This window comes from Kitasatospora misakiensis (assembly GCF_042656005.1).
Taxonomy (GTDB): domain Bacteria; phylum Actinomycetota; class Actinomycetes; order Streptomycetales; family Streptomycetaceae; genus Kitasatospora; species Kitasatospora misakiensis.
Map to the genome: position 1 here is coordinate 225,548 of NZ_JBHSOF010000001.1, position 55,004 is coordinate 280,551.

At 74.0% G+C, this 55,004-nt stretch carries 51 protein-coding genes and 1 pseudogene (2 of these 52 running past the window's edge); 28 read left to right on the forward strand and 24 right to left on the reverse strand.

Features of this window, described 5'->3' with window-relative positions; genetic code table 11:
- On the forward strand, nucleotides 1-2,033 hold the 3' portion of the coding sequence (locus ACFP3U_RS00885; protein WP_380223089.1) for a caspase family protein. The gene continues 2,446 nt to the left of window position 1, outside the view; only the last 2,033 of its 4,479 coding nucleotides appear in the window; its start codon lies off the left edge, out of view; the stop codon is at nucleotides 2,031-2,033.
- A gap of 15 nt (nucleotides 2,034-2,048) precedes the next feature.
- Here the strand turns inward: ACFP3U_RS00885 and ACFP3U_RS00890 are convergent, their stop codons facing one another.
- The gene (locus ACFP3U_RS00890) at nucleotides 2,049-2,258 is read right to left on the reverse strand and encodes a hypothetical protein (RefSeq protein ID WP_380223090.1); all 210 of its coding nucleotides are present in this window, start codon (nucleotides 2,256-2,258) and stop codon (nucleotides 2,049-2,051) included.
- Nucleotides 2,255-2,677 carry a hypothetical protein gene (locus tag ACFP3U_RS00895; RefSeq protein WP_380223091.1) on the reverse strand — a complete coding sequence of 141 codons (423 nt, stop codon included), beginning with the start codon at nucleotides 2,675-2,677 and terminating at the stop codon, nucleotides 2,255-2,257. Before ACFP3U_RS00895 ends, ACFP3U_RS00890 begins: the two co-directional genes overlap by 4 nt.
- A 191-nt stretch (nucleotides 2,678-2,868) precedes the next feature.
- Here ACFP3U_RS00895 and ACFP3U_RS00900 point away from each other — a divergent pair, with 191 nt between their 5' ends.
- Nucleotides 2,869-3,618: a class I SAM-dependent methyltransferase gene (locus tag ACFP3U_RS00900; protein ID WP_380223092.1), complete on the forward strand. Its 750-nt coding sequence runs from the start codon at nucleotides 2,869-2,871 to the stop codon at nucleotides 3,616-3,618.
- Nucleotides 3,619-3,672: 54 nt separating this feature from the next.
- On the opposite strand, the gene ACFP3U_RS00905 is transcribed toward ACFP3U_RS00900, so the two are convergent.
- Nucleotides 3,673-5,169 (reverse strand): sensor histidine kinase, encoded by a 1,497-nt coding sequence (locus tag ACFP3U_RS00905; RefSeq protein ID WP_380223093.1) that lies wholly within the window; start codon nucleotides 5,167-5,169, stop codon nucleotides 3,673-3,675.
- Nucleotides 5,166-5,885, reverse strand: a complete 720-nt coding sequence (locus ACFP3U_RS00910; protein ID WP_380223094.1) for a response regulator transcription factor — start codon at nucleotides 5,883-5,885, stop codon at nucleotides 5,166-5,168. Before ACFP3U_RS00910 ends, ACFP3U_RS00905 begins: the two co-directional genes overlap by 4 nt.
- Before the next feature lie 196 nt (nucleotides 5,886-6,081).
- On the opposite strand from ACFP3U_RS00910, the gene ACFP3U_RS00915 reads away from it, so the two are divergent.
- A complete protein-coding gene (locus ACFP3U_RS00915; RefSeq protein ID WP_380223095.1) occupies nucleotides 6,082-6,984 on the forward strand; it encodes a UTP--glucose-1-phosphate uridylyltransferase in 903 nt (300 codons plus the stop codon).
- Between the two features lie 40 nt (nucleotides 6,985-7,024).
- Here ACFP3U_RS00915 and ACFP3U_RS00920 read toward each other — a convergent pair whose 3' ends face one another.
- Nucleotides 7,025-7,648, reverse strand: a complete 624-nt coding sequence (locus ACFP3U_RS00920; RefSeq protein ID WP_380223096.1) for a dihydrofolate reductase family protein — start codon at nucleotides 7,646-7,648, stop codon at nucleotides 7,025-7,027.
- 242 nt (nucleotides 7,649-7,890) lie between these two features.
- Nucleotides 7,891-9,483 (reverse strand): M4 family metallopeptidase, encoded by a 1,593-nt coding sequence (locus tag ACFP3U_RS00925; RefSeq protein ID WP_380223097.1) that lies wholly within the window; start codon nucleotides 9,481-9,483, stop codon nucleotides 7,891-7,893.
- Between the two features lie 164 nt (nucleotides 9,484-9,647).
- On the opposite strand from ACFP3U_RS00925, the gene ACFP3U_RS00930 reads away from it, so the two are divergent.
- Both ACFP3U_RS00930 and ACFP3U_RS00935 read left to right on the forward strand, forming a co-directional pair.
- A complete protein-coding gene (locus ACFP3U_RS00930; RefSeq protein ID WP_380223098.1) occupies nucleotides 9,648-10,097 on the forward strand; it encodes a GNAT family N-acetyltransferase in 450 nt (149 codons plus the stop codon).
- A 76-nt stretch (nucleotides 10,098-10,173) separates the two neighbouring features.
- Entirely contained in the window at nucleotides 10,174-11,571 is a 1,398-nt protein-coding gene (locus ACFP3U_RS00935; protein ID WP_380223099.1) for an ATP-grasp domain-containing protein, read from the forward strand.
- 45 nt (nucleotides 11,572-11,616) lie between these two features.
- Here the strand turns inward: ACFP3U_RS00935 and ACFP3U_RS00940 are convergent, their stop codons facing one another.
- Entirely contained in the window at nucleotides 11,617-13,776 is a 2,160-nt protein-coding gene (locus ACFP3U_RS00940; RefSeq protein ID WP_380223100.1) for an AMP-binding protein, read from the reverse strand.
- 371 nt (nucleotides 13,777-14,147) lie between these two features.
- Between ACFP3U_RS00940 and ACFP3U_RS00945 the strand changes: the two genes are divergently transcribed.
- The 6 genes from ACFP3U_RS00945 to ACFP3U_RS00970 all read left to right on the forward strand — a co-directional run bounded on the left by ACFP3U_RS00945 (nucleotide 14,148) and on the right by ACFP3U_RS00970 (nucleotide 20,281).
- Entirely contained in the window at nucleotides 14,148-15,011 is an 864-nt protein-coding gene (locus ACFP3U_RS00945) for an ABC transporter ATP-binding protein (RefSeq protein WP_380223101.1), read from the forward strand.
- Nucleotides 15,012-15,351: 340 nt separating this feature from the next.
- Nucleotides 15,352-16,494: an iron uptake system protein EfeO gene (efeO, locus tag ACFP3U_RS00950; RefSeq protein ID WP_380223102.1), complete on the forward strand. Its 1,143-nt coding sequence runs from the start codon at nucleotides 15,352-15,354 to the stop codon at nucleotides 16,492-16,494.
- Between the two features lie 133 nt (nucleotides 16,495-16,627).
- Nucleotides 16,628-17,965, forward strand: coding sequence for an iron uptake transporter deferrochelatase/peroxidase subunit (gene efeB, locus ACFP3U_RS00955; RefSeq protein ID WP_380223103.1), 1,338 nt, complete (start codon nucleotides 16,628-16,630; stop codon nucleotides 17,963-17,965).
- A 52-nt stretch (nucleotides 17,966-18,017) separates the two neighbouring features.
- On the forward strand, nucleotides 18,018-18,872 hold the full coding sequence (gene efeU / locus ACFP3U_RS00960) for an iron uptake transporter permease EfeU (RefSeq protein WP_380223104.1): 855 nt from the start codon (nucleotides 18,018-18,020) through the stop codon (nucleotides 18,870-18,872).
- Between the two features lie 284 nt (nucleotides 18,873-19,156).
- Nucleotides 19,157-19,453 carry a DUF1330 domain-containing protein gene (locus tag ACFP3U_RS00965; RefSeq protein ID WP_380223301.1) on the forward strand — a complete coding sequence of 99 codons (297 nt, stop codon included), beginning with the start codon at nucleotides 19,157-19,159 and terminating at the stop codon, nucleotides 19,451-19,453.
- A 180-nt stretch (nucleotides 19,454-19,633) separates the two neighbouring features.
- On the forward strand, nucleotides 19,634-20,281 hold the full coding sequence (locus ACFP3U_RS00970; protein ID WP_380223302.1) for an HNH endonuclease family protein: 648 nt from the start codon (nucleotides 19,634-19,636) through the stop codon (nucleotides 20,279-20,281).
- 84 nt (nucleotides 20,282-20,365) lie between these two features.
- Here ACFP3U_RS00970 and ACFP3U_RS00975 read toward each other — a convergent pair whose 3' ends face one another.
- Both ACFP3U_RS00975 and ACFP3U_RS00980 read right to left on the reverse strand, forming a co-directional pair.
- A complete protein-coding gene (locus ACFP3U_RS00975; protein ID WP_380223105.1) occupies nucleotides 20,366-22,504 on the reverse strand; it encodes a restriction endonuclease in 2,139 nt (712 codons plus the stop codon).
- Between the two features lie 144 nt (nucleotides 22,505-22,648).
- Nucleotides 22,649-23,380, reverse strand: coding sequence for a hypothetical protein (locus ACFP3U_RS00980; RefSeq protein WP_380223107.1), 732 nt, complete (start codon nucleotides 23,378-23,380; stop codon nucleotides 22,649-22,651).
- A gap of 128 nt (nucleotides 23,381-23,508) precedes the next feature.
- Between ACFP3U_RS00980 and ACFP3U_RS00985 the strand changes: the two genes are divergently transcribed.
- The gene (locus ACFP3U_RS00985; protein ID WP_380223108.1) at nucleotides 23,509-24,402 is read left to right on the forward strand and encodes a DUF2797 domain-containing protein; all 894 of its coding nucleotides are present in this window, start codon (nucleotides 23,509-23,511) and stop codon (nucleotides 24,400-24,402) included.
- Between the two features lie 45 nt (nucleotides 24,403-24,447).
- Here the strand turns inward: ACFP3U_RS00985 and ACFP3U_RS00990 are convergent, their stop codons facing one another.
- The 4 genes from ACFP3U_RS00990 to ACFP3U_RS01005 all read right to left on the reverse strand — a co-directional run bounded on the left by ACFP3U_RS00990 (nucleotide 24,448) and on the right by ACFP3U_RS01005 (nucleotide 28,508).
- Nucleotides 24,448-24,765: a hypothetical protein gene (locus tag ACFP3U_RS00990; protein ID WP_380223109.1), complete on the reverse strand. Its 318-nt coding sequence runs from the start codon at nucleotides 24,763-24,765 to the stop codon at nucleotides 24,448-24,450.
- A gap of 352 nt (nucleotides 24,766-25,117) precedes the next feature.
- A complete protein-coding gene (locus ACFP3U_RS00995; RefSeq protein ID WP_380223110.1) occupies nucleotides 25,118-25,864 on the reverse strand; it encodes a succinate dehydrogenase/fumarate reductase iron-sulfur subunit in 747 nt (248 codons plus the stop codon).
- The gene (locus ACFP3U_RS01000; RefSeq protein ID WP_380223111.1) at nucleotides 25,861-27,807 is read right to left on the reverse strand and encodes a fumarate reductase/succinate dehydrogenase flavoprotein subunit; all 1,947 of its coding nucleotides are present in this window, start codon (nucleotides 27,805-27,807) and stop codon (nucleotides 25,861-25,863) included. The genes ACFP3U_RS00995 and ACFP3U_RS01000 overlap by 4 nt, the downstream gene beginning before the upstream one ends.
- The gene (locus tag ACFP3U_RS01005; RefSeq protein ID WP_380223112.1) at nucleotides 27,804-28,508 is read right to left on the reverse strand and encodes a succinate dehydrogenase cytochrome b subunit; all 705 of its coding nucleotides are present in this window, start codon (nucleotides 28,506-28,508) and stop codon (nucleotides 27,804-27,806) included. Before ACFP3U_RS01005 ends, ACFP3U_RS01000 begins: the two co-directional genes overlap by 4 nt.
- Before the next feature lie 97 nt (nucleotides 28,509-28,605).
- On the opposite strand from ACFP3U_RS01005, the gene ACFP3U_RS01010 reads away from it, so the two are divergent.
- Nucleotides 28,606-29,532, forward strand: a complete 927-nt coding sequence (locus ACFP3U_RS01010) for a LysR family transcriptional regulator (protein WP_380223113.1) — start codon at nucleotides 28,606-28,608, stop codon at nucleotides 29,530-29,532.
- Between the two features lie 112 nt (nucleotides 29,533-29,644).
- Here the strand turns inward: ACFP3U_RS01010 and ACFP3U_RS01015 are convergent, their stop codons facing one another.
- Nucleotides 29,645-30,133, reverse strand: a complete 489-nt coding sequence (locus ACFP3U_RS01015; protein WP_380223114.1) for a glutathione peroxidase — start codon at nucleotides 30,131-30,133, stop codon at nucleotides 29,645-29,647.
- A gap of 227 nt (nucleotides 30,134-30,360) precedes the next feature.
- Between ACFP3U_RS01015 and ACFP3U_RS01020 the strand changes: the two genes are divergently transcribed.
- Nucleotides 30,361-31,041 carry a hypothetical protein gene (locus tag ACFP3U_RS01020; RefSeq protein WP_380223115.1) on the forward strand — a complete coding sequence of 227 codons (681 nt, stop codon included), beginning with the start codon at nucleotides 30,361-30,363 and terminating at the stop codon, nucleotides 31,039-31,041.
- On the opposite strand, the gene ACFP3U_RS01025 is transcribed toward ACFP3U_RS01020, so the two are convergent.
- Together ACFP3U_RS01025 and gcl are read right to left on the reverse strand one after the other, a co-directional pair.
- Complete coding sequence (locus ACFP3U_RS01025; RefSeq protein WP_380223116.1) at nucleotides 31,004-31,531, reverse strand: pyridoxamine 5'-phosphate oxidase family protein; 528 nt, start codon at nucleotides 31,529-31,531, stop codon at nucleotides 31,004-31,006. The two genes, ACFP3U_RS01020 and ACFP3U_RS01025, sit on opposite strands and share 38 nt — an antisense overlap.
- A gap of 119 nt (nucleotides 31,532-31,650) precedes the next feature.
- Nucleotides 31,651-33,432: a glyoxylate carboligase gene (gcl, locus tag ACFP3U_RS01030; protein ID WP_380223117.1), complete on the reverse strand. Its 1,782-nt coding sequence runs from the start codon at nucleotides 33,430-33,432 to the stop codon at nucleotides 31,651-31,653.
- 661 nt (nucleotides 33,433-34,093) lie between these two features.
- On the opposite strand from gcl, the gene ACFP3U_RS01035 reads away from it, so the two are divergent.
- From ACFP3U_RS01035 to ACFP3U_RS01050, 4 genes are all read left to right on the forward strand, one after another.
- Complete coding sequence (locus ACFP3U_RS01035) at nucleotides 34,094-35,704, forward strand: SulP family inorganic anion transporter (RefSeq protein ID WP_380223118.1); 1,611 nt, start codon at nucleotides 34,094-34,096, stop codon at nucleotides 35,702-35,704.
- Between the two features lie 99 nt (nucleotides 35,705-35,803).
- Nucleotides 35,804-36,100, forward strand: coding sequence for an MTH1187 family thiamine-binding protein (locus tag ACFP3U_RS01040; RefSeq protein ID WP_380223120.1), 297 nt, complete (start codon nucleotides 35,804-35,806; stop codon nucleotides 36,098-36,100).
- A 90-nt stretch (nucleotides 36,101-36,190) separates the two neighbouring features.
- On the forward strand, nucleotides 36,191-36,808 hold the full coding sequence (locus ACFP3U_RS01045) for a TetR/AcrR family transcriptional regulator (protein WP_380223121.1): 618 nt from the start codon (nucleotides 36,191-36,193) through the stop codon (nucleotides 36,806-36,808).
- 110 nt (nucleotides 36,809-36,918) lie between these two features.
- Nucleotides 36,919-37,692 carry an SDR family NAD(P)-dependent oxidoreductase gene (locus ACFP3U_RS01050; RefSeq protein WP_380223122.1) on the forward strand — a complete coding sequence of 258 codons (774 nt, stop codon included), beginning with the start codon at nucleotides 36,919-36,921 and terminating at the stop codon, nucleotides 37,690-37,692.
- A gap of 73 nt (nucleotides 37,693-37,765) precedes the next feature.
- On the opposite strand, the gene ACFP3U_RS01055 is transcribed toward ACFP3U_RS01050, so the two are convergent.
- Entirely contained in the window at nucleotides 37,766-38,047 is a 282-nt protein-coding gene (locus ACFP3U_RS01055; RefSeq protein ID WP_380223124.1) for a helix-turn-helix domain-containing protein, read from the reverse strand.
- A 129-nt stretch (nucleotides 38,048-38,176) separates the two neighbouring features.
- Here ACFP3U_RS01055 and map point away from each other — a divergent pair, with 129 nt between their 5' ends.
- Nucleotides 38,177-38,944 carry a type I methionyl aminopeptidase gene (gene map, locus ACFP3U_RS01060; RefSeq protein WP_380223125.1) on the forward strand — a complete coding sequence of 256 codons (768 nt, stop codon included), beginning with the start codon at nucleotides 38,177-38,179 and terminating at the stop codon, nucleotides 38,942-38,944.
- Between the two features lie 20 nt (nucleotides 38,945-38,964).
- Here map and ACFP3U_RS01065 read toward each other — a convergent pair whose 3' ends face one another.
- The gene (locus ACFP3U_RS01065; protein WP_380223126.1) at nucleotides 38,965-40,515 is read right to left on the reverse strand and encodes a ricin-type beta-trefoil lectin domain protein; all 1,551 of its coding nucleotides are present in this window, start codon (nucleotides 40,513-40,515) and stop codon (nucleotides 38,965-38,967) included.
- 309 nt (nucleotides 40,516-40,824) lie between these two features.
- Between ACFP3U_RS01065 and ACFP3U_RS01070 the strand changes: the two genes are divergently transcribed.
- Both ACFP3U_RS01070 and ACFP3U_RS01075 read left to right on the forward strand, forming a co-directional pair.
- Complete coding sequence (locus ACFP3U_RS01070) at nucleotides 40,825-41,733, forward strand: universal stress protein (RefSeq protein WP_380223303.1); 909 nt, start codon at nucleotides 40,825-40,827, stop codon at nucleotides 41,731-41,733.
- Nucleotides 41,726-41,974 (forward strand): annotated as a pseudogene (locus tag ACFP3U_RS01075) (universal stress protein); the annotation flags it as partial. The gene ACFP3U_RS01070 and the pseudogene ACFP3U_RS01075, both read left to right, overlap by 8 nt.
- Nucleotides 41,975-41,999: 25 nt before the next feature.
- On the opposite strand, the gene ACFP3U_RS01080 reads toward ACFP3U_RS01075, so the two are convergent.
- Together ACFP3U_RS01080 and ACFP3U_RS01085 are read right to left on the reverse strand one after the other, a co-directional pair.
- Nucleotides 42,000-42,917, reverse strand: a complete 918-nt coding sequence (locus tag ACFP3U_RS01080; protein WP_380223127.1) for a hypothetical protein — start codon at nucleotides 42,915-42,917, stop codon at nucleotides 42,000-42,002.
- Nucleotides 42,914-43,963: an SPFH domain-containing protein gene (locus ACFP3U_RS01085; protein ID WP_380223128.1), complete on the reverse strand. Its 1,050-nt coding sequence runs from the start codon at nucleotides 43,961-43,963 to the stop codon at nucleotides 42,914-42,916. The genes ACFP3U_RS01080 and ACFP3U_RS01085 overlap by 4 nt, the downstream gene beginning before the upstream one ends.
- Nucleotides 43,964-44,100: 137 nt before the next feature.
- Between ACFP3U_RS01085 and ACFP3U_RS01090 the strand changes: the two genes are divergently transcribed.
- Nucleotides 44,101-45,183 carry a hypothetical protein gene (locus ACFP3U_RS01090; protein ID WP_380223304.1) on the forward strand — a complete coding sequence of 361 codons (1,083 nt, stop codon included), beginning with the start codon at nucleotides 44,101-44,103 and terminating at the stop codon, nucleotides 45,181-45,183.
- 246 nt (nucleotides 45,184-45,429) lie between these two features.
- The gene (locus tag ACFP3U_RS01095; protein ID WP_380223129.1) at nucleotides 45,430-47,823 is read left to right on the forward strand and encodes a transglycosylase domain-containing protein; all 2,394 of its coding nucleotides are present in this window, start codon (nucleotides 45,430-45,432) and stop codon (nucleotides 47,821-47,823) included.
- Nucleotides 47,824-47,906: 83 nt separating this feature from the next.
- Here the strand turns inward: ACFP3U_RS01095 and ACFP3U_RS01100 are convergent, their stop codons facing one another.
- From ACFP3U_RS01100 to ACFP3U_RS01110, 3 genes are all read right to left on the reverse strand, one after another.
- Complete coding sequence (locus ACFP3U_RS01100; protein WP_380223130.1) at nucleotides 47,907-49,202, reverse strand: glycerophosphodiester phosphodiesterase; 1,296 nt, start codon at nucleotides 49,200-49,202, stop codon at nucleotides 47,907-47,909.
- A 247-nt stretch (nucleotides 49,203-49,449) separates the two neighbouring features.
- On the reverse strand, nucleotides 49,450-49,662 hold the full coding sequence (locus ACFP3U_RS01105) for a hypothetical protein (RefSeq protein ID WP_380223131.1): 213 nt from the start codon (nucleotides 49,660-49,662) through the stop codon (nucleotides 49,450-49,452).
- 121 nt (nucleotides 49,663-49,783) lie between these two features.
- Nucleotides 49,784-50,332, reverse strand: a complete 549-nt coding sequence (locus ACFP3U_RS01110; RefSeq protein ID WP_380223132.1) for an RBBP9/YdeN family alpha/beta hydrolase — start codon at nucleotides 50,330-50,332, stop codon at nucleotides 49,784-49,786.
- Between the two features lie 246 nt (nucleotides 50,333-50,578).
- On the opposite strand from ACFP3U_RS01110, the gene ACFP3U_RS01115 reads away from it, so the two are divergent.
- Entirely contained in the window at nucleotides 50,579-51,145 is a 567-nt protein-coding gene (locus tag ACFP3U_RS01115) for a DJ-1/PfpI family protein (protein ID WP_380223133.1), read from the forward strand.
- A gap of 283 nt (nucleotides 51,146-51,428) precedes the next feature.
- Entirely contained in the window at nucleotides 51,429-52,721 is a 1,293-nt protein-coding gene (locus tag ACFP3U_RS01120) for a serine hydrolase domain-containing protein (protein WP_380223134.1), read from the forward strand.
- A gap of 22 nt (nucleotides 52,722-52,743) precedes the next feature.
- On the opposite strand, the gene ACFP3U_RS01125 is transcribed toward ACFP3U_RS01120, so the two are convergent.
- Entirely contained in the window at nucleotides 52,744-54,018 is a 1,275-nt protein-coding gene (locus tag ACFP3U_RS01125; RefSeq protein ID WP_380223135.1) for an MFS transporter, read from the reverse strand.
- A gap of 145 nt (nucleotides 54,019-54,163) precedes the next feature.
- Here ACFP3U_RS01125 and ACFP3U_RS01130 point away from each other — a divergent pair, with 145 nt between their 5' ends.
- From ACFP3U_RS01130 to ACFP3U_RS01140, 3 genes are all read left to right on the forward strand, one after another.
- Nucleotides 54,164-54,400, forward strand: coding sequence for a DUF2277 domain-containing protein (locus ACFP3U_RS01130; protein WP_380223136.1), 237 nt, complete (start codon nucleotides 54,164-54,166; stop codon nucleotides 54,398-54,400).
- Between the two features lie 115 nt (nucleotides 54,401-54,515).
- Nucleotides 54,516-54,752: a DUF6296 family protein gene (locus ACFP3U_RS01135; RefSeq protein ID WP_380223137.1), complete on the forward strand. Its 237-nt coding sequence runs from the start codon at nucleotides 54,516-54,518 to the stop codon at nucleotides 54,750-54,752.
- 109 nt (nucleotides 54,753-54,861) lie between these two features.
- Nucleotides 54,862-55,004, forward strand: partial view of a DUF427 domain-containing protein gene (locus ACFP3U_RS01140; protein ID WP_380223138.1) — the 5' portion only. It continues 142 nt past the right edge of the window; the window shows 143 of its 285 coding nt (coding positions 1-143); the start codon lies at nucleotides 54,862-54,864; its stop codon lies off the right edge, out of view.

Sequence of the window (55,004 nt, forward strand, 5' to 3'; positions counted from 1 at the left end):
CGGAACTCCTGGACGCCGTCGAGGCACTGCTCCACGGCGGCGACCGGACAGGCCCGTCCTCGGCCGACGAGGCGGCCGGCATCCTCCTGCGGGCGGCCGGGCGCCGCACGCCCGGCGAGGTGGCTGAGCTGGTCCTCGCCCTCGACACCCGGTGGCAGGCCGAGGCGCCGGTCGACGTCACCGGGCTGCTCACCGCGTTCCTCGACGCCCGATCGCCGGCGGAGGCCGGAGCGCTGGTCGAGGCGCTGCGCGCGCGGCACCCCGAGGACGGACCCGGCGTGCGGCTCACCGAGGCCCTCCGGGCGCACGCCGCCGTGCTGTTCGAGGCGGCCCGGGCGAGCGGTTCCGAGCCGGGCACGCAGTACCTGCTGAGCGCCTTCGAGAGGGACCTGCCCCTCCCGGCGGCGGAGTTCCGCGCACTGTTCGACGAGCTGCGCCGGACCGGCGGCGGGCGGGAGGCCGGTCTCGTCCTCGACCGGCTGGGGCGCCGCCAGCCGCCCTGGGTGGTGACCGCTCTGCTGGAGGAACTCCGTGACGACGAGGCGTTCGAGGCGCTCTGCCGGGCGGCGGCGGAGCGGCCCGTGACGGAGATCGCCGCCGTCCTGCGGCACTTCCCGCTGGTGCGGCGGCGACCCGGGCTGCCGGTGGTCCACCGGCTCGTGGAGTACGTGGCGCGGACGGCCGCCCCGGACCGCTGTCGGGACCTCGTGGTCGAACTGCTCGCCGGGCGGCAGGACGCGCTGGCCGGCGCCGTGCTGCGGGCCGCCCCCTGGACCGGGTCCGCCGAGGAACTCGGCCGGCTCTTCATCGCCCTGGACGAGCGGGGCGACGAGGCGCACCGCCTGGCGATGGACGCGCTGGCCCCGGAGTTGCCCGCAGCGCTGGCCCTGGGCGTCCTGGACCACCTGCACCGGCACGGGGTCGAGCAGTTCGGGCTCCCCGTGCTCCGGGCGCATGCCCGCAGGGCGGCGGACGTCCCGGCCCTCTGGGCCGACCTGAACGAGCGCGGCTGGTTCCGGTACGCGGCCGTGCTGGTCGACGACGCTCTGCCGGACACGCCGATCGCGGACTGGTTCCGGCAGCTGCCAGGGGCGGGCGCCGGGGTGGACCGGGCGGCCCTGCTGCGGGCGACGCAGGCGGACGGCCCGGCGGCCGAACTCGCCGCGGCCGGTTCGGCCCGGGCGGCGCTGGCGGCGGCGGCCATGTACCGGCGGCCGCAGGACGTCGCCGACCTGCTCGCCGCCCTGGCCGAGCGACCGCCCCCGCTGCCGTCCCCGTTCCCGCCGTCGTCGCGGCTCTCCGTCTCTCAGGAGGACCCGATCGCCCCGCCCCGGGCGACGGCGCAGCAGGCCGAGCTGTGGCGGATCCTCGCCGCCGCCCGACCGGCCCCGGAACTCGACCTGGTCCTCGCGGCCCTGGAGGACAACGGCCGTCAGGAGGACGCCGAGCGGATCGTCGAACACCTCCTCGCCGAGGAGCCTGTCGGCCGGATCGCCGACCTGCTGGAGGCCGCACCGGGGGGCGGCGCCTCGGGGGACGGTGCCTCCCGCGCGGCCAGGCTGCTCGCCCGGCAGGTGCTGGCGAACGGTGCGGTGGCCAAGGTGATCGGCCGGCTGGTGCAGAACGGCCGGCCGCGGAGCGTCGAGCTGCTGACCGGGGCCCTCACGGCCCTGGACGGCGGCGGCGCGGCGATGGCCCACGCCGTGGCGAGCCTGGCCGCGGCGGGCGTGGCGCCCGAGGCCGTCCACCGCCTGACGGTGGACCACTGCGGGCACCGACAGCCGGAGGACGTCGCGGACTTCCTCCACCACCTCGGCCGCGCGGGCCACGAAACGGTGCTCCGGCAGGCGCTCGCCACGGTCACCGCACGCCGGCAGGACGATCTCGCCGCGATCAGGTGGTGCCTGGAGCAGTTGGGCGACCGGGAGCTGGCGGCGCGGCTGGCCGGCCCGGCCGCGCCGGTGGGAGATCCGCCCGGCCCGGCCGACCGGCCGGGCCGGCGACTCTGGTGGAAGGACATCAGGCGGCCCTGAGACCACCACCTCGGCTCAGCCGTCGTCGGCCGCCGTGTCGCTGTCGGCCTCGGCGGCGGCGCTCTCGGCGGCGTCCAGCTTCTGCTGGAGGTCCCCGACCTGCGCGCTGTCGGACGCGCCGGGTGCGGCGCGCCCGTGGTCGGCACCGGGGCCGCACGCGGTGAGCAGGGCCGCACCGGCGAGGAGGACGGCCGCGAGCGCCGCCGCGCCCGGTCGGCGGGTCACTTGCCGGACCCCTGGCCGTTGGCGGCGCACCAGGTCGCCACGGACTTCAGATCGTTCTGCCGCGACCGCAACGTGCCGACCAGCGCCTTGCGGGCGGTCAGCTTGCCGTTGAGGTACGTCTCGACCTCGCCGCGCCCGGCGGCCTTGGCATGCGCGACCCGCTGCTCCAGCCGCGCGACGGAGCCGGCCACACCGGCATTGCCGTTGAGCCGGTTCAGCGCCTTGCTGAGGTGCTCCTCGGTCTTGGGCAGCCGCTTGCAGATGCCCTTGGCCCCGTCCCCCTTCGGCGTCGCCGCCGCACTCGGCGAGACCGGAGCGGCCTGCGCGGCAGGCGCGCCGGCAAGCAGCGACCCGGCCAGCGCAAGGGCCCCGAGCACGGCGCCCCGGCGACCGGAGGGAAGGCGGTTGGCTGCGGACATGGAAACATCCTCTCTCCGACCCGGGCCCGAACGGCCCGGGATGGTGGTCGCCCGGCACGGTAGGCCACCTTCTTGTGGAAACCCTGTGGAACACCCGCCACCCCGCTCCATCGAGCCCCGCCAGGTCCTGGTTCTGCAACAGAGCAGCGGCCGGGCCACTTTACCGACCGGGCACGACCTAACTTGCGACCATGGAACACGTCACCGACGCACCCGAAGCCCCCGCCCGGCCCGCCGGTCCGGCCGCGGTGAACGAGTACGACGCGTTCGCCGCGGGGTACGCGGCGGACACCGAGCGGAACCTCCTGAACGCGTACCTCGCCCGGCCCGCGATCACGGCCCTCGCCGGCGATGTGGCCGGGCGCCGGATCCTGGACGCCGGTTGCGGCTCCGGCCCGCTGTCCGCCGCGCTGCGCGACGCCGGGGCCGCCGTCGTCGGCATCGACGCCAGCGCCGCGATGCTGGCGCTGGCCCGGCAACGCCTCGGCGACGACGTGCCGTTGTCCGTGGCCGACCTGAACGACCCCCTGCCGTTCGAGGACGGCGCGTTCGACGACGTGGTCGCGTCGCTGGTGCTGCACTACCTGGAGGACTGGGGGCCGGCGCTGGCCGAGATCCGACGGGTCCTCAGGCCGGGCGGCCGACTGATCGCGTCGGTGAACCACCCGTTCGTGGACTACGCGATCCAGGACCCCAGGCCCGACTACTTCGCGACCACCAGCTACGACGCCACCTGGACGTTCGACGGGACGCCCTACCCGCTGCGCTTCTGGCGCAGGCCGCTGCAGGCGATGACGGCGGCCTTCACCGCCGCCGGCCTCCGGCTCTCCGTCATCAGCGAGCCGCAGCCGGACCCCGCCGCCCGTGAGCTGTTCCCCGAGGACTTCGCCGTCCTGTCGAAGAAGATCAGCTTCCTGTGCTTCGTCGGCGAGGTCCCGTAGGCGGTGGTCCCGGCGGCCGGGTCGTGACCGGTCGGGTCAGCGGGTGTGGGTGGCTCAGTGGGTGTGGGTGGTGAGCCAGTCGCGGGGGGCCGGCAGTTCGATGGTCGGGGTGTCCGGGCGGGGGAGGGGGAGGGTTACTTCGGCGCGGCAGCCGGTGGGGGTGGGGGGTGTGGTGAGGGTGACGGTGCCTCGGTGGAGGGCGGCCTGTTGGGCGACCAGGGTGAGTCCGAGGCCCGAGCCGGGGCTGTTTCGGCGGCGGTGGAAGCGTTGGAAGACGGCCGACCGGTCCTCCGGGGGGACGCCGGGGCCGGTGTCGTCCACGGTGAGCCGGGCCGACGGGCCGTCGGCGGTGAGGCGGACCGTGACGCGGGCCGGGGCGCCGTCGGTGCGGCCGTGCACGGCGGCGTTGCCGAGGAGGTTGGCCATCATGATCCGCAGGCCGGACTCCCAGCCGAACACCCGTAGTTCCGCCGGGGCGTGCACGGTGAACGCGGTGTCGGGGTGGCGGCGCCGGGCCTCCTCGGCCGTCGCGTCGACGAGTTCGGCGAGGTCCACCGGCTGGAACGCGTCCAACTGGACGAGGTCGCCCCGGGCCAGGGTGCTGAGCGCGGTGAGCAGATCGAGCAGGCGCGCGTGGTCCTGCCGCAGCTCGGCGACGATCTCGGCCCGGTCGGCGGCGGGCAGGTCGGGGTGGGCGGCGAGGACGTCGACATTGGTGCGCAGGCTCATCAGCGGTGTGCGCAGCTCGTGCGAGGCGTCGGCGGAGAACGCGCGGGCGGTGTCCAGCGCGTGGGCGGTCCGCCGGGCCTGCTCGTCGTAGCGGGTGAGGAGCAGGGCGAGGGCGGCGGAGAGCTCGTCGACCTCGGTGGTGCCGGTCCGCTCGGGCACGAACCCGTAGCCGTCCGGACCGGCAGGCCCACCCGGCCCGGCGGGTGCCGCCGCCGGGTCCAGAACGGCGGCGCGGCGGCTGAGGCGGCGCAGCGGGGCGGTGGCCCGCTCGGCGAGCGCGAAGCCGATGAGCGCGGACACCGGCGCCGAGAACAGGGCGACCAGCAGCACCCGCCGCCGCACCGCGGCCGCCTGGCGGTCCGCCGGTCCGGTGGGGGCGATCACCTGGAGCCGGCCGCCGTGGCCGCCACCGCCACCGCCGCCGCCGACGGCCACGGTGAGGACCCGCCAGGCGGTGCCGTGCTCCCGCACCGTGACCGGTCCGCCGCCGGGCTCGGTCGGAAGGAGACCTGGTCCCTCGGGCTGCGGACCCACGAACAGCAGGACGCCGCCGTCCGTGCCGGTCACCCGCACCCCCAGGTCGAGCGCGGCGTCGACCACCTTGCGCTGCTGGTTCTGCTCCACCTTGGGACGGCCCCGGCTGTCGGCCGTCACCAGCGCCCGGACGCCGGGCAGCAGGGCGGCCGCGCGGTCGTTGAGCCGGGCGTCCTGCTGGTGCCGCAGGTCCCGGCCGACCAGCGGCAGGAGCAGCAGCCCCGCGAGCAGCACCAGCAGCGGCACCACGGCGGCGGCCCAGAGCGCGATCCGGGTGGAGAGCCTCACCGCGGGGATCCGTCGGGCAGCCGCAGCACGAAGCCGACGCCCCGCACGGTGTGGATCAGCCGGGGCCGCCCGCCGGCCTCGGTCTTGCGCCGCAGATAGCTGATGAAGGTGTCGACGGCGTCGCTGCGCACCTCGGCGTCGTAGCCCCAGACGCGTTCCAGCAGCAGCTCGCGGGAGAGCACCAGGCCGGTGTTCCGGGCGAGGTGCGTGAGCAGTTCGAACTCCCGCCGGGTGAGGGTGAGTTCCTCGCCGTCCAGGTGGGCCCGGCGGGTCCCCGGGTCGAGGCTGAGGGGCCCGGCGAGCACCCGGTCGTCCGGCTGCGGCGGGCGGCGGCGCAGCAGGGCCCGCAGCCGCAGGGCGAGTTCCTCCAGGGCGAACGGCTTGACCAGGTAGTCGTCGGCGCCCGCCTGGAGCCCGGCGACCCGGTCGGCGGGCTCGTCGAGGGCCGAGAGCATCAGCACCGGGAGGTCGTCGCCGCGGGCGCGCAGTCGGCGGCAGACCTCGACGCCGTCGAGGCCGGGCATCGACACGTCGAGCACCAGGACGTCCGGCGGCTCGGCGGCCATCCGGGCGAGCGCCGCCCCGCCGTCCTCGGCGAGGGCCACCGAGAAGCCGCTCAGCCGGAGGCCGCGTTCCAGGCCCCGCCGGATCGCCGCGTCGTCGTCCACGACCAGCACCCGTCCACCGGGACCCGCCTCGCCCCCGGACCCACTCACCCGCATCGGCACCTCCTCCGTCCGGCCGCCGACCCTCTCACACCGCCGCGCCGGCCCGGCCCCGGGGGGTGTCCGCACCCGGTCACGTCGAAGAGGGCGGGCCCGGACACCGTAAGTGATCACGTCGTGATCGTTGGTAGCGTCGGCCGCCCGCCGCGCCACCCCGGCGCGGCACCGAGAGATGAGAGAGGGTCACATGGCCCCCAAGACGATCCGCCGAGCCGTCATCCCCGCCGCCGGCCTCGGCTCCCGCCTCCTGCCCCTGACCAAGGCCACGCCGAAGGAGATGCTGCCGGTCGGCGACAAGCCGGTGATCGAGCACACCGTCCGCGAGCTGGTCGACAGCGGCATCACCGACATCACCATCGTCGTCAACGGCGACAAGGGCCTGATCCAGGAGCACTTCCGCCCCAACTCCGTCCTCGTCGAGCAGCTGCGCCGCGACGGCAAGGCCGCCTTCGCGGACGCGGTCGAGGAGGTCGGGGAGCTCTCCCGCAAGGGCCACATCAGCTTCCTGTACCAGCACGGCCCCTACGGCAACGGCACCCCGGTCCTCAACGCCGCCCGCCACTTCGGCGACGAGCCCTGCCTGGTGCTGTGGCCCGACGACGTCTTCGTCGCCGACGTCCCCCGCGCGCAGCAGCTCATCCAGGCGTACGAGCAGACCAACGCGCCGGTTCTCGCGCTCATGCCGATGGCCCCCGAGGACTCCTACCGCTACGGCGTCCCGGTCGTGAAGGAGGACCTCGGCGTCGGCTCCCTGCGGATCACCGGCCTGGTCGAGAAGCCGAAGCCGGCCGACGCCCCGTCCTCCTACGCGGCCATCGGCGGCTACGTCATCACCCCCGGCATCGTCGACGAGATCCGCGAACTCACCCGCCGCTGGCACGAGAAGCCCGAGGACGAGGTCTACCTGACCGACGCCATCAACGCGTACGCGGCCCGGCGTGCCGTCTACGGCCAGGTCATCGACGGGACCTGGTACGACACCGGCAACCCCGCCGCCTACCTGCGCGCCCAGTTCGCCGCCGCCCTGGCCAACCCCGAGTACGGACCGGACCTGCGCAGGCTCGCGGTCGAACTCGCCCCCGCCGAATAGGTCACTACCAGCTGCCCGGCCCGGCCCGGGCCGGGCAGCTCTAGAAGGTGCCGTAGGTGGCCGGGCCGGTGGGGTGGTAGGTGCTGGCGATGATGCCGGAGGGGGTGGTGCGGGTGTTGACGAGGCGGAAGGCGGTGGCCGGGCCCGCTGCAGGGAAGAGGCGTTGGCCGGTGCCGAGGCGGACGGGGGCGGTGACCAGGTGGTACTCGTCGATGACGCCGTGCGGCATGAGGGCGCGGGCGAGGGCGCCGCTGCCGTGGATCTGCAGTTCGGCGTCCCCGAGCCGGTCCTTGAGCGCGGCCACCTCGCCGGCCAGGCCGCCGGGGCCGGCGCCGGTGAGGACGGTGGTGTCGTGCCAGGACGGGTCCCGCAGGGTGGTGGAGCCGACGTACTTGGGGAGGGCGTTGAGCCGGGCGGCGATCCGGTTCTCGGGGTCGGTCTGGTTCGGCCAGTAGCTCGCGAAGATGTCGTACGTCCGCCGGCCGAGCAGGAAGGCGTCCGCCCGTTCGATGAGCCCGGTCATGAGCTCGCCGAACTCCTCCTCGGCGAACGGGAACAGCCAGCCGCCGTGGGCGAAGCCGTCGGCGGGGTCCTCCTCCGGTCCGCCGGGGGCCTGCATCACGCCGTCGAGGGTCAGGAAGGTGGTGAGCAAGAGCTTGGCCATGGCGGTCTCCCCGGTCGGATTCGCGACTCACGATGGCAGACGACGGTCCGTGTCCGACCGAGCCACGCCGAGGGAAGGGGGCGGGAGGCGGCGGGAGCATCCGGCCTCGGTGGAGGACATCGCGGCGTACCTGGCCGGGGCCCCGGTCCGGGTGCTGGGCGACTGAGCCGCGGGCGGCCGGCAGGCCGGCGGCCCGCCACCCGGGAGGGGGTGACGGGCCGCGGCGCGCAGGTGGTGAGGGGTCAGGCGACCGAGACGGCGCTCCAGGCGGCGGCGACCGCCTTGTACTCGGTGCTGTTGAGGCCGTAGAGGTCCTTGGCGGCGTTCAGGGACGCGACGCGCGCGCCCTTGTAGTCCGTGGTGGACGTCATGTAGACGGTCAGCGCGCGGTACCAGATGTTGGCGACCTTCTGGTTGCCGATGCCGGTGACCGTCGAGCTGTTGCAGGTCGGGCTGTTGTAGCTGACGCCGTTGATGGTCTTGGCGCCGCTGCCCTCGCTCGCCAGGTAGAACCAGTGGTTGCCGACGCCCGAGGAGTTGTGCACGTCGAGCTGGCCGACCTTGCGGCTCCAGCAGTCGGCGGACTTGCCGTCCAGCGAGGGCTTGTCGAAGCGGCGCAGCCACGGCGGGGTGGACTGGTCGCTGAACAGGTAGTCGCCCTTGTCCACGGCGTTGTTGGCGTAGAACTCGACCATGGTGCCGAAGATGTCCGAGGTGGCCTCGTTGAGGCCGCCGGACTCGCCGCTGTAGCGGAGGTTGGCGGTGGCGCTGGTGACGCCGTGGGTCATCTCGTGGCCCATGGTGTCGAGGTCGACCTGCTCGGGGTCGGTGACGCCGTCGCCGTCGCCGGTCATCATGCAGAAGCAGCTGTCGGACCACTGGGCGTTGTCCCACTTGGTGCCGACGTGGACGAAGACGGTGGCACCCTTGCCGTCGTTCTTGATGCCGCTGCGGTTGAAGGTGTTCTTGTAGTAGTCGTACGTCCAGGAGGTGTTGGCGTGGGCGTCGACGGCCGCGGTGGAGCGGTCGGTGGAGAACTTCCTGCCGTCGCCCCAGACGTTGTCGGTGTCGGTGAAGAGGGTGCCGGAGTTCGCGTTGAGCGAGCTGGCGGAGACGTTGTTCGCGTCCTTGGTGATGTGGCCGCGCACCGGGTCCTTCAGCGCGAACCCGCCGGTCTGGGTGGTGGTGTCGATGGTGATGTCGCCGGTGTACTCGGAGTGGCCGGTGCCGCTGGCCTGGTGCTCGGAGTCGTACGCCTCGATCTGCTCACCGGTGTTGGCGTCGGAGACGACGACGCGGCCGGCCGGCTGGCCGTGGTCGCCGGTGCCCGCGACGGTGGTGCGCCAGGCCAGCCGCGGGGTGCCGTCGGCGGCCCAGACCACGAGCTCGGGGCTGCTGGTGGCGTTGCCGACGCCGGGGGCGGCCTCCAGCGCGCGGCCGGCGGTGTGCTGGGCGGAGACCTTGGGGACGATCGTGCGCACGGCGGCGTCGTGGGCGGCAGCGCGGGTGGAGTCCTTGAGCCGGCCGCGGGCGTCCTGGTGGACCACCAGGTCGCCGCCGACCACGGGCAGGCCGAGGTAGGTGCGGTCGAAGCGCACGTGCTGGGTGCCGTCGGCGTCCAGGACGACGTCCTTGACGAGGAGGTCCTGGCCGTCGGCGAAGCCGAAGACCGCCGCGTTGCGGGCGACGTTGGCCCGGGCCTGGGCGATCGCCGCGTCCCGGCCGGTGGGGGCGGCCGAGGCGGTGCCGGTGGTGACGGTCGCGGCGACGAGCGCGGCGGTGGCCGCTATGGCTCCGGCCGCGAGGTAGCGGCGAGAAGAGGAGGTGGGGCTCACTCTGACTCCAGTCGGGGGTTGCTGCGCGGTGCAGGGATGACAGCTGCGATGAGATTGACGGTGCGCAGTCAGTCACGGCTAGAGCGGACGTCAGAACTTTGCCAATTCGTGTCCTGTACTAATCAAATGTGATTGCTTTTGAGTTATTTGTTTACGCTCGTGCCATGACGACCTCGCAGCCGCCGGCCCTCCTCCTTCACTGGCGGGGGGAGTTCGGCGACCGTGAACTCGACGCCCTGCACACCGCCGCCTTCGGGGGCGGGGATGGAGGCGGGGGTGGAGATGAGGTCGACCGCGACCCCGCGCCTTGGCGCGCCAGGCTGGAGCGCCACAGCCTCGGCTGGGTCTGCGCCCGTTCCGCGCCCGACGGCTCGCTGCTCGGCTTCGTCAACCTCGCCTGGGACGGCGGCGCGCACGCCTTCCTGCTCGACACCGCCGTCCACCCCGACGCGCAGCGGCGCGGCCTCGGCACCCGGCTGGTCGCCGCGGCCGCCGACGGGGCCCGCGCGGCCGGCTGCGACTGGCTGCACGTCGACTACGAGCCCCATCTGCGCGGCTACTACCAGGACGCCTGCGGCTTCCGCCCCACCGACGCCGGGCTGCTCGCCCTCTGACGGCCCGCCCGGCCGGGTGTCCGGTCTCGCCGCGATCTCGCCCCGGAGTGTCGGTGCGGTGTCGTACGCTCGCGGGATGGACGGTTGGGTGGGGGCCTGGACCGGCGGACGGCGCGCCGTGCACGTCGGGAACGTCGCCGACTTCAACGAGCAGTTCCTCGGCGGGCGGTCCACCGGCGGGCGGCCCCCCGGCAGGTGGTTCCCGGGCGAACGGTCCGCCGGTGCCCGCCGCGAGGAGGCCGAGCGGCGCGCCCACCGCCTCCGTCAGGCGCACCACTACGCCGGCCTGGCCGTCGGCTACGGCCCCGACCCGGCCGCCCTGGTCCTGCCCGCCGAGGTCGACCGGGCCTGGATCGACTGGCTCGCCCACGAACTGGAGTGGGGCCCGGTCGAGTTGTACAGCGGAATCGCCCCCGGCGAGACGGTCGCCCGGGCCCTCGCCGCCCGCCCCGCGCTGGCCGAACGGCTCGCCACCGGCCCCGACCCCGTCCTGTTCTGGGGCCGCACCGCCGACTGCGGCGAGGGTCCGGAGCTGGCGGCCGTCCGCCGGTACGAGGCCAAGGACGCGGCGCACGCCCTGTTCGCCGAGCTCGCCCCGGACCACCCCGGTGTGCGGGTGCCCCACCAGGAGCCCGTCGACGGCCCCCGCCGGGCCGCCCGCCGGCTGGCCGCCCGCGCCGCCCGGGGCCGCGCCACCGTGCTCAAGTCCCCGTACGGGGTGGGCGGTTACGGCACCGCCGTGGTCACCCCGCAGGAGGTCCTGGCGGCCGGCGGTGCGCGGGCGCTGCTGCGCCGCCTGGTCCGCGAGGACGTCCTGCCGCCCGGCGGTACCCTGCTGCTGGAGGAGTACGTGGACGCCGGCCCGGCCGGTGCCGGCCGGTTGCGCGACCTCACCTTCGACGCGGTGATCGGCGCCGACGGCCTGGTCCACCCGGTCGGCGTCGGCGAGATGGCGGTGGAAGGGACCCGCTACCAGGGGGTGACGGTCGGCCCCGGTGCGGTGCCGCCCGGCGCCGCGGCGACCGCCGAGCGGTTCGGGCTCGCGGTGGGCGAGCGGCTCGCGGCGGCCGGCCACCGCGGCTGGTACGACGTGGACTTCGTCACCGACCACGAGCGACGGCTCGCCCCGACCGAGACCAATCTGCGGCTCACCGGCCCGGCGATCGCCTTCGTCCTGCGCCACCGCCTGGACGAGGTGCGCGGCCCCGGCCACCTGGTCCGCACCCTGGACGCCATGCCGCTCGGCGCCCGCCTCCCGCAGGAGGCGCTGCACGGGCACCTGGATCGGCTGCGCCCGGCGTGCGCGCGGCTCGGCGCGACCGTCCTGCCGCTGATCGTGACGGCCGGTCACGAGCCGGAGCCGACCGTCGGCCTGGCGCTCGCCGCCCGGAGCGCCGAGGCGCTGGACGCGGCGGAGGCCCTGCTCGCGGCGGCCCACCACGGGCTCGGCCGGATGTTCGAGGCCCTGCGCTGAGTCTCCGGTGAGTGCGCGCCCGGGCACAGGTCCCGGGCGCGGCCCTCAGCCCCGGCGCGACGGCGACGGGTCCTGCGCCGCCTTCGGCCGCCAGGCCAGGAAGCGGACCACCACCGCCGCCGCGACCATCAGCGCGATGTTGAACACGTAGACCAGCCACACCTCGGTGGACCACTCCGTCCGGCGCGCCGTCCGGTACAGGTTGTCCTGCGGCCACCAGGAGGCCAGCAGCCAGAACACCGCGAGCAGCGCCGCGGCCGACAGCCCGGCCGGCCGCCGCAGCGGCGCGAGCACCCGCGCCCCGACGAACAGCCACGCCACGCCCAGGCCGAACGACGCCCACTCGGCGAGGTACAGGCCGCGGAAGAAGTGGTCGTACGGGTGGGGGACCCGGGAGACGTCCGTCGAACCCGGCCAGAGCTCCCCGGTGAGCAGCCAGGCGGCCAGCGCCGCCGGAAGCCCCATCACGAGGACGGCGCAGCCGAGCACGGGGGCGGTGTCGCCGGCCTTCCCGGCGCCCCCGCCGCCCTTGCCGCGGTACCCCTTCCCGCCGCCGGCCCGGCGCGGCGCCGCGTGGTCGGGCGGCGCGGGCAGCGGCAGGGCGTCCCGGTCGAGCTTGCCCGCCCGGGTGCGCGGCAGGTCGGGCACCGGTACCACGGCGGCCGGCGACTCGCCGTTCGGCAGCCGGGCGGCGAGGTGCCCGGAGAGCGACCAGCCGTCCGTCTCCGGCGCGCCGGGCACGGTCACCGCGTACCCGACCGGCTCCCGCCGACCGGGCGTCACCTCCACCTCGGCGACGGCCGCCTCGCGGACCCCGGGGTGCGCGCGCAGCGCCGCCTCGGCGCGGGCCGCGACGGCCACCCGGTGGGCCAGCGCCGCGACCGGACCGTCGGTCGGCCCGACCACGCCCGCCGCCCGGCCGACGAAGTGCAGGGTGCCGTCCTCGGCGAGGCGGCCGAGGTCGCCGGTGAGCAGGACCCGCCCGTCCGGGTCGAAGTCGGCCCGGACGAACCGCCGCGCCGTCTCCTCGGGCCGGCCGAGGTAGCCCCGGCCGAGGCCAGGGCCGGCGAGCGCGATCTCACCGACCGCCCCGCCAGCCGCCGGGCGGCCGTCCGGGCCCAGCACGTGCACCCGGGCCCCGGGGAACGGCACGCCCACCACCGACAGCGAACCGCTGCCCGGCACCTCGTCGGCGGCCCGGACCTCGAAGTACGTGCTGTCCACGGCGGCCTCGGCCAGGCCGTAGACGTTCACCACCCGGGTGCGGCCGCCGAGCAGGCGCCGCATGGCCGACTGCTCGTCCAGCCACCACTTCTCGGCGCCGACGGTGAGCAGCCGCAGCCCGGACAGCCCTCCGGCAGTGCCGTCCGCCGGGCCCGCCGCCGCGAGGTGCGCGGCGAGGCGGCGGGCGGTGCGCACGTTCAGTTCGAGCAGCGTGATCCGCTCGTCGGCGACCAGCGCGGGCAGGTCGGCGATGTCGGCGCCGCGGTCCAGCGTGAGGTTGCGCGGGGCGACCACCAGCGTGGCGCCCGAGCAGAGCGCGCGCACCCAGTCCGCGGTGAACACGTCGAACTCCAGGCTCGCCGTGCTGAGGATCCGGTCGGCGGGCGCGATGCCGTAGACCGTGCGCCAGCCGTGGTGGGCGGCGAGCAGGTTGCGGTGCGAGAGCTCCGCGCAGCGCGGTGCGCCGGTGGTGCCGGAGGTGGTGAGGACGACCGCGGCACCCGCCGGGTCGAGGGCGACCGGCGGCGGCCCGGCCGGCAGCGCGGCCAGCACGGCCGCGGCCGAGTCCAGGCAGACCAGCTCCCGGGCGCCGGCGTCGGTCAGCCGGATCCGGTGGGCCTCCTCGGTGACCACCAGGGCCGGTCCGGCCTCGGCGAGGAGGTGCCGCATCAGCGGGTCGGGCGCGCCGGGCTCCAGCGGCAGGTACGCGGCACCGGCCTTCAGCACGGCGAGCAGGGCGACGTACACCTCGACGCCCCGGCCGAGCGCCACCGCGGCCCGGTCGCCGGGCCGGAGCCCCCGGTCGACCAGGTGCCGGGCCAACCGGTCGGCCCTGGCGTCGAGTTCGCCGTAGTCGAGCTCCTCCCCGGCCCACCGGACGGCGACCGCCCCGGGGGCGGTGCGCGCGTGCTCCTCGAACCGCCCGGGGAGCGTCCCCGCGCGCCCCGTCCCGACCTCCACCGGCTCGTACGTCCCTGCCATGACCAGCCCCCTCCACCGTGCACAGCACTCCGGCCGGCGGCGTGCGGGTGCCCCGCACTCCGTCCTGCGCGCATTCCTCCGCGAGGTCCTTCGCGAGCGGTCTCCCGCATCGCTTCCACGATCCGCCGGCCCGATCCGGTTCCACCACCGGTGCCCCTGATCCTCGCGCCAACTGCCCTCCGGCAAAAGGGGCGTGCTGCAAGAGTGTCGCCGCGGGACGGTTGTCCACCGCTCGGACGCCCGTGCCGTCGCCCGGGGTGACGGTTGTACTCTGCACGCGGACGGTCGGCGCCGACCCGTCCGGTGCGGCGCCCCGTCCGCGTCCCCGCTTGTGACCCCGCCCCGCACAGGAGCCCAGGAGGCCCTCCCGTATGAGCACGCCCGACCCGCACCCGTCCTCGTCCGGCCCGCGCCCGCCCGCCGGGCAGGCCGGCGCCGAGCCGCTGCTGCGCACCCGGGGCGTCGACGTCGTCCGGGACGGGCGCCACCTGCTGCGCGGGATCGACCTCGCCATCCACCCGGGCGAGCACTGGGCGCTGCTCGGCCCCAACGGCGCAGGCAAGTCCACCCTGCTCGCCCTGCTCGGCGCGGTCTCCCACCCCACCCGCGGCGAGGTGGACGTGCTCGGCCGCCGGCTCGGCCGGGTCGACGTCCGCGAGCTGCGCGCCCACCTCGGCCACGTCAACCCGCGCCACCCGCTGCACTCGCCGCTGACCGTGCGCGAGGTCGTCCTCACCGGCGCGACCAGCACCATCGAGCCGGACCTGTACCGCAAGCCCTCCCCGGAGGAGGCGGAGCGGGCCGAGCGGCTGATCGACACCCTCGGCATCACGGCGGCGGCGGAGTCCCGGTGGACCACGCTCTCCCAGGGGGAGCGGGGCCGGACGCTGATCGCCCGCGCGCTGATGCCCAGCCCCCGGCTGCTGCTGCTCGACGAGCCCGCCACCGGGCTCGACCTGACCGCGCGGGAGGTGCTGCTGGACAGCCTGGACCTGCTGCGCCATCAGCATCCGGAGCTGGCCAGCGTGCTGGTCACCCACCACCTGGAGGAGCTGCCGGAGTCCACCACGCACGCGCTGCTGCTGCGCGGCGGGGAGACGGTCGCGGCCGGGCCGGTGGACGAGGTGATGACCACGGAGCTGGTGAGCGCCACCTTCGAGCACCCGATCCGGATCACCCGGCACGAGGGCCGGTGGACCGCCCGGGCCGCCGCCCGCCGGACGCCGAGGGACTGAGGAGCCGAGGGACCGAGAACCAGAGGACCCGAGAACGCGAGAACCCGAGAACCCGAGGGGCGCGCACCAGCCGGTGCGCGCCCCTTTACCACTTCTTTGCCCTCGCCGCCACGCCCGAGCGCGCCCCCGGTGGCCGAAAATCGTCGGTGGACCGACCACCGGGGCGCCGTCGGCCTACTCCCACCTGCACCGTTTCGTGACCGCCCCCGGTGTAGACGGCGAAATCCGATATCCCTAAGGTATGCCTTAGCTAAGTAGCCGGGGGCGCCGACGGCGTCATCGCCCCCCATCCACGCTCACCCCTGCCCTGAAACGCCCTGCCCTGACCGCTGGAGCCCGCATGTCCGCCCGTCGTTCCACCGCAGCCACGCTGCTCACCCTCGCCGTGGCGACCGCCGCACTGGCCGGCTGCTCGCAGAAGAAGGACGACAAGGCCGCTGCCGACGCCGTCAAGGTCAACGCCACCGACACCGCCTGCGAGGTCTCCAAGACCAGCTTCCCGGCCGGTCACGTCAGCATCGACATCGCCAACAAGGGCTCGAAGGTCACCGAGGTCTACGTCTACGCCGCCGGCGACAAGATCGTCACCGAGCGCGAGAACATCGGCCCCGGCACCAAGGCGACCATCACCGCCGAGATCAAGGCCGGTTCGTACGAGATCGCCTGCAAGCCGGGCATGGTCGGCGACGGCATCCGCCAGAAGATCACCGTCACCGGTGACGGCGGCTCGGCGGCCCCGACCGACCCGCGCCTGACCGCGGCCGTCGACGCGTACCGCACGTACGCCCAGGAGCAGGCCGACGCCACCATCCCGGCCGTCGAGGCCTTCGTCGCCGCGATCAAGGCCGACGACCTGGAGAAGGCCAAGTCGCTCTACGCGCCGTCGCGCACCGGCTGGGAGCGCACCGAACCGGTCGCCGAGAGCTTCGGCGACGTCGACCCGAAGACCGACACCCGCGAGGACGGTCTGGAGCAGGGCCAGGAGTGGACCGGCTGGCACCGGCTGGAGAAGTCGCTCTGGGCCGACGGCAGGATCGGCGACGACGAGAAGAAGCTCGGCGACCAGCTGGTCGCCGACCTCAAGGACTGGCAGAAGAAGATCCCCGAGGCGGAGATCACCGCGACCAGCATGGCTAACGGCGCCAAGGAGCTGCTGGACGAGGTCGCCACCGGCAAGGTCACCGGCGAGGAGGACCGCTACAGCCACACCGACCTGGCCGACTTCGTGGCCAACGTCGAGGGCGCCAAGAAGGCCTACGAGCTGCTGAAGCCGGTCGCCGCCGAGAAGGACGCCGACCTGGCCAAGACGCTGGACTCCGAGTTCGCCGCGATCGAGACCCTGCTCGCCAAGTACAAGCAGGCCGACGGCACCTACACCTCGTACGACAAGGTCACCGAGACCGAGCGCAAGACCTTCTCCGACGCGGTCAACTCGCTGGGCGAGCCGCTGTCGAAGCTGGCCGCCGCGGTGGTCGCGAAGTAACGCCCGCCGCCCGGTGCGCGCGTCCGTCCGCGGCGCGCGCACCGGGCCCCAGCACCCCCCCGGCACTCCGCCGTGGCGGCCCGTGGCCGTCACGGCGCCCGCGAGTTCAGCACAGAGAAGGGTCCGCCCGGCCATGGACGCCGAGAACCAGCAGCAGAACGGGACGCCGGCCGCCACCGAGGCCGCCGCCGCCCCCACCACCTCCACCACCGACAGCGCCACCGGCCGCACCTCGGTCAGCCGCCGTGCCGTGATCGGCTGGGCCGGTGCCGGGGTCGCCCTGGGCGCGGCCGGCGTCGGCTCGGTCGCCGCCGCGACCCGCCAGGACGACGACAGCCCGGCCGCGCCGGCCGCGGCCACCGCCGACATCCCGTTCTTCGGCGACCACCAGTCCGGCATCGCCACCCCGGTCCAGGACCGGCTGCACTTCGCCGCGTTCGACATCTCGCCGACCGCCACCCGCGAGTCGCTGGTGAAGATGCTGAAGGAGTGGACCAAGGCCGCCGCCGCGATGACCGGTGGCCGCGAGGTCGGCAGCGGCGCCGCCAGCGGCCTGCCGGAGGCGCCGCCGGACGACACCGGCGAGGCCCTGGGCCTGCCGGCCTCCCGGCTCACCCTCACCGTCGGCTTCGGCCCGAGCCTGTTCGAGAAGGAGGGCGTGGACCGCTTCGGCCTCAAGGCCAAGCGCCCCGAGGCCCTCATCGACCTGCCCAAGTTCAAGGGCGACAACCTCGACCCGCAGCGCAGCGGCGGCGACCTGTGCGTCCAGGCCTGCGCCGACGACCCGCAGGTGGCGGTGCACGCGATACGCAACCTGGCCCGGATCGGCATGGGCACCGTCAACATCCGCTGGTCGCAGCTGGGTTTCGGCAAGACCTCCTCCACCACCCCGGAGGCCCAGACCCCGCGCAACATGATGGGCTTCAAGGACGGCACCCACAACATCGCCGGCACCGACACCGCGAAGCTCGCCGAGCACGTCTGGGTCGCCCCCGGCGAGGGCCCGGACTGGATGACCGGCGGCTCGTACCTGGTGGCCCGCCGGATCCGGATGCACATCGAGACCTGGGACCGCACCTCGCTCAAGGAGCAGGAGGACGTCTTCGGCCGCACCAAGGGCGAGGGCGCCGCGTACGGGCGGACCAAGGAGCACGACGCCCCGGACCTCAAGGCGATGCCGGACGACGCGCACGTCCGGCTGGCCCACCCGGACTCCAACAACGGCCTGATGATCCTGCGCCGCGGCTTCTCGTTCACCGACGGCACCGACGATCTCGGCCGGCTGGACGCGGGCCTGTTCTTCCTCGCCTACCAGCGGGACAGCCGCAAGGCGTTCGTGCCGCTCCAGACCCGGCTCGCGGCCTCCGACGCGCTGAACGAGTACATCCAGCACGTCGGTTCGGCCCACTTCGCCTGCCCCGCGGGCGTCCGCAAGCCCGGCGAGTGGTGGGGCCAGGCCCTCTTCGGCTGACCCCCCGCCCGTCTCGCCCGCACCACCCTCTTCACCACCCCCAGGAGCCAGCGTGTTCGCCAACTACCTGATCGGCCTGCGCGAAGGACTCGAAGCCAGCCTGGTCGTCTGCATCCTCATCGCCTACCTGGTCAGGACCGGCCGGCGGGAGAAGCTCCCGCCGGTGTGGACCGGTGTCGGCGCGGCCGTGGTGCTGTCGATGGCCTTCGGCGCGCTGCTGCAGTTCGGTTCGTCCCAGCTGTCCTTCGAGGCCCAGGAGGCGCTCGGCGGTTCGCTGTCGATCGTCTCGGTCGGTCTGGTCACCTGGATGGTGTTCTGGATGCGCCGCACGGCCCGCCACCTGAAGAGCGAGCTGCACGGCAAGCTGGACGCGGCGCTGGCGATGGGCACCGGCGCCCTGGTGGTCACCGCCTTCCTGGCGGTGGGCCGCGAGGGCCTGGAGACGGCGCTGTTCATCTGGACGGCCGTGCAGGCCACCGAGGACGGCTACAACCCGATCGTCGGGGCGGCGCTCGGCCTGCTCACCGCGGTGGTGCTGGGCTGGCTGTTCTACCGCGGCGCGCTGAAGATCAACCTGGCCAAGTTCTTCACCTGGACCGGCGCCATGCTGGTCGTGGTCGCCGCCGGCGTGCTCGCCTACGGCGTGCACGACCTCCAGGAGGCCGGCTGGCTCGGCGGCCTGCACCAGGTGGCCTTCGACATCAGCAGCACCATCCCGAAGGACAGCTGGTACGGCACCCTGCTCAAGGGCGTGTTCAACTTCCAGCCGGACCCGACGGTCTTCCAACTGGCCGTCTGGGAGGCCTACCTGGGCCCGGTGCTGACCGCCTTCCTGGTCGGCACCGCCGCCGGTGGCCCGGCCAAGCCGGCCGCGCCGAAGCCCAGCGAAGCCAAGTCGGCCGCCTGAGCGAACAGTTCGCGCCATCCGGCGCACCCGCGCGCGCCAGCGCGACACGCCCCGTCCGGCCACCGCCGGGCGGGGCGTGCGGCGTTTCGCCGAGTTCACCGGCCCCGCCGATTGACAACGATCCGTTCTGAGCTAGTCCGAACCGGTCTTTCCCTCGACCGCCTGTCAAGCCCTAGCCTGCACAGATGACGATTCCACCGACCGCGCAGTACCCGTCGGCGGGATCGATCGATCCGAGTGTCAATTCGTCGTCGGACATGTCCGGCCGACCACAGGAGGTTTCCATGGCCAAGGGCTACTGGGTCAGTGTCTACCCCGCCGTTTCCGACCCCGAGATCCTGACCGCCTACGACAAGCTGGCCGGTCCGGCGGTCCGGGCCGGGGGCGGGCGAACCCTGGCCCGGGGCAGTCGAGTCGTCACCCACGAGGCCGCCGGAACCACGCATCGCGTCGTTCTGGTCGAGTTCGACAGCTTTGAACAGGCCGTCGCGGCCTACGAGAGCGAGGCGTACCAGAAGGCGCTGGTGGCCCTCCCCGACGGCTACCGGCGCGACTTCCGCATCACCGAAGGCATCGACTGACCGGCGGGCCCGGCCGCCGTGGTGCGGTGAGCGGTGTACCTGACATCCGGTCAAAAAATTCACCTCCTGGATCTACCCGCGTAAACCCCCTGGGCCGCATGCTGGTCGGCAGCCCGGGCCGGTTCCCGCCCGGGGGCTTTCCCCTGCCCTCCTCGACCCAGGAGTCCCCGTATGTCCGCGATGTCCGTCATACGCGCGCCCCGCCGCGTCCTGGCCGCCGCCTTCGGCGCCCTGCTGCTCGCCCTCACCACCCTGCTGACCGGCGCCGGCACCGCCCAGGCCGCCCTGCCGACGCCGGTCTCGGCCGCCACCGCCCGCGGCTACCTCGCCTCGATCGCGGTGACCGCGGAGTCCCACGACTCCACCTACGACCGCGCGCTCTTCCCGCACTGGATCACCATCTCCGGCACCTGCAACACCCGCGAGACGGTCCTCAAGCGCGACGGCAGCAACGTCGTCACCGACTCCGCCTGCGCCTCGGTGAGCGGCAGCTGGTTCTCGGTCTACGACAACGTCACCACCACCAGCGCGTCGAGCTTCGACATCGACCACCTGGTGCCGCTCGCCGAGGCCTGGCGCTCGGGCGCCTGGGCCTGGACCACCAGCCAGCGCCAGGCCTTCGCGAACGACCTGACCCGCCCGCAGCTGATCGCAGTCTCCGCGAGCTCCAACCGCTCCAAGGGCGACCAGGACCCGGCCAACTGGCTGCCGCAGGCCTCCTACCGCTGCACCTACGCCCGCGCCTGGGTCCAGGTGAAGTTCTACTACGGCCTCTCGGTCGACAGCGCGGAGAAGAGCGCCCTGTCCTCGATCCTCAACGGCTGCTGAGGAAACGTTTGTCCTTACGGCAGCACGGCGCCCGCCGGGGGGAATCCCGGCGGGCGCCGTGCTGCTAGAGGCGCGGGTGCGCGGCTACTCGACCGCGACGCCCCAGCGCACCGCGAGACCGGCCAGGCCGCCCGCCACCGGCGTCCCGCTCGGGGTGAACCGCCAGGCACCGCCATGCCGTTGGAAGGAGCCGACGACCATCGCGCTCTCCGGCACCCCGGCGGTCCCCGCCGTCCACTGCGCCTGGCCGGTCACGTCCGGGCCGAACGCGACCGCCAGCGCCAGCCCGTGCACATAGCCGAGCGGCAGCGCCGGCGGCTCCTCCTCCTCGGTGGAGACCGCCACCACCACCTCGTCCACCCCGGGCGCCAACCGGGCGGTGTCCAGCGTGAGTTCGGCCCGGCGGACCGGCTCGCCCGGCACCGAGCGGGTGGGGTGCAGCCGGACGGCGCCGTCCGGGTCCTGCGGGCTGTTGAAGAACACGAAGTGCTCGTCGTCCAGCACCCGCCCGTTCGCGCAGAGGAACGCCGAGACGTCCAGCTCGACCGGGTCCCCGCCGGCGGTGCGGCTGCCCCAGGACAGGGCCAGCACGGTGGTCGCGCCCGCCGCGGCCGGCCCCGTCCCCGGTGCGCTCCCGCCGTGGGTGCGCTCGCCGAGACGGCCGCGCAGGCCCTGTTCGGCCAGCAGCTCCACCAGCTCCGGGCCGCTCACCAGCGTCAGCGGCTTGCCCTTGATGTAGTCGTAGGAGCCCGGCCCGAACCCGGCCGTGGTCACCAGGATCCCCTTGTTCGCACCGTGGTGCTGCACCGTGGAGTGGAGGTCCCGGACGGCGGTGGGGGAGACCGTCGAGCGGTAGCGCTTGGCCTGGATGACGATCCGCCCGCCGGTCACCGGGTCGAGGTCGTCCGCGACCACGTCCACCCCGGCGTCCCCGCTGCGCGCCGTGGTCATCACCCGGAAGCCGCGCAGCCGGAACAGCTCGGCGATCAGCTCCTCGAACTCGATCGGGTCCATCTCGAAGAGGTCCGGGTCGTCCTCGCCGCCCTGCCCGGCCACACTGCCGCCGACCGTCTCCGGCAGCCGGTCAGGCCGCACCTCGTCCAGCCGCTCGGGGCGCGCCGACAGCACCCCGCCCAGCGCCTGGAAGCACTCCACCGGCGCCACCCGGTCCAGCGCCAGACCGGCGAACTCGCCCCGGTCGACCGTCACCGTGGTCAGGAAGCGCTCCGCCTCCCGGCCGGTCGCCGGGTCGATGCCGCGGACGAAGCCGTTCAGCACCACCGAGGCCAGCAGCCCGTCGCCGTCCGCCCGGTACAGCTCGGCGACCACCCGCAGCGCGCTCTGCGCCAGCACCTCCCGGTACAGCGCCTTGCGCTCGGCCGCCGGGCGGGCCACCTCGGCCTCGCGGTCGTCCGCCTTCACGTACCGCACCCGGCCGGTCGCCGGGACGACGTCCGGGCCCGGCAGCTCCCAGTTCACCACCAGCTGGCGGCTGCTCGCCTCCCAGGCCGCCACCAGCCGGTGCGGGAAGCCCTCCGGCCAGCCCGCCGAGGCGTACAGCACCGCGGTGAAGTACTCCTGCACCGCCTCGGCCTCGCCGGACCGCAGCCGGCGCAGCAACTCCTCCGTCCGGGCGGCCCGTTCCTCGTCCTCGCGGCGGAACCGGGCCACCCACGCCAGGTACTGCTCGTGGTACTCGGCCAACCGCCGCTGCCGGTCCGCCTCGGCGGCCTGCGCCGCGTACCAGTCCTGCTCGAAGCGCGCCCTGGCCTGGGCCACGTACTGCTCGTACCGCTGCCACACCCCGGGATTGCGGGCCTGCACCGGGTCCGGCGGCGGCACCTGGTAGCGCGCCTGGTCCGGCATCGGCACCGGCTCGCCCAGCCGGCCCGGTTCGAAGGGCGGCACCGGACGGGGAGCCAGCAGGCTCTGCGTCCGGAACGCCGGACGGCCCGTGCCGGCCGCCAGCAGGCCGCGCAACTCCTCCACCCGGCTGTCCAGTTCGGCCGTCCGCCGGGCCGCCTCGGCCTCCCGGGACTGCTGGTGGGCCTTCTGCGCCTCCCGCTCGGTCCGGGCCGCCGCCTTCTGCGCCTCGCGCTGCTCCCGCTCCCGCCGGCGCTGCTCGGCGGCCTGGGCGCGCCAGCGCGCCTCCTCCCGGCGCTGCTCCTGCCGCTGCGCCTCCGCCCAGACCGCCAGCACCCCGTCGTTCCGCCGCCCCGCCACGTCCACCCCTTCGCTCCGCGCCGCTCCGGTGCGGCGCCCGTCTCCCGGCCGCGCCGCCGCCCGCGCCCGTCACAATAGAACGTGCACCGGGGGAGCGCGCAAAGGGCCCGCGACCTGCGGCGTCGGTCGGGGGGTGAGCGGGTGTCAGGCTCCGGCGGCCGGGTCCGGCGCGTCCTGCGGGGTGTCGTGCGGCGCGTCCTGCGGAGCCTCCTGCGGGGCGTCCGCGTACCAGCGCCACTCGGTGCGCTGCGGGCGGCCGGGGAGTCCGGCGCGGCCGGTGGCCCAGAGCAGGGTCGGCCAGGGGCCGGCGGCGTCGGGCCGGACGTCCGGGAAGAGCCGGGCCAGGGTGCGGTGGCAGACCTCGGCCGGCGGCTCCCAGGGCAGGCCCAGCCCCTCGGCGACGTCGTGCAGGTGGACGAGGGTCTCCACCAGGCTCATCGCGACGAACCCGGCCGGGTCGGCCAGCCCCCAGGGGTGGAAGGCCCGGACCTCGGGCCCCCTGGTCCGGGCGATCGAGACCATCAGCCCGCCGCTCGCCTCCAGCACCTCGACCAGGGCCGCCGGGCCGCCCGCCCGCTCGGCGAGGACGAAGTTGTTCGGCCCGCCGGGGTAGGCGCGCCGTGCGACGAAGGGCACGTAGCGGTCGCGCGGCGGCTCGTCCGGGCCGAGCTGGGCGGCGTAGGCCAGCAGGTCGTCCGCCAGGTGCTCGACGGTGCTCCAGCAGTCCCAGGCGATGCCGCCGGCCGGCCGCGACCAGTCGGCGTCGGCGGGAGCGGAGCGCAGGGTGGCGGCGGCGAGCCGCAGGACGGCGGCCAGGTCGTCCGGGGTCACGGGCCCGGGCGGGGCGGGGTCGGTCACGGCGTCGGTGGTGATCATGCCGTGACGCTATCCGGCCCCCTGTGCGGCTGGGGCGGCAGGGGCGGCGGCCGTTGTCGGTGCCACCGGGTAGCCTCGACGGACCGAACGGCGCGGGCGAGGTGCGGGTGAGCGGGGCAGGCGGGTGGGTGTCCACCGGATTGACGTGGCGGGACGGCCGGGCGGTGCTGAGCGCCGTCCACGGCCGCCGGGTGCACGAGCGCGAGGTGGTGCCGGGCACCGAGGTCGGCTGGCTGCTGGCCGGACCACGGCGCTGCACCGGCGCCTGGCTGGTCGGCCGGGACGAGCGCACGCCGTGCCCGCACCACGCCGAGATCGATCCGGACGGCGGCGCCGTGCAGTGCGCGCCCTGCCAGAGCGTGGACCGCGGCCTGGCGCTGGCCCGCGACCAGATCCTCGACGACGGCCGCACCTACCGGCTGTACCTGGCCTGGTTCGGCGAGGGGCTGCTGAAGGTCGGCCTGACCGCCGAGCAGCGCGGCACCAGCCGGCTGCTCGAACAGGGCGCGCTGGCCTGGACGTTCGCCGCCCGCGGCGCACTGCCCGCCGTCCGACGCGCCGAACTCACCGTCTCCTCCGCCGGGCTGGCCCGCGAGCGCTTCAAGGTCCGGGCGAAGCTGGAGCACTGGTGGGAGCACGGTGACGCCGACCACCGCCGTGCCGTGCTGACGGAGGCGCGGACCCGCGCGCACGCGCTGCTGCGCGGGCACGACGTGGAGTTGCTGCCCGAGCACCCCGTGGTCGACCACGTCGCGGTCTTCGGTCTGACCGGGGGCGCTCCCGCCGTCTACCACGCGGTCGAGGGCCTCGCGGACGGCGCGGTGGTGGCCGGCCGGCTGCGCGCGCCGGTCGGCCGGCACCTGCTGCTCGACCGGGCGGACGGCGAGCCGCCGCTGCTGCTGGACACCCGGCTGCTGACCGGCTGGACGCTCACCCCGGCGGTCGGCCGCCCGCCGTCGGGGCTGGCGCTGGTCCCCAGGGCGCGGCCGGAGGCTCCGGACACCCAGGAGGCGCTGTTCTGACCGGCGCTCGCGGCGTCCTACCGGCGCTCGCGGCGGCGGCGGTGCTTACGCCAGCTTGCCGCGCAGCGCGCCCGGCCCGGAGCGGGCCCGCCGGGACACCGGCGGCCGGGACGGCCGGACGTCCGGGCGACCGCCCGCCGTCTCCTCCGGACCGGCTCCGGCGCGGGCGTTCCCGGCCCGGGCCGCCCGGGCCGTCGCCAGTGCGACTCTCGCCAGCAGCGGGTCCTCCCCGACCCCCGCCGCCCGCATCGCCGCCTGGCAGTGCGTGCACCAGACCGGCGAGGCCGGCCCGTCGGGGTACACCATCGCCTCCGGCGGCAGGTAGTGGCTACCGCACTCGACACATTCGAAGATCAGCCTCATCCGACGATCACCGTCCCGGATCCGTGGCACCGACAGCATGGCGACCAGAAGGTGTGGATCTTCGGCACCATGCTTCCTTCCTCGTCCAGTTCGACCGTGGCCTCGGTCTTCTGGGTCCCCCCGGACCCGCCGCACGCGGAGCAGGCCTGAACCTCGGGCATATGCGTTCCTCCTCGGCGCGGGGACCACGGTAGCGCGAAATCAGGGGAGTCAGCACTGATCCTGACGATCCGTCGAAGAAGCGGGGCGCGCACGAGCACCACGCGCGCCCCGCTCCGGCTCTGGGGTGTGAGCGGCCTCCGCTCAGGGAATCGGCGTCCGCCCGGTGAACTACCGTCCTCCGCCCGGTGAGTCAGCGCCCTCCGCCGAGGGAACCGCGCAGGTACGCCCGGTTCATCGCGGCGATGCTGGGCAGCGGGATGCCCTTGGGGCAGGCCGTCGCGCACTCGCCGGTGTTGGTGCAGCCGCCGAAGCCCTCGGCGTCCATCGCCTCCACCATGTTCCGTACCCGGGAGGCGCGTTCGGGCGCACCTTGCGGCAGCACGTTGAGGTGCACCACCTTGGCGGAGGTGAACAGCATCGCCGAACCGTTGGGGCAGGCCGCCACGCACGCCCCGCAGCCGATGCACTCGGCGTGCTCGAACGCGGTGTCGGCGGCCTCCTTGGGGACGGGCGTGGCGTGCGCGTCCGGCGCGCTGCCGGTCGGGGCGGTGATGTACCCGCCGGCGCCGATGATCCGGTCGAAGGCGGAGCGGTCCACCACCAGGTCCTTGACCACCGGGAACGCCGCCGCGCGCCACGGCTCGACGTCGATGGTGTCGCCGTCCTGGAAGTGCCGCATGTGCAGTTGGCAGGTGGTGGTGCGCTCGGGGCCGTGCGCCCGGCCGTTGATGACCATGCCGCAGGCGCCGCAGATCCCCTCGCGGCAGTCGTGGTCGAAGGCGACGGGTGCGTCGCCCCGGGTGATCAGCTCCTCGTTGAGGGTGTCCAGCATCTCCAGGAAGGACATGTCCGGGCTGATCCCGCCGACCTGGTAGGTGGTCATCGAGCCGGGCGCGTCGGGGCCCGCCTGGCGCCAGATCCGAAGGGTGAGGTTCACGCGTAGCTCCGCTGGGTGGGGTGGACGTACTCGAAGTCGAGGTGCTCGCGGTGCAGGACGGGCGCCCGGCCGGTGCCGGTGAACTCCCAGGCGGCGGCGTAGGAGTACTCCTCGTCCCGCCGGGCGGCCTCGCCCTCGGGCGTCTGGCTCTCGGTGCGGAAGTGGCCGCCGCAGGACTCGGCCCGGTGCAGCGCGTCCAGGCACATCAGCTCGGCCAGCTCGAAGTAGTCGACCAGCCGGTTGGCCTTCTCCAGCGCCTGGTTGAGCTCCTGCCCGGTGCCGGGCACCTTGATCCGGCGCCAGAACTCCTCCCGCAGCGCCGGGATCCGCTCCAGCGCGCGGCGCAGGCCGGCCTCGTCGCGGGCCATCCCGCACTCGTCCCAGAGCAGTTCGCCGAGCTCGCGGTGGAAGGAGTCGGGCGTGCGGTCGCCGTCCACCGCGAGGATGAGGTTCAGCCGGTCCGCCACCTCGGCCTCCACCGTGGCGATCTCCTCGTGGTCGGCGGGGACGGCGGGCAGCTTCTCGCGGGCCAGGTAGTCGTTGAGCACCGGCGGCAGCACGAAGTAGCCGTCCGCCAGGCCCTGCATCAGCGCGCTCGCGCCGAGCCGGTTGGCGCCGTGGTCGGAGAAGTTGGCCTCGCCGATCGCGAACAGCCCGGGGACGGAAGTCTGGAGGTCGTAGTCGACCCAGAGCCCGCCCATCGTGTAGTGGATCGCGGGATAGATCCGCATCGGCACCCGGTACGGGTCCTCGGCGGTGATCCGCTCGTACATCTCGAACAGGTTGCCGTACTTGGCCTCCACCGCGTCCCGCCCCGTCCGGCGGACGGCGTCGGCGAAGTCCAGGTAGACGCCCTGCCCGCCGGGGCCGACGCCGCGGCCCTCGTCGCAGACGTTCTTGGCGGCCCGGGAGGCGATGTCGCGCGGCACCAGGTTGCCGAACGCCGGGTAGATCCGCTCCAGGTAGTAGTCCCGCTCCTCCTCCGGGATCTCGGCCGGCGGCCGGGCGTCGCCCTTGGCCTTCGGCACCCAGATCCGGCCGTCGTTGCGCAGCGACTCGCTCATCAGGGTCAGCTTGGACTGGTGCTCGCCGGAGCGCGGGATGCAGGTCGGGTGGATCTGGGTGAAGCACGGATTGGCGAAGTACGCGCCGCGCCGGTGCGCCCGCCAGATCGCGGTGGCGTTGGAGTTCTTGGCGTTGGTGGAGAGGTAGAAGACGTTGCCGTAGCCGCCGGAGGCGAGCACCACGGCGTCGGCGGTGTGACTGGAGATCTCGCCGGTGACCAGGTCGCGGGCGACGATCCCGCGCGCCCGGCCGTCGATCACCAGCAGGTCGAGCATCTCGGTGCGGGCGTGCATCTCCACGTTCCCGGCGGCGATCTGCCGGGACAGCGCCTGGTAGGCGCCGAGCAGCAGCTGCTGGCCGGTCTGGCCGCGCGCGTAGAACGTCCGGGAGACCTGGACGCCGCCGAACGAGCGGGTGTCCAGCAGGCCGCCGTACTCGCGGGCGAACGGCACGCCCTGGGCCACGCACTGGTCGATGATCTCCACCGACACCTGGGCCAGGCGGTGCACATTGGACTCGCGGGCCCGGAAGTCGCCGCCCTTGACGGTGTCGTAGAACAGCCGGCGGACCGAGTCGCCGTCGTTGCGGTAGTTCTTCGCGGCGTTGATGCCGCCCTGGGCGGCGATCGAGTGGGCCCGCCGGGGGGAGTCCTGGAAGCAGAACTGGACGACGTGGTAGCCCTGTTCGGCGAGCGTGGCACCGGCCGCGCCGCCGGCCAGGCCGGTGCCGACCACGATCACCGTGTGCTTGCGCCGGTTCGCCGGGTTGACCAGCTTCGCCTCGAACCGCCGCTGGTCCCACCGCTGTTCGATCGGCCCCTCGGGGGCCCGGGTGTCGGCGATCGGGTCGCCGAGGGTGTAGTCCGGGTACTCGCTCAACTCACCACTCCGGTCATCACGGCCACGGGGACGGACAGGAAGCCCACGGTCAGCAGCAGCGCCAGCCCGTTGGCGGTCAGCTTCAACGCGCGGTCCCGGCGGGCGTTGTTGGCGCCGAGGGTCTGCGCGGCGCTCCAGAAGCCGTGCCGGACGTGCAGGCCGACGGCGAGCATCGCCACGCTGTAGATCACGCAGGAGTACCAGGTGCCGAAGGAGGCCACGATGTTCTGGTACGGCCTGCCGTGCTCGGCGTTGGGGTTCACCGTGAGCGTGGTCAGGTCGAGGATGTGCCAGACGATGAACAGCGCGAGGATGACCCCGCCCCAGCGCATCGTCCTCGTCGCGTAGCTCGCCCGCCGCCGCCGGTGCGCGTACTTGCTCGGCCGGGCGGCGAGGTCCCGCCGGCTCAGCTGGTACGCGGCCACGCCGTGCAGCCCGACGGCGGCCAGCAGACCCACCCGGGCGATCCAGAGGAACCACTCGTGGTGCAGGACGGGCTCGCCGATGGTGCGCAGCCAGGCCGCGTAGCCGTTGAGGTCGTCCGGCCCGAAGAAGACCTTGAGGTTGCCCAGCATGTGCGCGACCAGGTACAGCAGCATGACCAGTCCGCTGACGGCCATGACCGCCTTCTTGCCGACGGTCGACCGCCAGAGGGTCGCCAGGGTGGACGGATGCCGGGCCGTCCGAGTCGCGGTTGTCATGGCGTCCACGGTAGGGACGGCCGCCATGGTGAGTCCAAGACATGATGCGGCTCGTGACGATAGCCGGTGCCTATGCTGGATGCCTATCCTGGGAGCTGTGCAACTCCAGCAGCTCCGCTACTTCCTCGCCGTCGCCGAGACCCGCCACTTCACCCGCGCGGCCGAGGCGGAACACGTCGCGCAGCCGTCACTCTCGCAACAGATCCGCGCGCTGGAGCGGGAGTTGGGCGCGGAGCTGTTCCACCGCACCCGGGGCAACATCGCCCTCACCGACGCCGGAGCGGCCCTGCTGCCGCTCGCCCGGCGCATCCTCGCCGACACCGAGAGCGCCCGCCTCGCCGTCCAGGAGACCGTGCAGCTGCGCCGCGGCCGGGTGCGGCTGGGGGCGCCGCCGAGCCTGTGCACCAGCCTGGTGCCGGACGTCCTGCGGGTGTTCCGGGACCGCTACCCGGGGGTGGCGCTGGTGGTGCGGGAGGGCGGCTCGCGGGACCTCGTGCGCTCGCTGGCGGCGGGGGAGTTGGACCTCGCGCTGATCATCACCCCGCCGAGCGGCGAGGCGCCGCCGGCCCTGGCGCTCACCGACCTGCTGCACGAGGAGCTGGTGCTGGTCTCCCGGGAGGCGCCCGGACGGCGGCGCCGGGTGCGGGTGGCGGAGCTGCGCGGCCGGCCGCTGGTGATGTTCCGGGAGGGCTACGACGTGCGGGAGGCGACCCTGGCGGCCTGCCGGGAGGCCGGGTTCGAGCCGGAGTTCGCGGTGGAGGGCGGCGAGATGGACGCGGTGCTCGGCTTCGTCCGGGCGGGCCTGGGGCCGGCGGTGCTGCCGGGGATGGTCGCCGCCCGCTCCGGGCTGGCGGTGACGCCCTTCGCGGGGCCGGGCCTCGGGCGGACCATCGCGGTCGCGCACGGCCACGAAGTCCCGCCGACCAGGGCGGCGGCGGCGCTCCGCGAGACCCTGCTGGCCCACCTGCGGGAGGCGGCCCGCTCCGGCGAGCTGCCGCCGGGCACCAGGCTGCTGCTGGGCTGAGCCTGTCGGCGGACGCGGCCTGCGGCCGTCGCGTTCGGGCACGCCGAAGGGCCCGGGGTGGTGGCCCCGGGCCCTTCGGTACCGGCTCGGTACCGGTGGTAGGTGTCCGGGGTCAGGCCGGCAGCACGGCCTCGATCGCGGCGACGACCTCGTCCGCCTCCGGCTCGGTGCGCGGCCGGATCCGGGCCGCCACGGTGCCGTCCGGCGAGATCAGGAACTTCTCGAAGTTCCACGCGACGTCCCCGGCCTGGCCCTCGGCGTCGACGGTCTCGGTCAGCCGCGCGTACAGCGGGTGGCGGTCCTCGCCGTTCACGTCGGTCTTCTCGAACAGCGGGAAGGTCACGCCGTAGGTGGTGGAGCAGAAGGTCTGGATCTCCTCGGCGCTGCCCGGCTCCTGTCCGGCGAACTGGTTGGACGGGAAGCCCAGCACGGTGAAGCCGCGCTCGGCGTACCGCGCCTGGAGCCGCTCCAGGCCGGCGTACTGCGGGGTCAGGCCGCACTTGGAGGCGACGTTGACGATCAGCAGCGCCTTGCCCTTGTAGTCGGCCAGCGAGGCGGCCTCGCCGGTCAGCGTGCGCAGCGGGATGTCGTACAGGCTCACGGGTGGTCCCCTTCGGAGGAGGAGTGGGTGACGAACGGGCGGTGCTCGTGGGGAACGGTAGTCCTTCCCGCCTGCTCAACCACCATCGGCGGGCAGGTGTTCCGGGTTCAGGTCGGGCCCCTTTCGGGTCCGGGTCGGCCTGGACGGCCGGCCGGAAATATCCGGTGATCATGTGGTTTGATGTCCGCTGCTGATCTTCAGGGGAAGAACGAAACGGGGGCACCAGGATGGACAAGTGGCAGCGGCGCGGGCGGAATCTCGCACTGGCGGGGACGATCGCCGCGCTCGCGCTGGGCACCGCCGCGTGCGGTTCCGACGGTGGCAGCGGGTCGGCGTTCGGGGCGAAGGTGGTGCTGTCGGAGCCGGACCAGGTGCGGGACGCGCTGCCGAGCGAGACCTCGCTCCCCTCCGGCTGGAAGCGCTCCTCCGGTGCGAAGCCGCCGCAGGCCGTCACGCAGGCCGACGCGTCCAGCACCTGCCGGAAGAAGCTGAAGGCCGACTGCCTCGGCCTCCAGCTGGGCGGCAACGTCCGGTACAAGTCGGAGACCAGCACCTCCAACGACATCCGGCTCACCCTGCTGACCTTCGACAAGCCGGAGAACGCCGGTCCGGTCTTCGAGGCGATGGTGGCCTCCTTCGAGGAGGAGGAGGGCGCCGCGCGCAAGGTCAGCGTGAAGACCGCCGCCGAGCAGTCGCAGGCCTTCGAGAAGGACGTCGACAAGGACGGGGATTCGGGCCAGGCCGCGACCAAGCTCCTGGCCGGGTCCATGGTGATGCGGGTCGGCGCCGTCGTGTCCCTGATCGAGCTGGACGAGGACGAGCGCGACCACAAGACGCTGAAGCAGTTCGCCGATCTCCAGGCCGAGCGGATCAAGCGGGTCCAGCGAGGCCAGAAGGCGGACGGCTGACACCCTCCGAGGCCGCCGGAACGACCCCCTGGAGCTGCTCGGCGATCGCGGTGAAGTCGCCGCTCAGCCACCGCTCGGGCCGCATCCGGACGGCGACGTCGGCCACCAGCTGCTCGGCGGTGGCGGCCAGGTAGGACCGGGCGGTGGCGGGCGGTAAGTAGCGGTGGGCGAGGGCGGCGCGCTCGTCCGGGTCGATCCGGTCCTCGATCGCCACCACCGGCCCGGCCACGCTCACGTACCGGCAGGGCGGCTGCTCCTGCTGCACGCAGAGCGTGAAGCGGCCGGCCGCCCGGATCCGCCGGGTCTTGACGGAGTCCCGGCCGGTGAGCACGGTGACCAGGCCGCCGGGGTGGTAGGCGTACCAGATCGGGACGGCCAGCGGCGCCCCGCCGGCCCCGGCGCCGGCCCCGGCGCCGTCCCCGGTGCCGTCCACGGCGAGGACGCCGACGTGCACGCCGGCCAGGAAGCGCTCGCGCTCGGTGCTGCTCATCGTGAAGGACACGCTGTCGGCCTCCCGGCGGGAAGGCCCGCGCGCCGCAGTGGCGCGCGGGCAGTCCGTGGTACGTGCCCGTACGACCCCGGCGTGGAAACCCGCCGCCGGGGGGCGCGTCAGAGCGCGAGCGGGCGGATCGCCGTCGGCGCGTGCTCCGGGCGCGTGGCGAGCTCCTCCCACTCCATCACCTTGTCGATGTCGGCGGCGGCCATCGAGATGTTGGTGACCCGCTCCAGGATCGCCTCGACGACGACCGGCACCCGGAACTCGGCGGCCAGCTTCTTCGCCTCCTCGAAGGCCGGCAGCAGCCCGTCAGGCTCGGTGACCCGGATCGCCTTGCAGCCCAGGCCCTCGGCGACCCGGACGTGGTCCACGCCGTAGACGCCCAGCTCCGGCGCGTTGATGTTCTCGAACTCCAGCTTGACCTGGAAGTCGATGTCGAAGTTCCGCTGCGCCTGCCGGATCAGCCCCAGGTAGGAGTTGTTGACCAGCACGTGGATGTACGGGATCCGGTGCTGGGCGCCGACCGCCAGCTCCTCGATCATGAACTGGAAGTCGTAGTCGCCGGAGAGCGCCACGATCCGGCCCTCCGGGTCGGCGGTCGCGACGCCGAGCGCGGCCGGGATCGTCCAGCCGAGCGGCCCGGCCTGGCCGCAGTTGATCCAGTGCCGCGGCTTGTGGACGTGCAGCAGCTGCGCGCCGGCGATCTGTGAGAGGCCGATGGTGGTGACGTACCGGGTCTCCGGGCCGAAGGCCCTGTTCATCTCCTCGTAGACGCGCTGCGGCTTGAGCGGCACGTTGTCGAAGTGGGTGCGGCGCTGGAGCCGCGCCCTGCGCTCCTGGGTGGAGGCGGCCCACCCGGCGCGGTCCTTGAGGGTGCCGGCGGCCTTGAGCTCGGTGGCCGCCTCGACGAAGAGCTCCAGCGCGGCCCGGGCGTCGGAGGCGATGCCGAGCGCGGGGGCGAAGATCCTGCCGATCTGGGTGGGTTCGACGTCGACGTGGACGAAGGTCCGGCCCTCGGTGTAGACGTCCAGGCCGCCGGTGTGGCGGTTGGCCCAGCGGTTGCCGATGCCGAGCACGAAGTCGGCGGCGAGGAAGTTCTCGTTGCCGTAGCGGTGCGAGGTCTGGAGGCCGACCATGCCGGCGTTCAGCCTGTGGTCGTCCGGGACGATGCCCCAGCCCATCAGGGTCGGGACCACGGGGACGCCGGTCAGCTCGGCGAACTCCAGCAGCAGCTCGGCGGCGTCCGCGTTGATCACGCCGCCGCCGGCCACGATCAGCGGCCGCTCGGAGGCCTGGAGCAGCGCGATCGCCTTCTCGATCTGGATCCGGTTGGCGGTGGGCCGGTAGACCGGCAGCGGCTGGTAGGCCTCCGGGTCGAAGTCGATCTCGGTGAGCTGGACGTCGATCGGCAGGTCGACGAGGACCGGGCCGGGCCGGCCCGAGCGCATCAGGTGGAAGGCCTGCTGGAAGACGCCGGGGACCTGCGCGGCCTCCAGGACGGTGGTGGCGGCCTTGGTGACCGGCTTGGCGATCGAGGCGATGTCGACGGCCTGGAAGTCCTCCTTGTGGAGGCGGGCGACCGGGGCCTGGCCGGTGATGCAGAGGATCGGGATCGAGTCGGCGATGGCCGAGTAGAGGCCGGTGATCATGTCGGTGCCGGCCGGGCCGGAGGTGCCGATGCAGACGCCGATGTTGCCGGCGCGCGCCCGGGTGTAGCCCTCGGCCATGTGCGAGGCGCCCTCGACGTGGCGGGCCAGCGTGTGCCGGATTCCGCCGGAGGCCTTGAGGGCGGCGTAGAAGGGGTTGATCGCCGCGCCCGGGACGCCGAACGCGACGTCGACGCCTTCGAGCTTGAGGATCTCCACGGCCGCGCGGGCGGCTGTCATTCGGGGCATCGGGACTCTCCTGCGTCGGCCCGCAGTGGGTCGGAGGGCTCATCTCCAGAATTCCACCATACGGAAGAACGGTTTCTGTATGTGGAAGAAAAGTAGGGCGGGGGTCGTCGGAGCGTCAAGGGGCCGTTCAACAGATTGTGGAGCGGGAGGGTGGTCGGCGCGGGCGGTCGCCGGTTCGAGCGGTCACCCGATGGACGAATGCGCGTACCCGCCCGGCGCGCGGATTTCGACCCGGATGTGGCGCTCACGTGCCGTCGACGTGAAGGGATGGTGGACGAGGTTGGCCCGTCCCGAGGTGCTGGGTACCGTCGGTGCCACGCCGGGCCCGTCATGGTTGCCATGTTCAACAAGGGCCGCGGCAAGGGGATCAGGGACCGTCCGGGGAGCGGGGGAGCTCCGGCCGCCGGGTCCCGTTCAGCACGCTCGACGCGCCGGCCGTCCCGTCCCGCGCGTCCCAGCCGCCATCGCAGCACCGCAGCCACCAGCAGCACAGCGCAGCGCCGCACCCGCACCGCAGCAACGCACTCGCAGCAACGCACCCGCGGCAGCGCGGAAGGAACCTCCCAATGCCTCGACGCCGTGCCCTGTTCGCATGTCCCGCCACCGCCACCCTCACCGCTTCGGCCCGCCCCGCCCCCGTCACCTCTCCGGCGGTGCGCCGATGAACGGTCTGCCCCGCCGACGGAAGAGCCCGCCCGCCGCCCCGCGCCTCAACGCCCCCCTCCTCAACGCCCCCCTCCTCAACGCCCCGCGCCGCGACACTCCCCGCACCCCGGCTGCCATCCTGCGCGCCGTGCCCTGGCGCCGCGACCTCCCCGCCTCCCTGGCGGTCTTCCTGGTCGCCCTCCCGCTCTGCGTCGGCGTCGCCGTCGCCTCGGGCGTACCCGCCGAACTCGGCCTGGTCACCGGCATCGTCGGCGGCCTCGTGGTCGGCGCGCTGCCCGGCAGCTCCCTCCAGGTCAGCGGCCCGGCCGCCGGCCTGACCGTCCTCGTCCACGAGGCCGTCCAGGAGTACGGCGTGGGCGCCCTGGGCGTCCTGGTGCTGCTCACCGGCCTGCTCCAACTCGCCATGGGCGCCCTGCGGTTGGGCCGCTGGTTCCGCGCCATGTCGACCTCCGTGGTGCACGGCATGCTGGCCGGCATCGGCCTCACCCTGCTGCTCGGCCAGCTCTACGCGCTCGCCGACCGCCGCGCCCCCGGCACCGGACCGGAGAAGATCGCCGACCTGCCGGGCCTGCTGCGCGACGCCGTCACCGGTGCCGCCGACCGCAGTGCTCTCGCGCTCGGCGTGGCCACCCTGCTGGTGCTGGTCGCCTGGAAGTACCTGCCGCCGCGGCTCGCCCGGGCGGTGCCCGGCCCGTTGGGCGCCGTCGGCCTGGCCGCCGCCGTGACGGCCCTCGCCGACCTGCCGGTGGCCCGGGTCGAGGTGGCCGGCCTGCTCGACGTCGTCCAGCTGCCCGACCACGCCGCGCTCGGCGCGCTGGCCTCCACCGCCGGCGTCGGCACCGTCCTCGCCTTCACCCTGATCGCCTCCGCCGAGACGCTGTTCAGCGCGGCCGCCGTCGACCGGATGCACCACGGCCCGCGCACCGACTACGACCGCGAACTCACCGCCCAGGGCATCGGCAACACGCTCTGCGGCCTGCTCGGCGCGCTCCCGATGACGGCCGTGATCGTCCGCAGCGCGGCCAACGTCCAGGCCGGCGCCCGTACCAAGGCCTCCCGGGTCCTGCACGGCGGCTGGCTCCTGCTGTTCACCGCCCTGCTGCCGGGCGCGCTCGGCCTCGTCCCGCTGACCGCGCTGGCCGCCGTCCTGGTGCACGCGGGCGCCAAGCTCGTCCCGCTCCGCCGGATCGCCGCGCTCTGCCGCGACCACCGGGGGGAGGCGGCGGTGCTCGTCGTGACCGCAGTCTCGATCATCACCACCGACCTCTTCGAGGGGGTGCTGATCGGCATCGGCCTGGCCGTGGTCAAGTCGGCCTGGCAGACCTCCCACCTGCAGATCGGCGTGGAGGAGCGGCCCGCCGCGCCCGGCACCGAGGAGTCGCCCCTGCGGGTCCGGCTGACCGGCAACGCCACCTTCCTGCGGCTGCCCCGGCTGCTCGACACCCTCGAACGCCTCCCCGCGGACCGCCCGGTCGAACTCGACTGGTCCGGGCTGCGCCACCTGGACCACGCCTGCACCGTCGCGCTGACCACCTGGGCGGCGCAGCACCGGGCCCGCAGCTCCGCCCCGTTGGCGGTCGAGCCGCCGCTGCCGACCGTCGTCTGACCCGCTGGATCGGACGGGGCCGGACGGGGCCTTGGTTAGCCTGGTCACCCGATGGCCGCGGCCGGCCCAGTGCCGCGGCGCGAGGGAGGAGACACCGCTGTGATCGCTGCCTTTTCGGTCACCCCGCTGGGGGTCGGCGAGGACGTCGGGGAGGCGGTCGCCGCCGCCGTCCGGGTGGTCCGCGCGAGCGGGTTGCCGAACCGCACCGACGCCATGTTCACCAGCATCGAGGGGGAGTGGGACGAGGTGATGCCGGTCATCCGGGAGGCGATCGAGGCGGTCAAGGCCTACAGCAACCGGGTCAGCACCGTCATCAAGATCGACGACCGGGCCGGCGTGACCGACGGCCTCAGCAGCAAGGTCGCCACGGTGGAGCGCCACCTCGCCGAGGGCTGAGCCCCCGGGGCCGGCCCGTCCCCCGGGGGCGGGCCGGCCTTCCTCTGCTCTTTCTTGACCGATCGATCTGGAACCGACTACCTTTCAGACATGGCGCGGACCAAGGAATTCGACCCCGACGCGGCACTTCAGTCGGCCCTGGAGCTGTTCTGGTGCCGCGGCTATGAGGCCACCTCGATGGCCGACCTGGTCGAGCACCTCGGTATCGCCCGCGCCAGCCTCTACGCCACCTTCGGCAGCAAGCGCGAGCTCTACCTGCGGGCGCTGGAGCGGTACGGCCAGCAGCAGCAACCGGTCCTGCTGACCGAGCTGTCGCAGCCGGGGCCGGTCCTGCCGGCCGTCCGCGCGCTGGTCCGCCGGTTCGCCGACGAGTCCGCCGAGGACGGCGTGGGCGGCGTGGGTGGCGCGCGCGGTCCGCGTGGTCCGCGCCGGGGCTGTTTCGTCACCAACACGGCGGTCGAGCTGGCCCCGCACGACCAGGACGCCGCCCGCCGGGTGGAGTCCAGCCTGCTCCATCTGGAGACGGTGCTCACCGCCGCCCTGGTCCGGGCCCGCGTCCAGGGCGAACTGCCCGAGGGGCGCGACCCGCAGGCGCTGGCCCGGATGCTGCTGGTGCTGTTCCAGGGCATGCGGGTGATCGGCAAGGCCGGCGACGGCGCGGCCCGCCTGCGGGACGCCGCCGACCAGGCCCTCGCCCTGCTGGACTGACCCGCCCGCGCCCGCCCCTGCGCATCCTCCCCGGAGCCTCGTCGGGCCCATTTTTCTGTCCTGATACTGAACCGAACGGTCTAAATAGACCTCGATCGAGGAGCACTCGCATGACCCTCACCACCGCCGCCCGCTTCACCGGCAAGTCCGTCCTGGTCACCGGTGGCGGCAGCGGCATCGGCCGAGCCGTCGCCCTCGCCTTCGCCCGGGAGGGCGCCCGCGTCGCCGTCGCCGGCCGCACCCTGAGCGCTCTGGCCGAGACCGTCGCGCTGATCGAGCAGGAGGGCGGTACCGCCGTCGCCCTGGTCGGCTCGGTGTCCGACGCCACGGACGCCGCCCGCCTGGTCGAGGAGACCGTCGAACGTCTGGGCGCGCTCGACGTCGCGGTCAACAACGCCGGCGTCCTCGGTGGCATGGGCCCGATTGCCGACATCGCCGAGGAGGAGTGGCGGCGGGTCATCGACACCAACCTCACCGGCACCTGGCTCGCGATGAAGCACCAGATCACCCACCTCCGCGCCAACGGCGGCGGGGCGATCGTCAACATCTCCTCGAACCTCGGTACCCACCTCCGCATGGAGAACCTCGGCGCCTACGCCGTCTCCAAGGCCGCCGTCGCCACCCTCACCCGCAGCGCCGCCCGCGACCACATCGCCGACGGGGTGCGGATCAACACGGTCAGCCCGGGCCCGATCGACACCACCATGTCCTCCCGGCCCGGTGAGACCGCCTCCGACAAGGCGGACCGGATGAAGAGCAACGTCCCGGTCGGCCGGGCCGGCGCCGTCGAGGAGGTCGCCGCCGCCGTCCTGCACCTCGCCTCCGAGGAGTCGGCGTTCACCGTCGGCGCCGACCTCGTCCTCGACGGCGGCGTCACCGCCTGAGCCCCTCCGCCCCCAACCCGGGGCCGGTCCCCAACCCGGGGCCGGCCCGGGGCGCCGGCCCCGCCGCCTCGCGTCAGGCCGACAGCGCCTCGGCCGCGCCCTCGCCCGGTCCCGGCAGCACGGCCGCCGCGGCGAGCTCGTCCAGTGACAGCCCCAGCGCGTACGCCAGTGCCGCGACGGTGAAGAACGAGGGCGTCGGCGCGCGCCCGGTCTCGATCTTGCGCAGCGTCTCGGCGGACACACCGGCCGCCGCCGCCACCTCGACCATGCTGCGCTCGCCCCGCGCCTCGCGCAGCAGCACACCGAAGCGCTCGCCGCGCTCGCGTTCCCCGGGGGTCAGCGGAGTCCTCACCATGCCCCCGATGGTAGGCCACCCCGGTCGCCCGGCGTCCACCCTCCCGCCCCTCTCAACCCCCTCCCGACCCCCTCCCGACCGTGATACAAATACCGGTATAAGAATTGGAGCTAGGCTCGGAGGGGTCCCATGGTGGAGTTCAAGTCGGAGGCGGCACTGGCCGCGATGCGGGAGTCGGGGCGCGTGGTCGCCACCGCGCTCGCGGAGGTGGAGCGGGCCGCCGGGGTCGGAGTGAGCCTGCTGGAACTGGACGAGGTCGCCCGGGAGGTGCTGCGCAAGGCGGGCGCGACCTCACCCTTCCTCGGCTACCGGCCGTCCTTCGCCCCGGTGCCCTTCCCGGCCGTCATCTGCGCCTCCGTCAACGACGCCGTCGTGCACGGCATCCCGACCGGCTACCGGCTGCGCGACGGGGACCTCGTGAGCATCGACTGCGGCGCCCTGCTGGACGGCTGGGCGGGCGACGCCGCCGTCAGCTTCACCGTCGGCGCGCCCCGCCCCGAGGACCAGCGGCTGATCGACACCGCCCGCCGCGCCCTGGCGGCCGGCATCGCCGCCGCCGTCGTCGGCAACCGCACCGGCGACATCGCCCACGCCATCGGCACCGTCGCCCGCGGCGCGCGCTACGGCCTGCCGGACGGCTACGGCGGCCACGGCATCGGCCGCCGGATGCACGAGGACCCGCACCTCCCCAACGAGGGCCGCCCGGGCCGGGGCTTCCCCCTGAAGCCGGGGCTGGTCCTCGCCATCGAGCCGATGCTCGTCGCCGGCGGCACCGACACCCACACCACCGACCCCGACGGCTGGACCGTCCGCACCACCGACGGCACCCGCGCCGCCCACGTCGAACACACCGTCGCCATCACCGAGGCCGGCCCCCGCGTCCTCACCCTGCCCTGACCTGGGGGCCGGCGCGGCGGTTACGCCGCCGAGTACCAGACCTGGGCGGCGGTGCCGTTGCAGGTCCACAGGTTCAGCGGGACCCCCGGGGTCGTCGTGGACTTCGGGTCGTCCAGGCACTTCCCGGACCCGGGGTTCAGCAGGTACCCGGTCGGCGACACCAGCCACTGCTGCGCCGCCGAACCCGAGCAGGGGGCGAGCTGGACCGGGCTGCCCGCCGTCCCGGTCGGACCCGCGTCCAGGCAGGCGCCGGTGGAGAGCCGCAGGGTGCCGTCCTTGACGACCTGCCAGTTCTGCGGCGGGGTCGGCGTGCTGTTGCAGCCGTGCAGGCTGACCGAGGTGGCGTTCTCGACGCCGCCGCTCAGGCAGAGGTTCGCGGCCTTGTTGGTGAACGACGTCCAGAGCGGCTGCCCGCCGTACGGGTAGCGCCAGTCCTGGCCGCTCGCGCCGCAGCTCCACAGGACCTGCTGCGTGCCGTCGGCGGTCGAGGCGGCCGGGTCGGCCAGACAGAGGCCGGACTGCGGGTTCACCAGGCCCTTGCCGTTCGGCGTCCACACCTGGGAGCCGGTGCCGTTGCAGGGGTACAGCTGGATCGGGGTCCCGTTGTCGCGCCCGCCGTTGGTGACGTCGAGGCACTTGCCGAGCGCCTTGACGGTGCCGTCGTTGCCGACCGTCCAGGTCTGGCCGGGGATCGCGGCGCAGTCCCGGATGTCCACCGGCAGGGCGTCGGCGGCCGGGTCCGGCGCGCCGTTCCCGGCGTCGAGGCACTTGCCGGGCAGCCCGGACGTCACGTTGCCCGTCGGCAGCCCGTCGGCCGGCTGGTACGAGAACGAGTTGGTGGCCAGCCCCGCGCCGCCGTTCCAGATCTCGAAACCGGCCTGCACCGAGCAGAGGACGCCGTTCGCCGGCACGAAACCGCGGACCACGGCGTCGGCGGTGATCGTACGCAGGTTCAGCGCGTAGACCGAGGTGGTGGGGTTGGTCATCAGATAGCTGATCACCTGCCGCCCGTTCTCGGGGTCCTGGAACTGGTGCACCTGGTACCCCCGCCCGCCGAGGGTGACCGGCTGGGCCGCGGTGCCGAGCGGGACGGGCCCGCCCTGCCGGGTGAGCCAGATCATCAGCTCGTGCCCGGTGGTCGGACCGCACCCCTGTGCCGAGTCCGCGTACCAGAGGTCGTACGCCGCGTTGTACTGACCGGGCACCCCGGTGGTGGTCCGCCAACCGGTCAGCGTGTCCCCCATGGTCGCCACCGGCGCGGGCAACTCCCCAGGCCGCGGCACGTACTCGATCCGCGTGTACGCGCCCGGCGCGCCCGGCTTGGTGTTGGTGGCTTTGGTGAGGTCGCTGCGCGTGACGGTGAAGTTCGGCCCCCCGTCACTGCTCATGCACACCTCGGCCTTCGAGTTCCACTCGTCCGGCATGATCCGGTACCGGCCCCCGCCGACCGTCGCCGACCCGAACGGCCCGTCCACCGACGTGCACAACGACACCACCGGATCCGCCGCCCGCGCCACCCCACCGGGCACCACCCCACCCAACAGCAGCGCCACCACCCCGACCCCCCACACCCACCGAAGCTTCCCGCCCACCGATTCCCCCATCCACCGAAACCCACCCGCCCCCTCACCGGGGACGCGCCCAGACTCTAGCCCTCACACATATCCCTTGACCCGTGCACGGCACATCGTCCCCGGTGGTCGCCCCTGCCGCAGCCGCCTCCGGCGCTCCGGGACGACGTCCGGAGGCGGCTGCGAGGTGGGGCGGGACCGTCGGTCGGGTGGCGGGGGCGTTGGACTCTGGGTGGATTGGGAGGGGGTGGGGTGCGGCCGGGGGTTGGCTCGGTGTGATGGGTGGAGGCTGTGGTGGCCGGTTTCGTCGTGGTCGGGGTCGATGGGTCGCCCGAGAGTCTTGCGGCTCTGGAGTGGGGGGCCGAGGAGGCGGTGGGGCGGGGGGTGGCGTTGAAGGTGGTGCTGGCCTGGCCGAGGGTGGTGACGCCGTTGTCGGTGCTCGGGGCGGTGGATTTGGCGCATCGGCAGGCGGACGTGACGCTGCGCGAGGCGGAGTTGCGGGTGCGGGAGCGGTGGCCGGAGTTGGGGGTCGTGGCGGTGCAGGTGCCGCACGATCCGGAGCGGGAGCCGGTGGAGGAGGCGGGGGAGGAGCCGGGGGCGGAGATCCTGGTGCTCGGGTCGCGGGGGCTCGGGGCGGTGTCGGGCTTCCTGGTCGGGTCGGTGAGTCAGCGGGTGCTGGCCAAGGTCGGGTGCCCGGTGGTGCTGGTGCGGCGGGGGGAGGGGGAGGCAGGGGAGGCGGGCCGGGAGGTGGTGGCCGGCGTCGATCCGTACGAGGGGGCCGAGGAGGTGCTCGCCCATGCCTTCGGGGTGGCGGAGCGGTGGGGGCTGCCGCTGCGGGCGGTCTACGGCTGGACGCTGCCGGTGGCGTACCAGTACGCGGGCATCGCGGCGAGCGTCGACGTGTCGGGCGAGATGCAGGCGTTCGCCGAGGGTGAGCTGACCCGGGTGGTCCAGCCGTGGCGGGCGCGGTACCCCGGGGTGACAGTGGTCGAGGAGGCCCTGAACGCCCGGCCGGCGAAGGTGCTCGCGGAGCGGGCGGCGGCGGGCGCGGAGCTGGTGGTGATCGGGCGGCGGGTCCGGCGGTCGCCGCTGGGCGCACATGTCGGCGCGGTCGCGCACTCCGTGCTGCACCACGTGCCGTGCCCGGTCGCCGTGGTGCCCTACGAGCGGACCCCCGACGAGAAGCGCGAGCGAGAAGCGGGAGGCGGCGATGAGTGACCCGGTGCTGGTGGGCGTCGACGGCTCGGAGGCGAGCCTCGCCGCCGTGAACGTCGCGGTCCGCGAGGCGCGGCTGCGCGGGTGCGGACTGCGGATCGTGCACGCGTTCATCTGGCCGCTGGTGGTCGGTGCCCGGGGGAGGGGCGGGTTCGCGGGCATGCTGCTGGGCTCGACCAGTCAGGCGATGATCCAGCACGCGCACTGCCCGGTGGTGGTGGTCCGGCACGAGGCGGAGTCGGCGGGGGCTTGAAGACGGGCTCCAGGACTCAGCCGAGCAGCCGCAGCCGGGTGGCGGCGACGCCCACCCGGACGGTCTGGCCGCGGACGAGGTCCAGCGCGTCGCTTTCGACGCCGTCCCCGAAGGCCACCAGCCGGTCCGACTCGACGGTCAGGACGAGCCGCTGCGCCCCGTCGAGCAGGCCGTGCACCCGGGTGGTGCCGGTGGCGGGGGAGGGCCAGGCCTCGCGGACGAACCAGGCGAGCGACGGGGCGGCGGGCGCGGGCAGGGCGAGCGGGGCGCCGCGGTCCTGCCAGACGGAGCGGCACCAGCCGGTGCCGCCGGTGCCGGTGCCGATCAGCACCCCGGAGGAGGCCTGGGGTTCACCGTCGTCGGACGCGTAGGGGGTCCGCTCCTCGACGGTCAGCCGGTAGCGGGCCGTCTGGTGGCCGGGCTGGCCGACGTAGACCTCGTTGAGCGCGAGCAGCCGCTGGGTGTCGTCCGTGACCGCCTCGACCATGGTCCGCTCCTCGACGCGCCGCTCACTGCCCCGGCCGACGGCGGCCGGCAGGAGCCGCGGCAGGTCGTCGGCGCGGTGCCGGACCAGCACACCCGGGTTGCGGCCGGGGTCGGTGTCCAGGCCGACGACGGGCTGGCCGTCGAGGTACTTGGCGACGTTGGCGACCAGGCCGTCCTGGCCGACCACGACGACCACGTCCTCCGGCTCGAAGAGGAAGCGCGGCAGGTCGGCGCGTTCGACGCGGGTGCGGCGCCAGTCGAGCGGGACGGCGCCGGCCGCCCGGGCCAGCGCCTCGACCTGCCGGAGGTGGCGCCGTTCGATCTCCTCGACCGAGCGGCCCCGGCTGTTCAGGAAGTACGCGGCCTGGCCGGGCGTGCCGTGGTGGGCGACCAGTTCCTGGTACTCGGTGCGGCGGTGGACCAGGACCACCCGGGGCGCGAGCGTCACCGTCCGCTCCCGCCGGAGCCACCGGAGAGCGAGCCCCCCGCCGTACCGCCGCCCCCCGCGCCGAGCTTGGCGAGCAGCCCGGTCAGCACGTCCGGCGTGAGCGTGAGGCTGTCGATCCGCGGCAGGTGCTCGGCCAGCCGCATCAGCGCGAGCGCCCGCAGCACCGCCGGGTCGGCCTGCTGGTGCGCGGCCAGCCAGGCCGCCTCGGCGGCGGCCTTGGCCTCGCCGAGCGCCCGGGCGGCCTCGGCATCGGCGCCGGCGAGCCGGGTGCGGCGCTGCGCCTCGGCGTCGGTGCGGATCCGGTCGGCGACCGCCTCGTCTTCGGCCTGGAGCCGGGCGTTGGCGCCCTGCTGGGTGATCAGCTGTTCCTGCCGCCGGGCGAGTTCGATCTGGTTGGCGAGCTCGTTCTCGGCGATGCCGCGCTCGTGCTCGACGGCGACGGCGCGCCGTTCGAAGGTGGCCCGGTCGGCCTCCTGCTGGACCAGTTCGCGGGCGGGGGTGCGCAGCGCGCGTTCCACCTCCGGTTCGGGGCGCAGGGCGACCACCCGGACGGCGATGACGGCGAGTCCGGTCTCGGTGAGCCGCGGTTCGGCGGCGAGGCCGGCGGCCATCCGTTCGCGGACGGCGGTGATGCCGTCGGCCAGCGCGGTGGCGAGCGGGGTGCGGGCGAGCAGGCCGAGCGCGTGCTGCTGGGCGGTCTCGGTGAGCAGGTTGGCGAGCTGGTCGAGCGGGGCGGAGCGCCAGGCGCCGGTGTCGGGGTCGATGCCGAAGTCGACGCGTGCGGCGGCGGTGGCCGGGTCGGTGATCCGGTAGGTGAGGGTGCCCTGGACGGTGACGTCCTGGAAGTCGGCGGTGCGGGCGTGGAAGAGCATGGCGAGTTCGCGGTCGTCGACCGGGACCTCGGAGAGGGCGGCGGTGAGCGGGCGGAACCAGAAGGCGAGCCCGGTGCCGTCGTGGGTGAGCCGGCCGCGCCGGACGTGCCGGATGTGGGCGGTGGGGAGGGCGCGCAGGTGGCGCATCCCGAAGCGCTTGGTGATGTCGGCCATGAGGGGCTCCTTTTCGTCATGCTGACGATATTGACTGACGAGGGATCTCGTCAAGGTGACGAAAAACAACCCCCGGCCGACTGTCGATCCCGGGGGAGGAGCCGGGGCGGCCGTGGGAGGATCGACCGGTGCTGAGGATGCGAACGACCAGGCTCCCCGCCGTGCTGCTCGCCGCGGCCTGTGTCACAGGCGCGACCACCGCCACCGCCACCGGAGCCGCGCCCGCGGCCGCAGCGGCGGACCCGGCCGGCCAGGCGTTCACCATCGGCGACCCGCGGATCACCGAGTCCAGCGGCCTCGCGGCGAGCAGCCGGCACCCCGGCGTCGTCTGGACGCACAACGACAGCGACGACGGCCCGTACGTCTACGCCGTCGACCCCCAGGGCCGCACGGTCGCCACCGTCACCCTGCGCGGCATCGAGCCGCGCGACGTCGAGGCGATCTCGCTCGGCCCGGACGGCCGGCTCTACCTCGGCGACATCGGGGACAACCTCGGCGGCAAGTGGCCCGAGGTCTGGATCTACGCCTTCGCCGAACCCGCCGAACTCCGCGACCAGACCGTGGAGGTGACCCGCTACAAGGTCCGCTACGAGGACGGCCCGCGCGACGCCGAGGCGCTGATGGTCGACCCGGCGACCGGCCGCGTCTACATCGCCAGCAAGAAGCAGGGCGGCGCCGGGCTCTACCAGGGGCCGGAGAAGCTCTCCCCGACCGGGGTGAACACCTTCCGCCGGATCGCCGACGTGCCGTGGACGACCGACGGCTCCTTCTCGCCGGACGGCACCCGGCTGGTGCTGCGCGGCTACTTCGCGGCCACCCTCTACCGCTGGAAGGACGGCGCGCCGAGCGAACTCGGGCCGCTGTCCACGCCGTTCCAGCGCCAGGGCGAGTCGGTCACCTTCACCGCGGACGGCCGGGCGCTGCTCTACGGCAGCGAGGGCAAGGACAGTCCGGTCTGGCGCGCGCCGCTCGACGACAAGCAGCTTCCGGACACCGTCGCGCCGCTGCGCGGCCCGGATCCGATCCCGTCGGGCCCGGCGTCGGCCCCCGCGTCGGGCGGGGCGTCGGGCGAGGCGGCCCCGCCGTCGGCCGGCAGCGCCCCGTCGTCGACCGCCGCCGGATCCCCGGCCGATACCGGGGACAAGGTGCTCGGCGTGGCGTTCCTGCTCGCGATCGCGGGCGCGGTGTTCGGTCTGCGACGGAAGAAGCGCGACGGGTGACCGCACGAGTGTGCGCGGGTGTGTACGCAGGTGACCGCGCAGGTGTGCGGAAACGAGCGGCTCCGATCGCCCGCCCGTTCTTGATCGAATCCCATCAACCGTAAACGAACGACCCTTTCCCGAAGCGGGTTGCCCCCGGGTCGCCCGACACGCCACGCCCAACGTCGGCGATCTGTCGCCGATTTGTGACAAAGGTTGGCCAACACCGGCCCCACGAGCGGTTTTCGTGGACGTAGTGTTCCGACTATGTCACGGAGAAGCCGCCGCACTCCCTCCCCGGAGCCCCTCGACACCTGGGTACCGCGCCCCCGGCGCCGCGAGACCCCGCTGGGCCTGCTCGGCCACGGCGTGAAGTTCCTCGGCTACAGCACCCTCGCGGGCGTCCTGCTCGCGGGCATCGCCCTGCCGGCCGCGGGTGCGCTCGGGCTCGGCATGAAGAGCGGTGTGGAGGAGTTCGACAGCATCCCCGACGGCCTGAAGACACCGCCGCTCACCCAGGCCAGTTGGATCTACGACGCCAAGGGCCAGCAGATAGCCAAGGTCTACGAGCGCGACCGGCGGGTGATCACCGCCGAGGAGATGGGCACGCTCATACGCCAGGCCCAGGTGGACATCGAGGACGCGCGCTTCTACGAGCACGGCGCCGTCGACCTCAAGGGCGTCCTGCGGGCGATCACCAAGAACGCGGAGAGCGGCACCGCCGTCCAGGGCGCGTCCACGCTCACCCAGCAGTACGTGAAGAACGTCAACGTCGAGAAGGCCGGCGACGACCCGGTGGCGGTGCTGGAGGCCCAGCGCAAGACCCTCGGCCGCAAGGTCCAGGAGCTCAAGTTCGCCATCAAGCTGGAGGAGGAGCTCACCAAGGAGCAGATCCTCACCAACTACCTGAACATCACGTACTACGGCCAGCAGGCCTACGGGATCCAGGCGGCCGCCCAGCGCTACTTCAGCAAGGACACCAAGGACCTCACCGTCGCCGAGGCCGCGACGCTGGCGGGCCTGGTGCAGAACCCCTCCCAGTTCGACCCGAAGGCCCACCCGGAGGCCGCGCGCAAGCGCCGCGACGTCGTCATCGACAAGATGGTGGAGAACAAGCACCTCACCGCGGAGCAGGCCAGGGAGGCCAAGTCCGGGCCGGTCGTCCTGCACTACCAGGCGCCGCAGAACGGCTGCATCACCGCCGACGCGGGCATGGGCTTCTTCTGCGACTACGTCCGGCACGTGATCAAGCAGGACCCGGTCTTCGGTAAGACCGCGGCCGAGCGCAAGAAGCTGTGGGACCAGGGCGGCCTCTCCATCCACACCACCCTCGACCCGGTGAAGCAGGCGGCCGCGCTCAAGGCGGTCACCACGAAGGTCAAGGTCACCGACCCGGTGTCGGCGGCGATGACCATGGTGGAGCCGGGCACCGGCAAGATCCTGGCGATGGCCCAGACCCGCCCGTACGGGATCGACCCGGCCAAGAACCAGACCGTGGTCAACTACAACGTGGACGCGGTGATGGGCGGCGGCAACGGCTTCCAGCCCGGCTCCAACTTCAAGCCGATCGTGGCCGCCGCCGGCCTGGAGGCCGGGCTCACCTCCACCCAGTCCTACCCGTCGCCGAACAAGATGGACTGGCCGACGATGAGCACCTGCGACGGCACCTGGAAGAACCTGGAGAAGGGCAAGAAGGGCGGCACCATCCCCAACGAGTCGTCGGGCGAGGTCGGCCCGTACGAGCTCAAGGAGGCGATGGCGCTCTCGGTCAACACCTACTTCGTGCAGATGGAGCAGGAGATCGGCCTCTGCGCGGTCAAGCAGATGGCCAACAAGCTGGGCGTGGCGGGCAAGGCGAGCGGCAAGCCGCTGCAGGAGCTGCCGGCCCTCGGCCTGGGCACCCAGGAGGTGAGCCCGCTGGTGATGGCCAACGTCTACGCGACCTTCGCCAACCGCGGCACCTACTGCACGCCGGTCGCGATCAGCGGCATCACCACCATGGACGGCAAGGACGTCCCGGTCACCCCGGCCAAGTGCGACCGGGTGTTCTCCGAGAGCACCGCCGACATCATCAACACCGTGCTGCTCGGCGTCACCGAGAAGGGCGGCACCGGCCGTGACCTCGGCCTGGACGACGACCGCCAGATCGCCGGCAAGACCGGTACCTCCGACGAGAAGAAGTCGGCCTGGTTCAGCGGCTACACCGGCAACCTGGCCACCTCGGTCTGGCTGGGCGGCCCGGCCGGCGGCGTCCCGATGAAGAACATCCGGATCGGCGGCAAGTGGTTCGAGGAGGTCTTCGGCGCCACCGGCCCGGGGCCGATCTGGCAGATGGCCATGAACGACGCCGTCCGGACCATGCCGCAGAAGGAGTTCGCGACCGTCTTCATCCCCAACCCGCCGCCCAAGCGCGACCCCTCGGCGAGCCCGGGCAGCGGTTCGCCGAGTTCGGTCAGCGGCTCGCCGTGGACGACCTGGCCGGGCGGCCAGCCGACCGACGTCGCCCCGACCTGGCCCGGCGGGCGGACCCAGCCCCCCGGCCGGCAGCCCACGCGCAAGTCCACCCCGCCCGCGCAGCCGACCCCGCCCGCGCAGCCGGAGGGGCAGGACGGGCAGAACCGGCAGACCCAGCAGTCCGAGGAGCAGCACGGCGACGGCTGACCCGCCCGGCCTGGCCCTGGACAGCACCGCGCCCCGGAACGTCGACGGACGTTCCGGGGCGCGGTCGCGTGCGGCGCCGGGCGTCAGTGCGCGCCCTTGGCCGCCCAGAAGTCCTGGCGGGCCAGCACGCTGGTGTCCGTCTGGTCGGTGAAGAAGCCGTCCACCCCGAGCTCGTACAGGTACTTCGCCCAGCCGATCGCGTCGCCGTACGCGTTCGGGTCGGTGCCCCTGCGGTAGTCCAGCGGGAGGAAGGCGTTCTCGTTGCGCACCGTGTACGGGTGCAGCAGCAGACCGGCCGTGTGCGCGTCCCGGACCAGGGTGGTCGGCGGCTGCAGCTTGCCGCTCGCGTCGACCGGCGCGATCAGGGTGGTGGTCGGACCGATGCCGTGCGCGAAGGAGGCGATCCAGCGCAGGTTCTCGGGCTTCACGAGGTCGGCGACGGTGCGCTTGTCACCGGACAGCACGAAGTCGTACGGCTGGGTGGTCGGGCCGCTGAGCAGGAAGATCTTCGGGTTGTCGACCAGCTTGGCGAGCCGCTGCAGGCTGCTCGGCTCGAAGGACTGGAGGATCGCCCGGCCGTTGCGCCCGGCCAGCCCGGTGCGGCGCAGCTCGTCGGCGAGCCGCTCCTCCAGCGGCAGGCCGATCGAACGGAAGTAGCTCGGGTGCTTGGTCTCCGGGTACACCCAGACGTCCCGGCCCAGCTCGCGGCCGCGCTTGCGGGCGAAGTCGGCCACCTCGCGGAAGGTCGGGATCGCCCAGCGGCCGTCGTAGAGGGTGTTGCGCTGGCGCTGCTGCGGCAGCCGCTCCCTGGCGCGCAGGGTGCGCAGCTCGGCGAGGGTGAAGTCCTCGGTGAACCAGCCGGTCTGGGCGGCACCGTCGATGGTCTTTGTGGTGCGGCGGTTCGCGAACTCAGGGTGGTCCGCGACGTCCGTGGTCTCCGCGATGTTGTTCTCGTGCCGGACCACCAGCTGGCCGTCCTTGGTGGGGACGAGGTCCGGCTCGATGACGTCCGCGCCCAGCTGGAGCGCCAGGTCGTAGGAGCCCAGGGTGTGCTCGGGGCGGTAGCCGGGGGCGCCGCGGTGACCGACGATCAGCGGGTGCGGCAGGCGGTCCAGGCCGGTGCCGGTGCGGACCGGCGGGCGGGTGCCGGTCGGGCGGCCGTACGCGACGCCGCGCTCGTCGTCGGCGGCACCGGCACCGGACAGCTCGGCGTCCGGCTGGTCCCCGGCGGGGGCGGCGAACGCCTCGCCGGCCCCGGCCGCGAAGGCCGCCGCGCCGAGCCCGGCGGCACCGGTGACCCGCAGGAAGCTCCGGCGGGAGGCGGAGGTGCCGTCGGCGGACTCCGCCGGGGTGCTGCCGTCGGTCGGACGGTACGTCATGGATGCTCCTAGCCCGCGCTGATGGCGTCGCGGTGGCGTCGTGATGGTGGCTGCCGCCCGCAGACTAGGAGCAGTCGGACCCCGCCGGGTGGCCGTCGGGCGAACTGCGGGAGAAGTTCCGGCACCCACCGTCCTTGCCGGGCCGGGGCGGTGGGTACGGTCCCCGGTCGCGCCGGAGGCCGGCCGCGGTCACGCACCGCGGCCGGCCCCCGGTCCGGAGGGAGGAGCTCCTCCCCGGTGGTCCGGCTCAGCCGCCGGCCTGGCAGAGGCCGTACGACTTCTCGGCGTGCAGCATCGACTCCAGCTCCGGGTAGCCGAGCTGCTTGTAGGTGTAGTACGCCACGGTGTACTCGACGTCGCACTTGTTGGCGGCCGAGGCGCTGGGCGCGACGGCGATGCCGCCGAGCACGGCGGTCGCGGAGACCGCGAGCACGGCGAGCGAGCGGGAGAAACGGGTCATCTGCGGCACATCCCTTCGGGGGTGTTCCTGGGGGCTGGTCGGTCTGCGCCGATTCTGGCCCGGAGGGCGACCGCCGTCCCATCCCCGGAATCTGGGATACCTCCCCGCCCCGGGCGACCGCTCAGAGCTCGGCCAGCAGCTCCCGCCCCAGCGGCCAGTCACCCAGCGCCGAATCGGAGTTGAGGTGCCCGAAGGCCCCGGCCTCGACGTACCGGGCACCCCAGGCCTCGGCGAACCGGCGGGCGCGCCCGGGGGTGACCCACGGGTCGTCGGTGCTGGCCACCACGGTGGCCGGGAACGGGAACCGGGCCAGCGGCACCGGTCCGAAGCTCCGCAGCTCGGGGATCTCGACGTCGTCGATGTCGGCGGGCGCGACCAGCAGGGCGCCGCGCACGCCGGCCATCCGCGCGGCCGGGGCGCCGGCCACCCAGCGGGCCACCGCCACGCAGCCGAGGCTGTGCGCGACCAGGACCACCGGTCCGTCGGCCGCCGCCGCGGCGACCGCCGCGTCCACGCGCGCGACCCAGGAGTCCGGCTCGGGGTGGTCCCAGTCCTCCTGCCGCACCCGGACGAACGCCGCCGGGTCGGCGGCCTCCCAGTGGCTCTGCCAGTGGGCCGGTCCGGAGTTCTGGTAGCCGGGCAGGACGAGGTAGGTGGTGCGGTCCGACATCGGTACGGACTCCTCCAGGACGTTGGCGCGGTCACTCGGGCAGCAGGAGTTTAGGCGCAAGTCCCTGCGGGGGGCGCGCGCGGTCCATGGGAGGCGTGCGGGGGCGCGCACGGGTGGCCGGGTGCCCGGTGCGCCCCGTTGCGCCGGTGGGCCGGGTGCGGAAGCTTGGTCCCGGCCCGTCCCGGATCCCACCGATCCGGGCCCGCACCATGTCTGACGATCGATCGATTCGGAGGGATGTCGGCGATGGCATCGAAGATCCTGCTCGTCACCGGGGACGCCGCGGAGTCGCTGGAGGTGTTCTACCCGTACCAGCGGTTGCGCGAGGAGGGGTACCAGGTCGACATCGCGGCGCCGTCGCGCAAGCGGCTCCAGTTCGTGGTGCACGACTTCGTCGACGGGTACGACACCTACACCGAGAAGCCCGGGTACACCTGGCCCGCCGACCTCGCGTTCGCCGAGGTCGACCCGGCCGAGTACGTCGCACTGGTGATCCCCGGCGGTCGCGCGCCCGAGTACCTGCGCAACGACCCGGACGTGCAGCGCATCGTCCGGCACTTCTTCGAGGGCGAGAAGCCGGTCGCGCAGATCTGCCACGGCCCGCTGGTGTCGGCCGCCGCGGGGGTGCTCGGCGGGCGGACCAGCGCCGCCTACCCGGCCCTGGAGCCGGACGTGAAGGCGGCCGGCGCGACGTACGTGGACGGCGAGGCGGTGGTCGACGGCGTGCTGGTCTCGGCGCGCGCCTGGCCCGACCACCCGGCCTGGCTGCGGGCGTTCATCGAGGTCCTCCGGGTCAAGGCCCCTGCCGCCTGACCTCGGGCTCCGGGGGTGTCTCCGACCCGGGTCGGAGACACCCCCCGAGGGCCGTCAGGGAGCGCCCCGGACCTGAGGAGGAGCGGCGCGCGTCCGAGGATCGCACCTGCGGCGGAGCGGGTCCGGACCAGGGTCTGACGAACTCCGCCCCACCTGCCTGTCAGAGTGTCAGCTGCCGCAAGGGGCAGGGGTGTTGTGCGCACCCGAAGGCACGGGCTGGGGAGGGCGCATGGGTGGGACGGGACGCGGGGGCGGGACGAGGCATCGGCGGTACGGCACGGCCGTGCGCGTCGTGGCAGTCGCGCTGGCCGGCGCGGGCCTGGTGGGCGTGGTCGCCCCCACGGCCGGCGCCCTGGGCGCGAGCAAGCCGACCGAGGTGGTGACGGTGACGGGAACGCAGGACGGCGGGGGCGCGCCTCGGGGTGTCGACGCCCGGGTCCTGGACGCCGCCGTGCGCGGCATGGTCGACCCCGGCGGGGCCTCGGCCACGCTGGCCCGGGTGAGCGAACGCGGTCGCACCGTGTGGAAGGGCGCGGCCGGCACCGCCGACTTCACCACGGGCGCCCCGGCCTCCACCGACGGACTGTTCCGGATCGGCAGCGTGACCAAGACCTTCGTCTCCACCGTCGTCCTCCAACTGGTCGCCGAGGGGCGGCTCGGCCTGGACGATCCGGTGGAGAGCCTGCTGCCGGGCGCGGTGCCGAACGGCCGGAACATCACCCTCCGCCAGCTGCTCAACCACACCAGCGGCCTGTTCAACTACACCGAGGACCCGTCCTTCGCCTTCGAGGAGGACCCGGCCGGGATCCGGCGCTGGCTGGACGTCGACCGTTGGACGCGCTACACGCCGCAGCAGCTGGTCGCCCTGGCCAACGCCCACCCGCCGTACTTCGAGCCGGGCCGGGGCTGGCACTACTCCAACACCAACTACATCGTGGTCGGGCAGATCATCGAGCGGGTCACCGGGCACAGCTGGGAGCAGGAGGTGGACCGCCGGATCATCCGCCGGCTGGGCCTGACCCGTACCTCCATGCCGACCCACTCGACGACGATCCCCGGCCCGCACGCGCACGGCTACTACAAGCTGCCGGCCGGGCCGGCCGACACCACCGAGCTCGACCCGAGCATGGCGGGCGCGGCCGGCGCCGGGATCTCGACCACCGCCGACCTCACCACCTTCGTCACCGCCCTGATGGGTGGGCGGCTGCTGCCGCGCCCGCTGCTCGCGGAGATGACGACGGTCGCCCCGCAGAGCGGCGAGACCGAGTACGGCCTCGGCATCCATCGGATGCGGACGCCCTGCGGGCCGGTCTGGGGCCACGGGGGCGGCATCCCCGGCTACAACACCTTCATGTACGCCGACGGTGACCTCCGTCGGGAGTTCGTGGCCTCGGTGAACGCGTTCGACGTCGCGGACCTCCCGGCCACCAACGCCGCGTTCGAGACCCTGCTCAACACCGGCACCTGCGGCGGCCCGCCGCCCGCCACCACCCCGGCCCCGGCCGCGCCCACCGTCTCGCTGCCCGCCCCGGCCGGTCCCGCCGCCCTCCGGCCCGCCGCCGACCCGGCAGGCTGACGGCCCGGGCCGTCAGCCTGGCTCAGCGGCGGGTCGTGGTCTCCGCGCCGATCCGGCCCTCCGGAGCCGGCGCGGAGCCGACCCCGACCCCGGTCCCGGTCCCGGCCCCGGCCACGACCAGGGTCGGCGCCGATGCCCGGGCCGCGGCCGACGGGCGTCGCCGGTCGACGGCCCAGGAGGCCACCGCGATCACCGCGCCCGCGGTCGCCAGACCCGCGCCGACCAGCGTCGGCGAGGTCCAGCCCAGCCCGGCGTCCAGCGCCAGCCCGCCGAAGTACGCGCCCTGCGCATTGGCCAGGTTGAACGCGCCCTGCACCGTCGCCGAGGCCAGCGTCGGCGCGGCGGACGCCTTCTGCAGCACCAGCGTCTGCACGGCGGGCACGATCGCGAACCCGAACAGCCCCACCAGCAGCACCGTCACCGCCGCCGACCACTCGGCCCGCGCGGTGACGGCGAACAGCGCCAGCACGGCGGCGACCAGCAGGAACGAGGCGCAGACCGTCGGTCGCAGCGCGCGGTCGGCCGCGTAGCCGCCGAGCACGTTGCCGATGGTCATCCCCACCCCGAACAGCGACAGCACCAGCGTCACCGAGCCGGTGCCGAAGCCGGACACCTCGGTGAGCAGCGGGGTGATGTACGAGTAGCAGGCGAAGAAGCCGCCGCAGCCGACGACCACCATGGCCAGCGCCAGCCAGAGTTGTCCGCTGCGGAACGCGCCCAGCTCGTGCCGCAGGCCCGCCTGCGCGGGGGAGGGCAGCGCCGGGACGAGCCGGGCGATCGCCAGCGCCCCGGCCGCGCCGATCGCGACCACCACCAGCATGGTCGCCCGCCACCCCAGGTGCTGGCCGAGCAGGGTCGCGGCCGGCACCCCGACGACGTTGGCGAGGGTCAGGCCGGAGAACATCACCGCGACCGCCCGGGCCCGCTTGTCCGGCGTGACGAGTTCGGCCGCCGCGACCGCCCCGGCGCCGAAGAACGCGCCGTGCGGCAGCCCGGTGATCAGCCGGGCGGCGGCCAGCGTCCAGAAGTCGGGGGCGATCGCGCAGAGCAGGTTCCCGAAGGCGAAGAACCCGGCCAGGGCGATCAGCACCGCCTTCCGGGGCCGTCCGGCGGCGAGCGCGGTGAGCAGCGGCGCCCCGATCACCACGCCCAGGGCGTAGGCCGAGATCAGCCAGCCGGCCTGCGGGATCGAGACGTCCAGACTGTCCGCCACCTGGGGGAGCAGCCCCATGACGGCGAACTCGGTGGTTCCGATGGCGAAGGCGGTGACGGCCAGGGCGACCAGCGCGAGAGGCAAGGGGGTACTCCGGACCGAAAGGTAAGAAACGGGATTGTCAGGCCCAAATCCTAATCCGTCCGGATGACGGCGCCGTGTGGTGCGTACGACGGTCCGGTGACGGACGGGGGTCGCCCCCCGGGCGTCGGCGCGCGAGACTGGTGGCATGTGCCGCAGTATCAAGACGCTGAGACCACCCGTGACGCCCGACGCCACCGAGGAGGACTACCGCGCGGCCGCGCTCCAGTACGTGCGGAAGGTGTCCGGCTTCCGGGCCCCGGCCGCGCACAACCGCGAGGCCTTCGACCGGGCCGTGGACGCCGTCGCCGAGGCCACCTCGCGACTGCTCGGCGAGCTGGAGGTCCGCGGCGCCCCCGCCCACCCGGCCCGGGCCACCGCCTGAGGACGGTCCGCCTGAGGACGGACCGCCCGAGGACGGTCCGCCGAGAACGGACTGTGAGCACCGGCACGTGGAACCGTGCGCACCGGCACGTCGAACAGGGACCAGGAGGTCGGTGATGAGCCCCGTCACCCGTTACGCACTCACCTTCCCGGGCACCCCCGGTACCCAGGCCCCGCAGGACGTGGTCGTGGTCGAGCGCACCAGCGCCACCGGGCCCGGCGGCCATCCCGTGTACGAGGACCCCAGCGGGATCGTCCGGGCCGAGATCAGCGACGCGGGGGAGGTCCGGATGCTCGCCACCGGCGGCCACCAGAGCCCGCACCTCCCGGTCCACGCCCAGCCACTGCCCTGACCCCACCCGCTCCGGCCGCCCGCTCCGGGGGCGCACCGTCACACCCCGGAGTGGCCGGATCGCGCCGGACCCCGTGACGCCGCCGCGCCCCGTCGGGCAGACTCCCGGGATGACCACAGCGCGCTGGCAGGGCACGATCGTCGCCGAGAGCGAGGACACCGTCGTCGTCGAGGGCAACCACTACTTTCCGGTCGACTCCGTCCGCCCGGAGTACCTGCACCCGTCCGACACCACCACGGTGTGTGGTTGGAA

Coding starts and splice junctions, on each gene's coding strand:
- ACFP3U_RS01025 (WP_380223116.1), bottom strand. CDS start 31,531: ATGAGCAGCACCGAGCGCGAGCGCTTCCTGGCCGGCGTGCACGTCGGC.
- ACFP3U_RS01110 (WP_380223132.1), bottom strand. CDS start 50,332: ATGTCGGACCGCACCACCTACCTCGTCCTGCCCGGCTACCAGAACTCC.
- ACFP3U_RS00965 (WP_380223301.1), top strand. CDS start 19,157: ATGGCCAAGGGCTACTGGGTCAGTGTCTACCCCGCCGTTTCCGACCCC.
- efeB (WP_380223103.1), top strand. CDS start 16,628: ATGGACGCCGAGAACCAGCAGCAGAACGGGACGCCGGCCGCCACCGAG.
- ACFP3U_RS01135 (WP_380223137.1), top strand. CDS start 54,516: ATGAGCCCCGTCACCCGTTACGCACTCACCTTCCCGGGCACCCCCGGT.
- ACFP3U_RS01050 (WP_380223122.1), top strand. CDS start 36,919: ATGACCCTCACCACCGCCGCCCGCTTCACCGGCAAGTCCGTCCTGGTC.
- gcl (WP_380223117.1), bottom strand. CDS start 33,432: ATGCCCCGAATGACAGCCGCCCGCGCGGCCGTGGAGATCCTCAAGCTC.
- ACFP3U_RS01100 (WP_380223130.1), bottom strand. CDS start 49,202: ATGACGTACCGTCCGACCGACGGCAGCACCCCGGCGGAGTCCGCCGAC.
- ACFP3U_RS00945 (WP_380223101.1), top strand. CDS start 14,148: ATGAGCACGCCCGACCCGCACCCGTCCTCGTCCGGCCCGCGCCCGCCC.
- ACFP3U_RS01005 (WP_380223112.1), bottom strand. CDS start 28,508: ATGACAACCGCGACTCGGACGGCCCGGCATCCGTCCACCCTGGCGACC.
- ACFP3U_RS01105 (WP_380223131.1), bottom strand. CDS start 49,662: ATGACCCGTTTCTCCCGCTCGCTCGCCGTGCTCGCGGTCTCCGCGACC.
- ACFP3U_RS00895 (WP_380223091.1), bottom strand. CDS start 2,677: ATGTCCGCAGCCAACCGCCTTCCCTCCGGTCGCCGGGGCGCCGTGCTC.
- ACFP3U_RS01130 (WP_380223136.1), top strand. CDS start 54,164: ATGTGCCGCAGTATCAAGACGCTGAGACCACCCGTGACGCCCGACGCC.
- ACFP3U_RS01085 (WP_380223128.1), bottom strand. CDS start 43,963: ATGGCCGACATCACCAAGCGCTTCGGGATGCGCCACCTGCGCGCCCTC.
- ACFP3U_RS01035 (WP_380223118.1), top strand. CDS start 34,094: ATGAACGGTCTGCCCCGCCGACGGAAGAGCCCGCCCGCCGCCCCGCGC.
- ACFP3U_RS00935 (WP_380223099.1), top strand. CDS start 10,174: ATGGACGGTTGGGTGGGGGCCTGGACCGGCGGACGGCGCGCCGTGCAC.
- map (WP_380223125.1), top strand. CDS start 38,177: ATGGTGGAGTTCAAGTCGGAGGCGGCACTGGCCGCGATGCGGGAGTCG.
- ACFP3U_RS00920 (WP_380223096.1), bottom strand. CDS start 7,648: ATGGCCAAGCTCTTGCTCACCACCTTCCTGACCCTCGACGGCGTGATG.
- ACFP3U_RS00970 (WP_380223302.1), top strand. CDS start 19,634: ATGTCCGTCATACGCGCGCCCCGCCGCGTCCTGGCCGCCGCCTTCGGC.
- ACFP3U_RS00930 (WP_380223098.1), top strand. CDS start 9,648: ATGACGACCTCGCAGCCGCCGGCCCTCCTCCTTCACTGGCGGGGGGAG.
- ACFP3U_RS00990 (WP_380223109.1), bottom strand. CDS start 24,765: ATGAGGCTGATCTTCGAATGTGTCGAGTGCGGTAGCCACTACCTGCCG.
- ACFP3U_RS00980 (WP_380223107.1), bottom strand. CDS start 23,380: ATGATCACCACCGACGCCGTGACCGACCCCGCCCCGCCCGGGCCCGTG.
- ACFP3U_RS01115 (WP_380223133.1), top strand. CDS start 50,579: ATGGCATCGAAGATCCTGCTCGTCACCGGGGACGCCGCGGAGTCGCTG.
- ACFP3U_RS01095 (WP_380223129.1), top strand. CDS start 45,430: ATGTCACGGAGAAGCCGCCGCACTCCCTCCCCGGAGCCCCTCGACACC.
- ACFP3U_RS01045 (WP_380223121.1), top strand. CDS start 36,191: ATGGCGCGGACCAAGGAATTCGACCCCGACGCGGCACTTCAGTCGGCC.
- ACFP3U_RS01055 (WP_380223124.1), bottom strand. CDS start 38,047: ATGGTGAGGACTCCGCTGACCCCCGGGGAACGCGAGCGCGGCGAGCGC.
- ACFP3U_RS01020 (WP_380223115.1), top strand. CDS start 30,361: ATGGACAAGTGGCAGCGGCGCGGGCGGAATCTCGCACTGGCGGGGACG.
- ACFP3U_RS00900 (WP_380223092.1), top strand. CDS start 2,869: ATGGAACACGTCACCGACGCACCCGAAGCCCCCGCCCGGCCCGCCGGT.
- ACFP3U_RS01090 (WP_380223304.1), top strand. CDS start 44,101: ATGCGAACGACCAGGCTCCCCGCCGTGCTGCTCGCCGCGGCCTGTGTC.
- efeO (WP_380223102.1), top strand. CDS start 15,352: ATGTCCGCCCGTCGTTCCACCGCAGCCACGCTGCTCACCCTCGCCGTG.
- ACFP3U_RS00940 (WP_380223100.1), bottom strand. CDS start 13,776: ATGGCAGGGACGTACGAGCCGGTGGAGGTCGGGACGGGGCGCGCGGGG.
- ACFP3U_RS00915 (WP_380223095.1), top strand. CDS start 6,082: ATGGCCCCCAAGACGATCCGCCGAGCCGTCATCCCCGCCGCCGGCCTC.